Source organism: Sulfurisphaera tokodaii str. 7 (assembly GCF_000011205.1).
In the GTDB taxonomy this organism is placed as follows: Archaea; Thermoproteota; Thermoprotei_A; order Sulfolobales; family Sulfolobaceae; genus Sulfurisphaera; species Sulfurisphaera tokodaii.
Genome location: NC_003106.2, coordinates 1,528,173 through 1,585,843 on the forward strand (window position 1 = coordinate 1,528,173; position 57,671 = coordinate 1,585,843).

Sequence of the window (57,671 nt, forward strand, 5' to 3'; positions counted from 1 at the left end):
GCTTTACAAATTATTTCATTAATGTAAGATTAAACGGTGATCATACATTTAGGAGATGAGCTGTAAGTTATATTAAGGAACAAAATGAGACTTTTCTTCTTTAATTAGCTTTAGATGAAACTCCCTATAAGTCCTTTAATATTTCTTCTACTCTCTTATAACGTTCTTCTAGTTCTTGATTTCACTTGTCCTTAAAATACTCTTTTAGTAATCTTAATATCTCTTTTATTAGATGTAATATATCATTTATTACTTCAGTCCTATCGGAGTAATCACTTGCTCCTTTATATAGTCCGTAATAGGGGTCGGATTTTCATTGAGGTTTCATAATTTTGTATTCAACCCCTCGTCCTCATACCCCTTGTCCGGCTCTCCACGCCTAGGCTTAAGATTAATATACTCCATTAGAACTAATATTACTTGGATGAGCACGGGACCACTCCACCTAGTTCCCGTAATCTCACCTCCAGGTAATACTCCCGTGCTCACCCTAAAAAGGTATTACGTAGCATTCTATCAATAGAACACGAACAGTCCATATAATTTATTTTGAATTAACAAAATTGTTGTCCACACTGATAGTGCCGTCATTTGCATATAAATTTATTAGATGGCTTTCTTTATAAAGAGTATAAATATTGAACTAATATATTACTATGTGATAAAAATTTATAGAAATATAAATAGCTTAGTGACGACACTATGTCCACACTCAAGAGAGGTTTTGATAGGCATATGGCTTCAGCTTATTTAATAGCGTTAAAAGGATTTGAAAAATTGAATGAATACAAATAATATTAAATTCATGACTTATCTGAAACTGTTAGCAACGGCATAGCGGTGTAATGCAAGAGCAGTTGAAGTCAGATCAATAACATTATATCCTAAATCTTCTAACCTCTGGGAAATTCCCTTTAATCTGGTAGTAGATGCTAAGAAACCAGTTTTAAAATACCATTCCTTTTCCTTCTCATCCCTATAAATCCTATCAAGGTTTAGTACTACAAGAGCACTAATAAAGGCTTTCCATGCCATAAAAACTTTCCCAGCAGAGTTTCTACCGAATCCTTCTTTAAGCCTTAACAAGGATAATTCAACTCCTTGTAAACATTCAATTAACCTAACCTTTGTATATCCTTCCTTATTTTTCTCTATAAGAGGAATCTTAGACTCCACATAAATAGGGTGGATCCCAAAATTTATAAATATAAGGGTTTTACTATTTTTCCCTATAAGGGTACTAGCCGTTGTTTAAAATATCGAAGTTCATAGCTATGAAATCAAGGTCTATGATAAGATCGTACAAGACAGTATTTGATATATTACAGTTTAGGAAAGTCTTTAAAATAACTCGCTTTTCGCTATGATTCATATATTTAACGATACAACCAGATTCTCTCAGTAAAAATAAGAAATTCATGGAGAAACTATTAGAACTCTAACTTCTTTCACATTCTTGAGTTCATGATCGCTAGTAATTGCGACTCCGTTAATATGTTTAGCAGAGGCTAGTAAAAATGCATCTCCTAAAGAAAGGTTATACTTAGTTTTTAACTTGGCAGATGTTGTAATTATATTCTCATCGTTTATGTCAATTAGTTTGAAAGAATTTCTTACAATACTATATCTGAATAGTGCTTCTTTCCATCCCTTAATTCTAGTATAAGCATAAAGAAATTCTGTGAGATTTACAGGATTAACGTAAACCTCGTTTTTTCTATTATCTCTTTTACTTCCTTATTGCCATAAAAGTATAGTATGATTGCAGATGCATCAAGCATTATTTTTTTCACGTTCTTTTCTCCTCTCTTCTTCTAAAATTTTTAAAGCTTGTATAGCATCCTTATCACTTCCGAAATATTTTTCAATACTCTCTTTAGGAAATATGTAAATACCTTCATCGTCAACTATGACGTTTACCTCATCACCCTCCTTTATGTTAAGCTTATCTCTAACCTCTTTAGGTATTACTATTATTCCTTTCTTATGAACTTTTAACCTATACATAAGAATATAATTATTAAAATGAGATTTAAGTTTAACTTCATGTAACGATAAGTTTAACGATTTGTAACTAAACTACATCATGACGATTCTCCGATAAGTATCAGATTGAATTACTTTTCTTCATATATTCATATCTCGATACTATTACTTACCACCTATATTCTCTTACGACCTTGGTTTGTTAAATATGTTGGAACGCAATTCTTCATTAACTCATACATAAACACTTAGTAGTTAATTTTTTATTGATTAATCTAAAATCTATTATAAAATGGAATTTAGTATTAGTTTATATGGTGACTTTGAAAATCCAACCGTAGAAATACCAGGTAGGAGAGAAAAAGCTAGTAAATTATATCTAGAGGCACCATTATATGCATTTCTTATCTCTATACCTCATTGCATAGCTGAAGCTTTTGAAAGCATAGCTAAAAAAGAGGGAATTAAGATTAAGGATTGTAAAGTTAGGGCAGTATACGAGATTGATGAAAAGCAATTTATGCTAGGATATCCTGTTATAAAGAAGATAAAAGTTTTTATATATAATAGTGGTTGTTCATCAGAAGAATTAGAAGAGATGATACGTAAAGTAAAGAAGGAATGTCCAATTTATCTAAGTTTTTCGGAAAAAATAGAAATTTTACCTGGTAATTAATCAAATACTATTCTTACATCTACAGCAAAGGCTCCTCTCTCATTTACAAATAATGGATTTATGTCCATTTCTCTTATATTTAAATCAACTATCATCCTAGAGACACTTATTATTGTCCTTATAAGCGAATTCTCGTCATAACCCCTTTTCCTAGCAGTTAACATAGCGTGAATCTTGCTCTCCATTAAGAGTTCTTGTGCTTCGTCTTCATAGATTGGTGACAAACCATATGCAACATTCTTTAAAACCTCAACATAAATTCCTCCACTTCCTACTAGAACTACATGACCAAATACCGGATCCCTTATACCACCAATATAGACTTCTAAACCGTTTAACTGCTCTTGAATCATTACCCTCTTAGTTATTTTAGATAATTGCGAATAAACATCCTTTACTTGGTCTTTCTCCACATTAACAACAACTCCTTTCATTTCTGTTTTATGTACTGGTTCATCTGGTGAAATTTTCATAACTACTGGATAACCAATAGAGTCTGCAATTCTCTGGGCCTCTTCTACACTTTCAGCAATTCCCCATTTGGGAGTTCTTATTCCGTAAATTTCCATAAGTTTCATCGCCTCATAATCCCTCAATGTTTTCTTTCCCTTAACAAGTTCTATAGCACTTTCAATTGGTTGAACTGTCCTTATTTTCTTCCTCGGTATTGGCTTATTTACAAAATATTTAATAGCTTTTACAGCATCCTCTGGGAATGTATATGCTGGAATTCCAGTAGTTTCTAAAATTTTTAATGCAGTATCCTCATCAAGTCCCATGGTAATTCCGATAACTCCTTTTCCCTTAAAGTTTGAAATCACTCTAGCAACGTCCGTACAGCTAACCATTGGTAAAGCTTGAACTATAACTAACTTAGTCGAATTTAACTCACTGACAATCTTTAATGCAGAATAGTATCTTTCCTTATTAGCATCTCCTGTTAAATCTAAAGGATTTCTAGGTACTGAAGTTGGTGGTAAAATCTTTCTTAAAGTTTCTTTCATCCAGTCTGGTATTTCAACCATTCTTAACCCATTTTTCTCAATTTCATCAGAAGTAAGAACTCCATGTCCGCCAGAATTAGTAATTACAAGTAATTCTTCGGTAACCGGCTCAGAATACATTAAGAGCTTTGCTAGGTTTAGCATGTCATGAAGATTATCCACCAGAATTCCTCCAACAGTCCTAACTGCTGCTTTGAAAACTTCAAAAGAGCCAGCCAAACTGCCAGTATGTGTTTTAGCTGCTGCTGCACCATTACTTGTAGTACCCCCTTTTAAGAATACTACCGGTTTTCTCTTCGTGGCTTCTGGTAAAGTTTCTAAGAAAGAATTACCATCTGAGACTCCTTCTAGGTAAACGAATATTGCTCTTGTTTCTGGGTCTCTTGAAAGGTATTCAATAACTTCATACTCTTTTACATCAGCTTGGTTACCTAAACTCACCATATAACTTATTCCTACTCTATATTTCTGTGCCCAATTTAGCATGTAAACTCCTAGACCACCGCTTTGAACAACTAATGCAATATTTCCTCTTTTAACGTCAGTATAGGCAAAAGTTGCATTAAACTCTGGGGTAATGATACCAAATGTATTTGGTCCTAAAACTCTTATTCCTCCTTTTCTGGCAATACTTATGACCTTATCTTCTAATTCGGCCTCACCAACTTCTTTAAATCCAGCAGTAATTACAATTGCTGCTTTCACATTTTTTTCTACAGCCTCTTCCATTACTTGTGGCACAGCCTCTCTAGGTACTGTAATTACTACCATATCTATAGGATCTGGAATCTCCTTAACGCTTTTATATGCTTTTACACCTTCAACATCTTCAGCCTTTGAATTTACTGGGTAAAGTTTTCCGTGATAAGTATATAGAAGATTTCTGAATACCACATTTCCAACTTTCTCTTTATAGCGAGAAGCCCCAATAACAGCAATACTCTTTGGTTTAAAGAGGTATTCTAATGACATACATAAATATAAAGAGAAGTTAAAATATATATTTAACTTAACGAATTAGGCCAATTGTTCTTACTTAAATAAGTAGTGCATAATTACAATTTGTCACTCAAAAAATTAATATGTGTACATTCTTTAAGTAAAATCTTTCTCTTTAATCAATTCTTTAAATATAGTGTTATAGTTTACTAAAAATTCTTATTTCCTTAATTAAAAATTGATGTGATAAAAACATTAACTTAACTCAGAAATTATATAAAGAAAAATCTTAAATGAATGGAGTCCATTTGCTAAATGCAACAAGATGTTCTCCTACTGCTTCAATTCCTATATATGCGGCTAATAATCCGGCTAATATTAGTAAAACTGCATCTACTATTAACCATATTTTACTCCACTTTCCGTTATCAAGGAATATTGCTACAGGATAGAAGAATATTGAAGCTAGTCCAGTTAATGTGTACAATGCTAATAATGCCGTTGGTTCAAGAGTCATATTGTGCAAATATCCTTGTACACCATAATATATTGTTACTAATCCAAATAACAAAGCCATGAAGCCTAAGTGTTCGAGCTTATACTCATTCTTAATACTTAAAGCTATTCCTATAATTCCTAAACCTAATACGGGATAAAGATCGTAGAATAATATGTTATAACTGGATGGTAAGGGCCAAGTAAGCATTCCGTAAAATCCAGTAATAGACATAAGTAAACCTAACAATAGCAGTGGCATGTATTGTGGTTTAATAGCATTTCTGTAATCTTGCACTGTGGAATGAACTAGGAATGTCTTAATTAAGCCGTAAGCAAAGGTTAAGAAACCTATACCCATTGTTATCGACTGAATAGTTAATATATCTATGAATAGTGCCATTTTTTATCACCAATTATAATTATATAACTCCGGTGATATAAACAGAATATGTTAAGGTATATACATTTGTAGATGAGTATTAACGATAAACTGATATTTAAAAAATTTTAAACTTTTTAAATTTATTCATTTAAAATTACTCATCTAAATTAATTGAAAATTTTATACCTTATCAGAACAAAAATATAAATATGTACAACATACTTTATTACATATTCTTATACACATGTAAGTGAAAATGAACTAGTTTTGAACTCTCTATTCTCTTCTTTTTTAGTAAAATATCTATTTATCGTCTCTGAGATGCATCTAAAAATGAAAGTATTACCCAGATATCAATTATCGAAATTCCCCAAGCTTCAATTGTTGCCGAAGAGGGCCACTTAATTACTCCAGCTACAACGTTTGCAATGATAAAGAGAATTATCATATAAATTCCTAGTTTTCTTCTTTCCATTAGTAAGCCTATCCCGTATGTTAAAATTGCAATGTCAAACTGTATGAAGAACCAAGTGGAAACAAATAAATGCGGATATGTCCCCTCATGATATATTCCTATTAAGGCCAGAAAAATTGCGGCAACCATTACAAAAGCTGACCCTATTATCAAAATTTTATTTCCATTTACTTTTGCCAAAAAAACTGCATAAAGAAAAGCAAATAAGGAAACTACTATAAGACCATAATTATATAGCCAAGGATCTTTTGCGAAAGGTCCACCTAAATCACTAAAAGCATTTTTAGTAAAATTGAACCATGGGTTGAGGCTAATGCTTGCAAATATTATTATCCATGCTAATATTGCGCTTATGAACCCTGTGTATTTTAAGATTCTCACAATATTAATTTAAGCGTTTTTATTTCATAAGTTTTTTAAGTAAGGCCGTTTTAAAGAGAGGATTTTCCAAATGTAAGATAAATACTTTTTAATCCAATTTAACTCTATATATAAATCAAGTTGTATTAGAGATTTTCTGTTGTTGCTTGACTAATTCTTGTCTTAACTTAAGTGATCTTTTAAGAGCTTCAGACTTAGTTTTTTTCCCAGTCGTTCTTTTCGGATACTTTGATCCTCACCAAAATTATGACGAATTCTTTATCACTTTGTTCGTTTATATAAGGTCCCTCAACTATATCGAAGTCTTTCAATTGTTCCCTAACTTGATCTTCAATTGTAGTTATGTCTATAACGTTTAATGGAAACTCTACTCTAACGTTAAATATATTGTATTTAGAATATTTTGGAGTATTATCAATTATTGATGACCTCATTAACACAATATTAGGGATTTTTAACCGTTTGTCCCTATACCATCATTTCAATCATTTTATCTTCAATCATGATCTGGTGTAGGGACTTAGCCCTCAACCACCTACCAAGTTTCATGGTAGGTGGGTCATGGGACTCCTTTGAGCCCAACGGCATAGGGCTCACATCTCTGCAATTTTCACCCCCACCCTTTTGGGCAGTGCCCACATCAGAATGAGGGATCATCTCCACCATAGAAATTTAAAATTAACAAATATAAAAAGATTTCCATTAACATAAAGAAGGATTCAGCCCTTTCCATTCTTATAAGTAATTAAATTTAAAAATTCTTTAACCTGGAAATTTGCTATGATGTGTGGGCACAATATGGTATATAAGCTGAAATTGTTATCTTAGAGCAGTGTTTTCGGATAGAAATAAAAAGTATAATAATAATTTTTATTCATGCGTTTATTTATAATAGCCGTCATACTGGTTATTCTTGGAATCTTGTTTCTTTCTTTAATACCTTTTGCATCTCAAAACTCTATAAGGATGAGTAATAAAGTTGTAATTCTTCCTCACGAATCCTATACTGTTCCGTATAAAGGTGGTTCTGAAGTACTTTTTTCTTATAATTTTTCTAATCCGATTAAGGTTTACGGTTATCCTTCTGGTGCTACAACTACTAATGATAGTATTTTATATGTTATTTGTTTCTTTTCCTCTTCTCCGGGTAAGTTAATACTATGTAACGCTAATAATATCTCTTCCACAGTATATTTTACTATTTACGAGGCTTACGGCTTAGCCTTAGACATTGAATATATGTTTGTCGTTTCTCCCATCTTGATAGTATCTGGAATAGCCCTCATAATCTATTCTAAGTTAATAAAGCGATAATGAAACTCGTCTTGACTTTTAATAATCCTTGTTATTGCCTTGAGTGCTTCCTCTTTGTAAATATTTACGTTAATTTCTGGTGGTGTCAAACCATTACATTCCATTTTCAGTATGTTATCCCTTACATCACCCATCTTTTTTGAAATGATCTTTATCTCTTGAGAGCTATAACCTAAAGCTTCAGCTAAGTTCCTTATGATTCTCACTCTTTTTCTAATTTCATGGAAATCATCTAACTGAGGAATTAACTTATATAAACTGTAAATACGTGTAAACAGAAGAAGCCTACTTCCATAGATTTTCCTTGGTAAAAAGCATATTTTTAATCGTTTAAATTTCTTTATAGTATCGTAAGCCAGTTTATCTCTTCTTCTATCTCTTGATCCGCAGATATCCATATCCCTTATTCTTCCTAGATTTCCTATAATTTCATTTGAAATGAAAGCACATTCGGAATTTTCATAAACCGGGTAAAGAGAAGTTAGAACGTCATAGTACTTTCTTAAGCTAACTCTAGCGTCATGAATACTCTCTTCATCAATTTTAGTTCTTCCTAGTACTTCTTTAAGATTAATGTTTGCATATTCTTCAGGACGTAAGGCTTTCAATTTTATTCACTATCTCCTTATGTACTTCATCAAAATTCCTATCCGTGTAAATAATACTTTCCTTTGTAGAGAGAGAAATAAGAACTTTCTGAAATTCATTAATATAATCTTCATAAGCTGTAAACACATCGCTTTTTATACAAATATCTATTCCCGCACTAAGAGGGTCTAAGAATCCTCTTTTCTTTATTATTCTCTTTATGATTTCTTCTGGTCTTGAGATAAGGGAAAAGTATATTGCAGATCTAGGAAAAATAGACAAAACATCATTCATCCAATCTTTCTCTAATCCTCTTACTAGTCCCCATGACATTAGGGTTAATATGTAGCCATCAGCTAATGCAATAAAACCAGAGTCTAATGAAGGTTTAACATAGTTCTCAACTTGATCCGCTAAATCAGTAACATAAGCTAAAAATAGTGTCCTTCTTTCAAATACTATATTTCTTTTAACTTGCGAAATTCTCTCACCTATTAACTTTGACATCTGTAATCCAAAAGTTACTGTACCATAACCTTCTTTTTCTAGGTAACGTTTAACAGCCTCTAAATGGGCTGTCCTACCAGATCCCTCAATTCCTTCAAAAGCTATTATCAATTAACTCACCTACAAATTTTCTAATTTGAATTTGTATTTCCTTCGGAGTTTTAGTTCCGTCAATCACTATAAAATTCTCATCCTTAACTAATTTATCATAAACCTCAGTAATTAGTCCCTGGTATTTCAGGAATCCCTCCTCTGGTGATAATCCTGGAAATATATCAGCACCAGCCTCTTGAGGTTTTATTTTCCTTTTTGATTTCTTTATCCTCTCTAGTGCTATATCTGGTGAAACTCTGATGTAAAAAGTAATATCCGGTTTTATAGCAAATGAGTACAGTTTCTTAACCCAATCAATATCTACTCCCCTAACGCTATCCCTAGCATAAGCTGTGTAAATGTACCTATCAGAAATAACTATGAAACCAGACTTTAACATTGGTAAAATATACCTTTCATACCTGTCAGAAAAATCAGTAGCGTGTATTAGACTAAAAGTTAATGGGGTAAGAAGATCTTTCTTCTTTGCCTCTTTAATTATATCATGAATCCAGTCTGAGGAGTTCCACTCAGTTAGATAGACATCTCTTTTTAATTCTATCCAATCCTTAAGTAACGTAGCCTGACTTGATTTACCAGATCCATCAATTCCTTCAAAAGCTATTAGAACTCCCTTTTTCATAGTCTAACACCATTAACATATTTCTCAACCGCGTTTTTCACTATATTTCCATAAGATGATAGCTCTTTTTTACTCGGTTTTTCACTTAAAAATTTAATATGCTTTTTCTTTATTTTACTATATGTAGATTTACATATAAAGCTTATTATTAAAGCTTCTTCTAAAAGAAAACCTGGCAAAACAGAATTCTTGATAAACCTATAACAAGCCTCATAAGGATTGAGATAACCAGACATCTTAAATATTAGGGATAAATAGGCTGATGAAGCAATATAAAACGAGTACTTTCCTCCTACACTATCTATTATATCCTTGAATATTTGAATTGGCGGCTCTAACGCATTAAAGTATGCTATCCCATACAACCAACTCTCTCTATTCAGTCTTCTTCCTTCTGTAAGTACTCCTTCCCTCATACCATAAGCAGAAACAATTAGATTTTCCGCATTAAAATATTTCATTAGCTCATCTATGATGATTGATGCTGTATGTATCGTGAAAGCTCTTTCTTTTCCAATTCCGGGGAGAGAGGCTCTTGCATCTACATCTAAAGTAGGAAGAAGTGAGGAATATTTACTTATTTGTTTTGATGGAATTGAATAACCATGAATTGATCTTGTTGGATAAGATAAAAGTTTTAAATCCATTTTTGCCAAAGCTCTCACATTACCTCCAGATCCAACTAGAACACCTTGTCTTTTCAGAGAGAGCGTTGATAACTGATCTTTCACTCTTTTTCTTATCTCTTTTTCTTGGTAATTCAAGAGTTTTAATGCACCTATAGGTAACTGATAAACTTTACCAATATTTCCCTCATTAACCTCAATTAGTTCAAGAGAACCTCCTCCAAGTTCAAAAAGTATGCCGTTAGAGACGGGTAAAGTATTTAGGATTCCAATCCCGGAAAATCTTCCCTCTTCTTCTCCAGAAATAATTTTCATTTCATATCCTATGAGTTTACTTAATTTCTGGGCAATCTCATTACCGTTAGTGGCGTATCTAAACGCACTAGTAGCAACTATTTTAACATCCTCTACTTTCTCTTTATCAATGATCTTCTTAAAAATCGAAAAGGCTTCTTCAGCTTCTCTAATTTTACTCTCTCCTATAGGTTTTCCTTCTTCTAACCCTTCTCCTATTCTTACAAAAGACTTAATCGAGCCTATAATTCTAAAAGTTCCATTAGGGAAAACCTGGTATAGAACTAAACGAAAGGAATTAAAACCAGCATCAATAACTGCTGATAACATAATTAAATCATCTTAAGCACCTTCTGAGTTAAAAGCATTTTTAAAACACCTTTGTTTTCTTTTAAATCATAATCAACCATAGCCATACCTCCTTTCTTAATCTCAACACTTCCACCGGTTAGTGCTTTAATTAAACCAGAGAGATACGGTTCGTGACCTACAATTAATACTGTAATATTGTCTGGAAACTCCTTTATCTTTTCAATAAATAGAGATGGATCCTTATCTGGTATGAGATCATCATAAGTCTCTATTTTTAGACTATCTACCCCCATTTTATCCAATATAGCCTCTGCTGATTGGTATGCTCTTAAATAGGGGCTGGAAACAACTTTATCAATTTTTATCCCCATTTCATCAAGAAAAGTAGCAATTCTTTTCATTTGCTTTATTCCTTTCTTCACTAGTTTTCTATCTTTATCATCCTTTCCCTCAATTTGAGGTTCAGCATCTCCATGCCTTACTATAATTAAACTAAGCATGCTAACTATATCTTCGACCGTTCCTATTTAAGGTTTTCTATATAAACTATATAATAGTATAAGGTTATATTATTATATGTGAGGTCTATATGTTTACAATTTTTCCATTACATATTAGGTATCAACTACTCCATTCTTCATATTTACTTAAGTACCTCAATCTCTCCGATAATGAAGGATGGGTTCTAAAAATACTTCTACTGTTATTCATTATTAGCTGTTGTTTTATAAAATATAATTGAAAATCTGGAATATCTCTAAGTAAGTAAGAAGGTATACTTCGGCCCAAATAACCAATTTTTATTAATGCGTTCTCTAAATAGATAGTTAGCCACCTATTATTCTTAACTGCAGTTAAATCAGCTCTTTTTTCTAGCATTCTATGTATAAAGATGAAAAGAGGGTAAGCAAGTGCAAAAGTAACTAGACCTAATATAAAGTTTATATTGAAAAGATAAAGATATAGAATGTTATAAAGAATTAAGCCGAGAACTTGAATCTCCATGTCATGATTTTTTAAATGTGCTAACTCATGGGCTGTAACGCCAATAATTTCATTATCTTGTAAAGATGACAAAAGCCCCGATGTATATCCAATAGCTTTGTAAAAGAAATTTCCAAATGCAAAAGCATTTGAATAATCTGTCTTTGTTACATATACAAGCGGTTTCTTCATGTTAAATATTGAAGATGTGTAAGAAACTAGTGAGTTCAGTCTCTCGTCATTACTTTTTTTAAGTCTAAACGAAAAGATCATAATTAAAGGGGATAATAAATACCACACGAAAAAGATTAAAGATATTTCGCCACATTCTAGATAGAAGTTTAATGGAATGAAATTTGAGAGAATAAGGGAAAGTGCTAGGAGTATAGCAAAAGAAATAAAGTAATATCTCCACCACATAAGAGATTTTTCGAACAAAAGATAATATTTATTGTGCAATATCTAGCCAAATATTTTTTCTAAGCCTTTTGTCTTTATAAAATCGTAAATTTTATCTCCTATTTCAGAATCAAACAACAAAATTTTTACTGGCTTCTCATAATTCAGTAACTCATAAAGTACGTTGATACCAGTAGATCTCTTCTCTCCTATTATTAATTCGCCGTTATCTAATTCACCGTCTATAATAGTATAAATTCCTTAAAGATTTTCTCCATATATGTAAATTCCGCCAAACTTTATTACTGAAATATATTTTTTAGCTTCTTTTATAGCATTAATAGGTGTTCCTTCTATTTTCCCTAAAAACCTCAGATGAAGATGTTGTTGTCTGCTTAATTGCTGTAAATATATGATCTTCTAAAATATGCTCTATAGGTGCATATATTCAAACACTTTTTTCTTGCTAAAAAATGATTTAATTCCTTTCATCTTTTACTTTAATTCTTAAAATAGTATTTTCCCCGTCTTGTTTTATAAAGAAATCTACCTGAGCTGTTATTTCATTTCCATCAGACAGAATATATTCTATTTGAGTAGAACTTACTAGAGTTTGAGTTATAGAAAGTAGTTCCACTTAAACTTTCTCTTTTTCTGTATCTGGTATATTAAGGTAAGCAACAATATATTTTCCAGTCTTATTCTTAGCTTTAGGTGGTGGTAATAATTCTCCACTCTTATCTTCAGCTAGCAATACTGCAAAGTGTCCAGATATTCCAGCAAGAAATACAATATCTGATAAAATATTAAACACTTGTTTAGAGTCGATATAAAGCGTGAACTCTCTCTCATACATTGAGTTGAATATGATGTAAAAACTAATACTTTCTTTCTTTCGTTAAAAATTTAGATAAAATAATACGCGTTGTATTCATGCAATATATCTCCGTGATATGGTATTAGAACTCTAAAAGGTAAAGAAAGTAAATAGTTAAAAGATCTTAAGGCTTTTTCGTAGTCCCAACAGAAAAACCTTATAGGTGGTTTTACTCCGTTAATATTTCTTATTGCGTCGCCAACAATTAAAACCCCTTCACCCATTAATGCTATATGTCCTTTTGTATGCCCCGGCACATGGATTACTCTAAATCCACCAAGTTCCTCTCCACCTTTAAGCTTAACATCAACAGTAGGAATTTCAACTTTCATATTATTTATTCTGTCTAATGTCTTTTGTATTTCGGTATCACTCACATTATTAAATTCCTTTTCGACATCTTCAAACTTAACTTTTTTCATTTCAAATTTCTCTTCTTCATGGGCATAAATTTTAGCTTTTGCTTCTCTCTTTATTCTTTCCGCATTTCCAAAGTGATCTGGATGAGCATGAGTAATTATGATATCCGAAATGTCCTCTATTGAATACCCCCATGATTTTAAATATTTCTCTAGATTCTCATAATTATCTGGTAGACTAGTATCTACGAGCATTAATCCACCATTAGGACCTCTTTTTCTATTATTACAACATTATGGTTTAGTATTGTTCCAAAGAAATTTGGTTCTAATAGCTCTGCAATCCTTATCCTATCTGTTATCTTCACCATGACTAACAAACCTCGGAATAAGTTCTATTTGTGGTTTAAACTTTTCTTGTTGTTGGAAGAAAGGCTTACCATCAATCTTTATGACCTTCTCGGCAATTATATCACAATATCTACATTCCTCACAACTCCTTTCTTCACACCTATTATATTTGAAATAACTCAACCAGTTAGGCGGGAATTGAGCATTATCTACGTACACTTTCATTAATATTTCGTAGTTTGACGATTCATTAATTCTCCTTAGTGCAGAAGTAGTTGCTCTACCCTGAACATAACTTAAAATGTCAAGTAAATTTCCTTTGTATTCCCTTTCTGAGTAAGCCTTTACAACATTTACTAACCAATCGGTTTTCTTATTCCTTCCAGCAATCTTAAACCTGTCAATTCCGATCTCCTCATAATAATGCAAATCTTCTGGTCTAATCCATCTCATTCTGATAATATTAGCAAAATCATTCCTAACTTCAGTAGCGCAAAACAGAACAGGATATTCAAACCAAACATTTTTAACTCCATCTTTAGCTGAGAGATAAGAAGTCACCTGATCATGAATTAATTTATAGGGACAACTCCATAGACAAGTATTATTTGTAATTACTTCAATATCAGCATTATACTTTTTTGCTAACTTTGCAGAAGCCTCCAATAGCGTAAAATTCCTATTTGTATCTTCATCCATGATAACAGTATTTGCCCCCATCTGTAGATATTCCTCAACTTTTCTAATGTTAGTTATTCTTGCAAAAGAGGATACAGAAACTTCTATATCTGGGTGTTCTTTTCTGATAAAGTAAATTAAAAAGGGTAAGGCAACTATAAAACCATCAACACCAAAATTTATTAATTTTTCTATTTCATTTTTTAATTTATTAAGGAAATGTTCATCATACTCCTTACCATGAAGATTTGCAGTATTCATCGTATATAGAAATTTTATCTTATAAGAATGGGCTACAGAAATATGTTCCTTAAGTTTTTCATCGTTAACTTTAGGTAAAATAAAAGAAGCCCTACCATGTCCGGTTAGTGTCTCTGTTTGGCTACCGTAAATGTACTTTACTGGATATTTTGAAATTTTCTCTATTAAGTCGTTATCGAAGTTTGTTGCAACAACTAGTCGCATAAAATAATATAGTATATGAATAAATTTAAGTTTAGTGTATTTATTATTTGTGCGTTATAATCGAAAATAATATATAAGACTTATCACTAAAATAAGAATATCAGTCTAACATTATCAGAAAAGTTCTCTTAGCCTTAATTATCGAAAATTACGAGATTATTTGCGATTATATTTAATAAACTGATTTTATATTATCATACTCTTAGTAATTAAGTGAATTTAATTTCAAACAAAGGTATTTTATAACTTTTTACTTTATTTAGTTATTCACATTAATTACACATTTGACACTTCCCCGAGATAATGATATATAATCAATTATTTCTTCATAGAATTATTTTAATCTAAAAGAGAATATTATAATTCTCAAAGGAAACCTTATAGCACTTATAGGAGAATCATTGTATTTTTACATTACGTTAAACATATGTAAAAGATACTGTCTTATTAACTAAAAATTCCTTATGATAAACTAAATAAAGTAAGGGAGTTAATTCAAAGTATTTATTAATTCACGGGCGAATATTATAATTTTTATGATAGAGAAATTTCCTTAAACTACTAACCTACTCACCCAGGGAGGCGTGAAAGACCTACTATTATTCATAACATATTATATTACTCATCAGTATTATTATCCTTAATCAGATATTAATCGAAAGATTTTTAATGTGTTTTCTTTCTATTTTATCGTGGCTTGTAAGGAATGGAAGATAAGAGTTAATATGAGCCAAGAGTTTTAATGAATTAGTAGAATATATTTCTGACGAGTTTTCTAACGTTAAGATATTAAATATCATTAGAGAGAAGATTAAATTACTCAGAGATAATCCTTTCAAATACGCCAGGGAAAAGTTGGGAAAAGATAGGTACGGTAATCCGATGTTCTCAATAGAAGTTACTGGGGATATAAGAATACTTTATAGCGTGGATTCAAAAAACTGTATCGTATTTATTTGGGAGATTGGCTCTCATAAGAGGGTTTACGGGCATTAGCCTTTTCCTTAGCTCTCTTTATTACGGCATTGAAAAATTCATCTATATCTTCTTCGCTCTCTAGCTCTAGGAACCTTTCACCATCATTATCTTCAACAATTCTCATAAGTATAAATTTATCATAATACATTAAAAAGGATATGGTAATTTTTCTCATTGAATTTTAAGAAACGGAATCTCTTATATAGCTTCCTTTGATTCCAGCTTTAATAAACAAGGCGTGAGTTAGAGAGGATTTTAGTCATTACATTCGGTTATTAGACGAAATATGTCCAATTTCCTTTTCTTACGTGAGAGGCACCACATGCCATGCATCTCACAGACCTAAGCTTGCAAAGGAGTAAAAGATCAGCTTTAACTTAAGATGCTAAATATTCGAAATTTAGTTAAATCAATAAATATATTTTTTTATCGATAAATATTGTTTCCCTTCGCACTTACTATGAAAAAGACTATATACTGCTAAAATCAGTTATTTAATCTTACGCTGACGAAATAAATTGAATTCATTAAGGACATATGAACGACATATGTTAATAAAAATAGTGCCGTAGTATTATGGGCAGTCATGATTTAGCTCATAATATTGAGTTCTAAATAGAAGATCTAGTAAACTTGCTTTTCTCCTTATAAATTAAGTTAAAGCTTTATATCTTAATATTTTAGTTACTAGGTGTGTCTGTTAAAGCTTCAGATGAAGAGTTAAGAGAAGTTTATAACCATATTCCTTCATCTTATGATAGAGCTAATCGATATATATCCTTTAACCAAGATATAAAATGGAGAGCAGATCTTGTAAAGACTATCTTAAATTATTGCGAAAAACCCAAACTAGTTTTAGATGTAGCAGCAGGGAAAGGAGAGTTAACTTATGTATTTAAGAAGTTATATAGAGAGAAATTCTTCCCTGTAATGACTGATTACGCCGAGAATATGCTGAAACTAGCTATAGTTGAAGATGATAGAGTTCTAGCTTCATTTGAAGCCTTACCGTTTAGAGATAATGCCTTTGATGTTGTAATGAGTAGTTTTGCTTTACATGCATCAGATAATATAGAGAGTGTAATTAAAGAAATGAATAGGGTATCAAGAAAGATAATTGGATTTATAGCTATGGGAAAACCGGACAATAAAGTAAAAAGAATGTATCTAAGTTTTTACTTGAGATTCATAATGCCTTATATAACGATATTTGCTAAAGGCAAGCCAAGAGATTACAAATACATATATTATATTTACAAGAGGCTTAATACTAACTCATGGCATAAGCAGTTATTTTTCAGATTGTTAGATGTTAAGATTTATGAGGAAAAAGCACTGAATCTATTTTACTTTGTAGTTTCTTATAAGAGAGATAATAAGGAATAAATTTTCAATTTATACTATCTTTACAAATTTTCGTACTACGACTTTATAGAAAATTATTACTAAGATTAAAACCAAAATAAAATTATTTATTAGCTGTTCTAAATAGTGTTAGATATATGCTTATATATTTCGTTGTTTTCATGTTATGATGTGGATATTAATAAGATTATTCCTCTAATTACTCACTTACAAAATTTTGGATACATAGATAAAATTGATGATCCTGGTCTCCTTAACACATTAGTCTCTTTAAAGCTTGTCGAAGTTCGTGATAAAATTTACGTAAGTAAGAACCTTTATAAATACGAATTCTTAGTCCTAGAATCGAATATAAAGGTTCGAATTATGAGAGAATATTATAGTAGAAGTGAGAAATATACTTTTTTAATAACAAAAAATGGTATAAAAGAACTTAATTTCATTTATGATATAACCCCAGTGACTAAATTTAGATTTATAAAACTTAGAAGAAAAAATGAGAAAAATATTGATGTCGAAATCGAGAAAGATAATGACCTAGTCCAGTTTAAACTAATCTTCACTCATCCTACTACTTTCGGCGAGATCATAGAATTTACTTACTATATTTACTCTAAAAAGTATACACATAATAACGTGGAATATTTTTATATATTATCATCCACTTTCTCTTCCTCTCTTCATATTACTACCTCTTCTAGGATAAAATCTGTTAGAGGGGTAAGATTAGTAAAAGGTCCTTTTTCATATCATTTTAAACCACTCGATATAGAAAACTACTCTATAGAGAAAAAAAGTGAAAATGAAATACTTTTTAACATAAAAAATGTGAATTATGGAATTTATGGAGTTGTGTTGGAATATGGATAGAAAAGAACTACTTAAATTAATAAACCACTTTAAAAACGTTGAGGATGGAATAGAAAAATTAAGACCTGAACTACAAGGAAGTAAATATTACTATGTATACGTAGAGAGAAAAATTAATATTGATAAGGATGGTAATGCGAGAATAGTTAGCGTTAGGGAGTTTTTACCAATCTTCAGTGGTATTTCAGAAGATTATATTTCCCTTAAGTACAAGGATGTAAAAGGAATATCATATAGTAAACTCAACTATATAAGAAGAGAGAATTTATTATCTAGAGAAAAGTTAAATTCTGAGGCTGAAATTCAGCAAGATAAAAATCAATTATTAATTAGGATGAAATTTTTACCACCACTAAGAGTAGGAGATAAAGTAAGAATAAAATATACTGTGAGAATTAAGGGTTTTGTCTCAGAGGGAGAAAACATAAATACTGTACAAGTCGCATCTTTCACTTATTACCTTAAACTTCTTATATACCTTCCTAAGAGACCTAAGAGAGCTGAAGTATACAAAGTAACGTTCGGGGATAATGATATTATCAGTAAAATTCCCCTAGGAAGAGACGAAGATTATAATTTTGTTGTCAATGATACAATGATAAAATTTGAAATTTACCGTATAGCATTTTCAGCTTATTCAGTTATTTGGGAGATTTAGCTCCCTTACAAAAATAATTCAATTCATTAATCAATCTGAATATTTAGAGTATGGCGGTTACAGCAAATTTTCTATCCAACTAAGAATGTCAAAAGGCCTAATTTTCATTTTATGGATTTTAATACAGTTTATTTAAATATAGGGTAATATAAGTAAAAAGTAGAAATGCAAACATTAAGTTACAAATTTATTAGGTTCCTTTTTAAATAACGTTGAGGAATTGGTCAACCTATTAGTAATAAATAACCTTATTAAATTCTTGTAATAGCATAGAATGTAAATTTATCCACTTTCTAGAGTAATATTAAGAAGAATAAGATTCCATCAGAAATACTGCTCAATTCTAATAATATTGTCTGATTTAACAATTGTTCTTTCTAAATTTTATTAATATGAAGAATGTTCTTTGTTAAGTATATTATTAACTTTTCTGTATATTTCATGGATTTTATAAGTAAAAGTAAAATTTTAGCTTAATAATTAATCTATTAATAAATTTATTTATTATCTCTAATCAAATCTATATTCTTAGTATCTTTGTTAAATTACTCTTATTTTAAAAATCATCTATAAAAATATTAACGAGAGACTGATTTATATAAATAAGTATCAATGCTAAAGACGGTGGATACTCTCGTTATAATATGACTAGGTAACGATAAGAAAAATCTTAATAACCGAAAAATTAAAATTAGACTATTAAAAATTAATATATATGGAGTATTCAAAGGTTGATCCAGAGCTGATAAAGGTTATTGAGGCGATTAGTAAATTAACTTATCGTAATGGTTCTCTATGCGTGACTTTTTCTGATATAAGAAGGGAATTAAATCTTCATCCGCAAGCTATTACAAATTTGTTGAAGAGGGGGAGGACTATTGGTCTAATAACTGAATGTAGTGAGTTGGGTATAGGGGAGAGCGGTTATACGGTATTACTGAATTATGTAATTTCCTTAGGATTTGATATTGTGAGTGAGATATTTGATATTAGTGATAATTTTGTTATAATGAAGCATAGAGTCAAAAATAAATTGTATAATAACGCTTTAGTACCTTTTCGTGGTGTTATAGTTAAGGTTTTTGGTGATCTAGTTTTAGATAAACCCTTGATATACAGGGGCAAGGGTTATTACGAGATAAATTTAGTCAAAAGTATTGATAAATACCACGTGTTTCACTTAGATAGTGATGTTGAAATTAAGCCTAGAGAGACTTTTACTTATGAGTATGAGTTTTATTTAAAGTACTTTCCTCCAGTTGATTACTTTATTGTTGAACCATTTAATCCCGTTACTACATTTAACGCTAAAACTTATTTAACCAGAAGTGGGAAACGGATAATAAAGTCTGTTAAGGTAGAATACCCGCCAAATGTGATAGTAAGAGAAGAGGAAGGGAAAACATATCATGAGATAACGATTATGAAATTATCAACCAGATCAGTAAAATTCTGGTTCCACTTCGCTGAATGAGTTTTTCAGAGAGATCTGTTGAGTAAGAAGATATAAGAGAGTCAATTATAATTATAGCAAATAGTCTAATCAGTTTTTCCTTCAAATTCAGTAACACCAGTTATGTCAAAAGTCCTGATTTGATAACTATCTATACTTCACTGCATTTTTATGAATTAAGACTCCTTTTTAACTGCTCTTAGTGTAACTTAAAAATATGCAGTTTATACTTAGTTATAGTTTAAAAGGAAACAATGACTTTAAAATTAAACAGGGACTAAGAGAATTTCATTGTCCTTTAGAGTCTCAGAAAGTCTATATAGTATATAACGGATCTTTCACGCCTCCTTTGCGAATTGTAATATTCTCTTAAAATTAGAATAATTGTATGAAGAAATAATTAATAACATGTTATTATCTCCATTAAGTCTATGGTATAAAATCCTTAGTTTCTTCAATCGCCAATATATAATCAATTATTTAATCTCGAAATGATAAAATAAAACTAATTTCGCAAAAGAGCCATAAATCTCTATATATAATTATGTAGTAATCTTACTGAAATTAATACATATATATAAAATTACTAACTAAGTTTCTTCATGACCGCATATACTATTATACTTATTATTACACTTATCTCAGTACCCTCTCCAACGAGGGGTAGTATTGGATTTATCGAGAATAAAAAGTTAAGTACAGTAACAGGCAGCAATTCTGGTAATACTTCTATAGCTACTGTTTCAGAATGTAGGCCTTGAGAAGAAGTATAAAGAAGGAACGTGATATTTTCCTCAGAGTAATTTTGTAACTTAAGGCTAGGTGAGTGTAATATTACAAGAGGTATTTTTAGTAGAAAATGATGATAATTAACGCTTAGAGTTACCGGAACCATTGAGTTAGGGGGCACTGCCCCTAAATTATTACTAAATTGTCTGGAAATAAATGGGGCATTCTGAACAGAGTTCCACATTAAGTCCGTAAATATGACATGAGGAGAAAAGAGGATCATGAATGCTGCAAATGATAGGATTAGAAATGTTATAGCTAGAATTTTAGGATCTACTGTTTTTCTTCTATTTCTTCTTCTAGCTGGTAAGTTCAGCTGCTTTCTATCGACTATTTCACTGATACCATATATGGCAAAAAGTACTATAAAGGCTGTAATATAACCTGTAGTACCTCTTATCAGAGTTATGAGATTACCAACATAAGGAATAACTATGGGTTGTCCGAATATTTCTGGTACAAATCCCTTAATCCATGAAGGTTTTACGATCCAAGGATCAGGAGTAGGATTGTTTATCCCCTTAGTTATATACCCGTTTTTAGTTACATTAATAACCTCATGAACTACGTAAAAGTTTAAGAAAGGTGGTTTATATGCAACTATCTCATGAGGATAAGGCTTCCCCATAAGGGGAAGAATGAAAACCAAATCCCCGGGTTTCAGTAATGGGTACATTGAGTTTGTGGCCTCAATATTCCAACCATATGGTAAGTGAAATATAAATTGTGAAACTACAGAAAACAATACACTAAGAAGAAAAATTGAGGTAAAAAATATTCCCATTTTTTTAATCACAGCCACTCACCGTATGTATCAAGATTTTCTTCGAGATTTATTTTATGAGTGATTAATACATAGAAGAAAATAAAAAATAAATACCTTGAAATATATTGTACTGCTTGGAGTATATCTCATATTTCTTTTCTTTACATCGATTAGGAAGAAGGTGGTACTGCTGTAGCCTCAACCACTATACTGAAGCTCACTGATCCTTGTGTGCCTCCAGTAAGCAATTCTAAGCTGATTGGCATCTCGGCTCCAGGAGCTAATGTAAATGAATATGTAGATACTCCACCACTAGGTGTGAATATATATAAGCTATTTCCTGATATAGTGGGACTAGGTATTGTTACTGTTACTGATACGGTAACATTTAGGTTGTTCTTTACGTCAAATAAATACTTTAATGTCTCATTAGCATTTGTAGCTACATTACCAAAGTTTATTACTAGGTCACCTTGTGAATTATAGGTTACGAATGGGCTACCAGTCGAACTATAACCGATGGCCGTATCATTTGCTATTAAGGCTATATTTGCACTAGCGTCACCAACTACGGTTGCATCTACGTCTCTTGGTTGTGTTGTATAGTAGAATGTCATTGATGCTACGAACGATATTAATAGTATACCCAATACTGTGCCTATTATTAGGGCTTTTGTTGTGTTTTGCATGGCATTTCTAAATTCTTATATGAAATAGGGATTTTTAAATATTTCTCTTAATTAAGCTATTTTTAAAATGAAATTAAAAACAATTACATAGTCAATTTACTTGAATTTATGTTTAAAAGAGTGCACATTTCACATATAATTTACGTGAATTGTAGAGTTAGATTAAAGTATCTATATAAAGTATATTATTAGTATGAAAGTGTATTATGTAATCGCGTTAGGAATCCTTTTAGCTTTAACATTTTATATAATATATTCTCTTAATTTTTCATTAAGTGAAAGAGCTTTAGTAAGTGCTAGCGTAAGTAATTTCATTGTAAATATTAATGGAAATAACATTACCGTAACAAATATCTATAATTTTCCTATAACCGTCTGCTACGGGAATCAGATTATTAAACCAGTTCTATATCCTGGTAAATCGGTGACTTTTAATTATCAACCAGCCGATAATTATGTTATTTTAAAGGCTAATGGTTTTGAGGAGATAATTAAGGTGAATTAAAGTGGACAAAATTAAGCTTAATAGAAATTTAAGGATAGGAATTGTTTTTCTTTTAGTGCTTTTCACCGCACTAGCGGCTTATTTTAACTATAGTAGTACTATTCCTCACACTGTTTTAGCCGGCTATACACTTAAAAGCGAGATGAGTATTGTAACTCAAGGTTTACTATATACTTACCCCATAGGCGAGAATAAGCTTTTAGGTTATACTAATGTTTCTAGACCTGTTACTTACTTAGGTCTTTATACTTACGCTTATGTGAAGAGTTCCATCTTATATGATAATGCTACTGTTGTTTATAATCAGACTTACTATTTTTTGAAATTAACGAAGATCCTCTTTCTGAAATTTAATGCGTCTAATATTAGTTACAATATATACATATCGACGCCATATTATAACGTGTCAGTTATTCAAGGTTTAGCAAATAACGGAGTAATTCCAGTAAATGTAACAGGAATTTGTAGCCTATACAATAAGCTAGAAAATGAGACCGGCGTATATGTGCAACCTACGATTAATGTAGTGGTTAACAACTCAGCAATTGTTGCTATGAATGTAAATGGATATGTTATTTCAGTTCACCTTGTAAGGAACACTATCACACACATCATAAAAATACCAGTTTATGGTAAATTAGTTAGCTTAGACGAGTATCCTATATCTCAACTTATTACCCTTTATTTATATCCAACTTTCTATCCTAAACCGCTATCAGTAAATTATTCTTTATTAATACAAATTGACAATTTTAATTTCACTTTAGAGCAAAATAGCTATAGCAGTCCTATTGCATTAAATATTACAAAATTATATTCTATTGCATCAAATTTCACGTCAATTTATGACTTAACTCCCACTACACCTATAATCTATCTGAATTTTACTGCTAAATATAGTAACTTTACCTTTAAACCTTATATTGAAATTATAGATAATAATGGTATGATTCAAGTTCTAGAGTATAATAATTCAATAACTTATCCCGTTTATGAGACAACTGACAGCGATTTTAATTACTTTAACTTAATTTACGTTATATTGCCATTAACAGCGCTAGTATACTTGTTATTATTTACCCAAGGAATATCTCCTTCTCCTCTAGATATTATTATGAAGAAATATAAGAAAGTGATAATAATGGTTAATGATCCACCTCCATCTGAAAAGAAAATGATGAGAGTTAATAATTTTAGTGAATTACTTAAATTATCACAGATTTTAGCCAAACCTATAATAGCAAATGGAAATAAATTGTGGATACATGATGAAAATTTAGTCTATATGTATGAATTTTCATAAGAGAAAAATCTTTTTTATTATGATGTTTGCGAACTTATAGTTTACTTATAAGAATATACTCTAAAGATAAATAGTTTAGGTAAAATTTCTCTCAATGCTAGATAAACTGAATATATTATGAAGAACATATGCAAGGTAAGTATTTTCATACTATTATTATTAAAACTTATTTAGATAATATATTACTAATTTATCAGATCATAAATACTAGCGGAGTCGCAACATGTAATTACCAAATAGTTAAGTTTACAAATGCAAAACGTATAATAGTAGTTTATAAATGTTCTTGGTAATATTTCATAATTATTTTTATTAACATTGTTGTTTTATCACTTTGGATAAATAGAAGATATATTATATTCCTTTCTATTAATATTATTAATGTTATAAAATAAATTTAAATCCTATATGATCTAAACATGTCTATATCTTATGCATGTTAAATGCTAAGTAATGTAGTTCAGAGTTAGTAAGAGAGCTATGAACAAGCTTTTGTTGAAATTGTGATTCTTTTTTATATGTTAACATTAATTATATACTAAAATCTAAAAATATCTTCGGCTCACTTTAAAAAGTTATACCATTATATATAGAATATTTATAAAGATAACATAGCTTATCTCTTATATGCTTAAATTAAGTCTATCAGAAAATCATGGTATGTGCACAAAATATTTCAATTAAAGAAGATATCCATGAAAAGATAGAATTGTAATCTATATCTATTAAACTTATAAAAGGTGAATAATATTTGATTTAAATATTTTTATTCTATATTATTTTGCTTTATAGGTATTATATGGAATTTTTCTACGCTCAATATTGTATATCGAATAGAAATATTCTAGATAATTAATTCTAAGGAAAATTGTATTTAGAGAATATGTTATTCTATTATAATTTATAAAAACTAAATTAAAAGAGTGCTTCTTTTAGTAATTGCCTTAATGAGCATTATATTCCCTCGGAGCTGAAAATGTCATCAATTATATTCCCTTAGTAATGCTAAAACTCCTAATTTTGTGCTTATTTTATTCATGCTAGTTTGTATAAGAGCATGCTATAATCTTTCAAGTTGAAAAGAAAAATAGATTAATTTTTTATCTATACCATATTCTATTTTAAATAGTTGAAAATTTATCTGTAGTGCTGTTCTATATAAGTATTTCTACGAATTTAAAGGATTGTAAATAATACTTCTGTTTAATTTCTATTCCAAAAAAGCAGAATAAATATTAAATTACATAATTTAAGGGGAAAGGGTTATAAAAGTAAGAGAATAATACTCTTCATGCGAATTAGCTTTAACAAAAGAAAAAGGACAGAGTATCAGATTATGTTCCAAATTTTAGATGCTCTTTCGAGAGGTCCTTTACCAAAGACTAAATTGATGTACAAGGCTGACCTAACTTATGTTGTTACAGAAAAATATCTTCCATACCTCCAGAATATAGGTGCTATAAAAAAGGATAAAGAGTTATACTATATAACACAAAGAGGTCAAGAGATACGCAATTTATTAGAAACATATATAAGAAAGGCAGAAGAAATAAAGAAAGTTTTGGAAGAGCTGAGACGTACAATTGAAATGAAGAATAATGATGAAGGTGTTAGGACTAAGAGAGAAAGTAAAGTGATAAAAAGTGATAGATGAAACTGAGATTGAAGAATTTGAAGATATACTTAAACTCTTTAAATTTGAGAAAAAAGTAGGAATACCGTTGAAGATTATTGAAGATGAAAGAAAGTTTTTTAATTTTATTCTACCTAAAGATAGATTATTTTGTATAATTAAACCAGAAGATTACGAAATTGAAGAAATAGTAAAAGAGATTAGAAAAGATACTCCTTTTTTTATATTTAATTCAGAAAAATTAAAAGACAAAATTATATTACTATGGTAGGAAAATTAATTTTGAATATAACAAATGTTAACTCTCAGATACGAGTAGTCTACATAGGAAAATCGTTGCGCTTAATATTCATATAAACAATTTTGTAAAAATTTATTCATAATTTTAAGATATATGTCAGAATTTGATTGAGTTATAATGAAAATTTTATAATATTAATCGAAAATTTTTTAAAAAGTATTTTGATGAATTATATTCGGGTCATTAAAGGTAAACAAGAAGCCTTTAAATTACGCGGAAACCTTATTTAGAAGAAGATCCTAAAAGTGTATCCTGGAAATACCATACTGGATTATGATAAGTTTTATAATAATATGTTTACATTAATTATTTACTAGAAATTTAACGCAATTTTGCAATATAATTCAGACTTATTTGGGCAATTATTTTTTACTTAAAACAAGTAATGTATTTTATGCTTACTCTTGCCTTAACATTTACTACTATATTGCACTGGCCTAGTATCTTATTTTCGATAATAGTTTTAGTGTTTACTGTCTTTTACACTCTATTTCTTTTTATGACAGCTAGAGGAATGAATAACAATGCAAAACTATTAAGGGAGGAAGTTAAAGGTAATTTGGCTATCATATTCTTAGAAAAAAGTGTGGATTTTCTTACCGAGAGTGAATTTGCTGATTTAATGAGAGAAGTTTCCTTCATAACTAATCTTAAATCTATAGATAAGGACAATCTGATAAATGATATTTATAAAAGGTCATCTAAAATTGAAGAAGAGTTAAAGGACTTACTTATAAAAGCTACACTTATAAATAAGTTAGATAACCTAATTGTTAATTTACAAAAATGGTCAAAAATATTGGAAATTGCAAGTATTCTTTTAGATGTTTTAATATTATTATTCATATTGTTTATCTTTATGTTTCCTTCTTATACCCCGTTTTTAGGATATATAACTCTAGGAATAATGTTAGGCTTTTTCGCGGCAATTATTGAAGCGTTGAAAGTTTACTCTGAGAGTGAAAAGTATTTGAAACTTTACAAGGAGAGTTCTAAGAATAGAGAATAAATGTGAATATTTAGAGTAAAATATTTTAAGTTGTTAGATAGATTCGTAACGTCGTCATTTTGTATAAAAATTTACTGAAAATGATCTTTCTTTGTAGAATAGTATAAATATTGATAATTTATTATTAGTATTAAAATTATAGAAATATAAATGATTCAACAACTACACTATCTAGTTACTTTTCTATAGTTACAAACCCAGCATTGTTAGAGACAGAGCATGTAATGCCTCTAAATAAGTTAAAGTATACTAATTCGTGAATGAAGAGTTCCGTTTGCTATTAATTATGTAGTATTTTACGTAAAATCCTACGCTTTGAAAGTTTTTTAAAAAACATCTAAGATAGTGTCAATTGACTATTGGATGCAATTGTACTTAAATTAGCTATCTCAGAATCGAGTATAAGTATCATACTTATTGTTTGTAAAAATACCTAATTTCACGATTTTCTGATAAATACTAATCTTTTTATACGATAATATCATTATAATCCAAGAATGGTAGTTAGAATATTTTATATAATTTTTAATTCTTTTTTATTTTTGGGTTAAGGTCTAATGTTTAAGGAGGAGATGAAGCAAGAAACTTTTCAATTGCCTTCAGAAGTTTCTCTAAGTCCATTTTTACGAATTCTATTGATGTATATCTGCTTATCTCACCGCTTTTATCTAACCCATTATATTGGAATTCATGAAGTTTAATCGCAATATCAGTGTAAGCCTCTATATTATTTCCCAGTAAGTTATCAAGAATTTGAGCTACGTTACTCATCTTACTAGTAGGCATTAATGCAATTATCCATTCAACGTAATTGACTACTCTTCCATCTCTCATTTTCCTCTTTCCCTTAAAATACTTAGAAAGCTCTTGTATATAATCAACGGAAAGTGAAGCTAACAAAGCTTTCCAGGCTTGAAAAGCCTTACCTGCAGCATTTCTAAATAATCCATCCTCTAAAAATCTTCTAGCAAGTTCAGCCTCATATTTTGCCTCTATCAATCTATCTTGCTTGTACTTTTTATCATCAATCCAGGGTTTTGTTACTTCCACACTTAAACCTTTAACCTTAAGATAATAAAGATTTGGCCTAAGCTTTAAATCCATTTCACAAAAATTATTTCAGAAAACAATTATCTTGAAAATCTTATAATTAGAGGAAAAAGTTAAGGTATTAGGGGAAAAAATAAAGCTAATGAAGATATTAAAGTTTTTATTCATACTCATGCATCATGTAATTGTAAATTTATAAGTATGATGACATAGAAGAAAATACCAGAGAGTTATTCATTTAAGTATTTTGGGCTATATATACATACATGGAGTACAATAGTCAAGTAATTCAGAACATTTCACAGTTGTCTAGTAATAGCTTGCAATTTAATATTTATTCAAATTCTTTTACTGTAATTGTTGATGAGGAATTTGGTAATATAATTGTTGAATTTCAAAGAATTCCAGTAAAAAGTTATGAAGGGGAAGCATTTGTAACCATAGGAGTAGACGAGAGTGGTAGAGTTTCATATATTTCAATAGAGCCGTTAGACTCTGATCTAAAAGAAGGTATAAAGAGGATTAAGAATGAGTGAAATAATAAGCTATTTTTTAGAGAATATTAAAGAAGGTAAATATAGGGTGGAGACTGAAGATGAGAATATATTAATTGTAATTCATCCTGTTATCGTGAAGGTTTTCAGAAAGGATCAGAAATACTCTTTTGTTGTAAATAACGTAATTTCGGTTCACACAGATAAACCCAGATTTGGGCCTCTATGTTCTGGAAATGTTATTAATTCAAGACCGGCTAAGATAAAGAAAATAGAAATAATGGAGGAGCCTAAAATAGACGTTAGGGTAGATAATAGGTTATTTGAGATATTAATTAATGTGACTAACATTTCAATATATCCAGAATATAGGGATCCTTATGGATCGCCATGTGTAACGGTATCAACGGTGATATTATATTAACTGTGTTTTTACTAGACATGCTTCAGAAAGATTAAGGCTCAGATTAGAAGAACTAGCAAACATGTATGGATTAGAAATAAGAAGTGAAATATGGAGGGTTATAGATAACTTCTGTAAAAGTGAAAATATAAACTCAAAATCACTTAATGGCGAGAAAAGTTTTTGTGAAAAACTTAACTATAATTCCCTCTACCTTATAATTGTTTTTATAGTACAGAATAGAATAAAGAAAATAATTACCATATTTCCAACAAGTAAGAAATCAACTATCGAAAGATATTGTAAGTCGTAAACATAGTGTATTTATTAAGCTACAAATCTTAGATTAGCCTTCTCTCTCGTAAGACTACCTCATTAGGTTTAGGCTCCTATTCACAACCTTTGTTTCTCTCGTAACATAAAGCCTATCTCTAAGTGAGGAATGAAGAACTCGTTTAGAATAACTTATGAGACAGCTATATGGCTTTTCGAATAGAAGTATAAGATGTAATCATCGCTCAATTATTAATGAGCAAGTGTATTTTAGCCTTACGAAAAACATTCTCATCCAATCGCAATGGAGTAAATAGGTTAAACTCCAGACCTTTTATAAACTTAACAACTAATAACACTTATAGAACGCTTTAATATTCTTTAAAGTAATTTAATAATATTTTCCTATTATAAGAAGTAGCATTCTTTCAAGAGTTAATAAATACTCTAATTTATTCTCCTACTTTTATTACTAAAATTCCTCAAATAACAAAAAGATATTTTTCTACTTTTAACGCAACGCAAAATGTAATGATGTTTCCATAAGTTCTATTCATTCTTAGGATATATAACTCTAGGAATAATGTTAGGCTTTTTTATAGCAATTATTGAAGCGTTAAAAGTTTACTCTGATAGCGATAAGTATTTGAAACTTTATGAGCACTATTCTTCTAACGGAGAATAAATGTTAATATTTAGAGTAAAATATTTTAAGTTGTCAGATAGACTATATTATATGAAAGTTAAATTTAATAAGAAAAAAAGGACTGATTATGAGATTATTTATGATATACTTAATGCGCTTAAAGACGGTCCAATTCCAAAGACTAGGTTAATATATAGGGCAGGGTTAACATATTTAACAGCTACAAAATATATACCGTATCTAGAAAAACAGAATCTAATAAAGAAGGAAGGAGACTTATATCATATAACTGAAAAAGGAGAAGAAGTGAGAAAACTTCTGGAAATTTATAAGGTTAAGGCTAATGAAATAAAAGAGATTGTTAGTAAATTAGAGAAAGAAATAGGACCTGAAGAAGAACTTTAAGAAAGTATTTAAATAGGTTAACAACATTTTTTATTAATGAACTTTGTTTCTTGGCTTCTAGTCATTATATCCTTTGCCTATTCTTCCTCTCTGTGTGTAGTATCCAAAATAATGAAAAGTAAGAGTAAGCTACTAGGGACAAAAATAAAGAAATTATTAGCGTTAAAATTTATAGAAATGAGTGCGGATTTATTATCTACAAGCGAATTTGCTGAATTAATGGAGGAAGTTTCTTTTCTAACAAATTTAGAAGTAATTGATAAGGATGGTTTATTTCATGAACTTTATCAAAAATTTCCGCGTATTGAAAAGGAGTTAAAGGAGGTATTTATTAGGGTTAGTTTAGTCAACAAGATTGATTACCTTGCTAAAGACTTAGAAAGAAAAGCGTTCGTCCTAAGAATAGCTGCAGGTTTAATGTTTATCTCAGTATTAGGTCTAGTAGCGTACTTTGATTTTTGTCCTTATATTTCAATTTTATCTATAGTGCAATACACAACTACTGGATTGATGATAATATTACCTTTAATAATATTTGATTCGTTAAAAACCCTTTATCAATCGGACAAAATAATTAGAGACTTTTTAAGGGAAAAGTGATTTTTAGTTTTGATGGCTGAAATAGAGAGATCGTCAATAGTAAGATATTATAAAGATAGGGGACAAGTAGAGTTAACTAACGTATTTCCAAACGAGAAACTGTTATGGAATGCTGATATTCATCCAGTACCCGTGAAAGGTAGAAATTGGGGAGCATTAACTTATTTCTGGATTTGGGTCTCAATGGCCTTCATTGTTCCTTCATGGACTTTAGCAAGTGTTGGTTTGGTTCTTGGTCTATCTGTTATTCAATCAATTTTTACAGTGTTTTTAGGAAATTTAATTGTTTTAATCCCAATGATTATCCAATCCCATGGAGGAGCTAGATATGGTTTAGCAGAGCCACAATTAACAAGAACTAGATGGGGTGTTTACGGAGCAATTCTACCTAGTTGGATTAGGGCTATAATAGGTGCTGGTTGGTGGGGCATTGAGAGTTATATTATTACTGAAGCAGCAACTGCAATCTATACTATTTTAACTGGAAAGGTTAACATTGTGGAATATACTGCAACACATTATTCAAATTACCCATTTATATTAGCTATTGATTTTCCAACAGTATTTTGGGGAGTATTTGCTGGAGTTATTTTAGCTCAAATTCTAGTATTTTACTTTTCTCCGATAAATAAAGGACAGCCTGCTTTAAAATGGTTAGCAAGAATTGGTGGTCCGGTAATACTCTTAACTTATCTAGTTACGTGGATGTATTTCATGAATAAAGTAAATTGGTCTATAAACATCTTTTCTTTATCAACCTCTTCTTCTCCATCGATATTATCTTTCTTAACATTTTTAAACGCAAATATTGCATTTTGGGCTACTATGGCACTAACGATGCCAGATTATACTAGATTTGCAAAAAACCAGTTTTCTCAAACTATAGGTCAAATTCCTATGCCTCTTTTAATGCTATTTATTGCTGTTATGTCAGTCATGACAACGGCAACATCATTAAAGCTTTATGGAGAAGCGATTTGGGATCCAATAATTCTAATTACCCTTCATACAAGTTTTGCAATCCCATTACTTTTAGGAATAATTTTGGGAACTTTTCTTGTTAATGTTTATGCTAATGCTGTGGGTCCAGCTTATGACTTTGCCAATACGTTTCCTAAATATTTATCATGGTTTAGAGGATCCTTAATTTTAATAATAGTAGGCTTAGCCATAGGTGCATGGAGTTATTATGGAAATGCGTATAGTTACATACAGAATTGGTTATTAACTTATGGTGGTCTTTTAGGGAGTATTGAAGGTATAATTATATTTGATTATGCGGTAATTAGAAGGTTTAAGATTGACTTACCGGATGTGTTTCTAAGTAAAGGGAGATATAGATATTTGAAGGGAATTAATCCAGCAGCGTTAATTACTTTCGTAGTTATATCCTTGTTACTCTATCTACCGTATCCAGGTGAGAACATAGTTCTAGATAATTCTTGGATTTTATCGTTCTTACTTTCTGGAGCAATTTATATTCCTTTAATGATATTCTGGGTTATTCCTAAATATCAGCCATTCTTAAAAGGTTCTCTGAGAGAAGGATATATTTCGGAAGAATCTAGGAAAATCTATAGCTAACAAGAAAATCTTTTTAATCCTTCAATAACTTGGAAGATACTAGGTCTTTTTCTATAATCGGGATATACTAAAGAAAGTAAATATTTCTGGAATTTAGTTGAAGTAGAGGAGTAAAGTTTTAGGTAATAATTTACATATTTTGAATAAACTGAATTTATATCGTTTGTGAATATTATCTCATCTGGATTAAAACCGCTTCTACCCCAGGTTAATGCTAGTAATGAAGCACCAAGCGAAAACACGTCCATTACTGGCATTGAAGGATATGCCATATATTGTTCTGGTGGCGCGTATTCTGAAGTTAGATGTGTTGGTAGCTCTCTCACTCTTTTAGCTGAACCTAAATCTCCTAACTTTACTTTTATATTACAAACCTCTTCTGGATTTGTGACCTCTTTTGGAAGTAAAAAGTTACTTGGTTTAACATCTAAGTGAACGTAACCAGATATGTGAAGAGTTTTTAGTGCATATGCGATGTCTAAGCCAATTTTTGCAACTATTTCTTCCCACTTTGAGGAGTAATTAAACCCTTTAGACAATAAGGAGAGAACTGATCCTCCAGCCATGTATTCCATAATAATAGCTGGTGGTGATGATAGGTATAGAAATGGATCACCTCTCATTATTTCCTTTATATTTGTTAGGTCGTTATATACTGCGTAAATACGAACTAGGTACTCGGATTTTGAGGTAATTTCCACTAGATTTATTGCTTCTTTAGATAACTCCCTAAAGAGATTTAAACTAGAGACTGTCGCCGACATGTTAGCATTGTCTATTTTTGGTATTTTAATTGCGTAATTAATTCCGTTTTTTACTCCTCTGAGTACAAAGGAATTTCCTCCTTCTCCTATAATCCCTACAATTTTATAACCGTAAATTTCTTTCCCGAGCCAAGAGTTTGGAAAACTTGGTAAGATCTTACTCTTATACTTTTCATATATTTGTTGTAAATTAGTGGAATGGAATAACTCTTTTAGATAATCACAAATCTCATATTCTGACAAACACTCAATAGGAACGAGAGAGGGTATTTTTATTGCTGCATATACTGAGGCTGTAGATGGGGTGTAAAAAGATATAAGATATGAATCTTGAGACTGAGAAATAGAAAAGGTTTTATCACTAACTGAAGTCGATGGAAACAAAGTCTTTTTTACTATAGGCTCCAAAGCCGATCCGAAGAAAATAATCTCAATGGGAGAAATAACCAGAGGGATTTTCTTTTCAATAGATATAGTTGACAATGAAGAAAAATCCTTTTGTAGCTTGCTAAAAATTATCATAAAATAAATCTTTAGTTAAGGGTTATATATTGCTTGTAGTGTTTCTGTGAAAGTTGAATAGCCTGTAGTTATTACCAATGTTACCTTATATTGTGTAGGAGATAAGAATAGCGGAGTTCCCATATTAATTATAACGTTATTTATACCTACAGTGAGTGGAATTGAAAGCATTACTGAATAAGGTGTTCCTTCAATTTTTGCACTAGTTATTGTACCGTAAATCTTGGAATCAAGAGTAAGGTAAATATAACCGTTACTTCTGATTATTCCTAGCCCTATCTCTTTCACTTGATTACTGCTAACGGTAGTAGTTGTTAATGGTTTATTCATTATTCTATTTAATCCCACAGCTGTTATTATAAAACCTATAATTGAGATTATTGGGAAGACGTTAAGAATCGCACCATGTTTAATTAACTCTTCTCCATAAGCATTAGCTATTCTATCTAATCCTTCCTTAATTAAGGCAAAACCTATAATAAAAAGTATTATGGATATGAACCCTATAATAGGGATAAACACTGAACCGACAATAACTAATAAAGAACCAGTATCTGCACGACCTTTATAAGCACTTAAATTTCTGAATCCAGAGTAAAGAAAAATTCCACTAATTATGCCCAATATTAATGCTAAAATCTGTAAAAGTAACGAGGTGATTAAGCCATTTAAGGAAACAATACTACCAGAAGAAAGTACTTGTAAAAGTTCTGTAATTTCGATAATTATTGAGGAAAAATATACAATTTCTGTTACTGTTAACAATAAAAAGGCATTTCTCAATTTTGAAAACTCTGTAGCCTCGTTAACTATCATAAGATTTAGTGTAACAAACACGTATTTATTCCTTATTAAAACCTAACACATCAGCGTAGTTAGCTAGATCCAATAATCCATGGCCTGAGAAGCTTATTAGTACTGTTTTCTTTTCGCCACTCTTCTTAGCTTCCTCAACTATTTCTTTTAAGATTGGTAATGCATGACTAGTTTCTGGTGCCGGTACCCATCCTTCAATTTGACTAAACAATTTAGCCCACGAAAATGCTTCTTCTTGTGAATAATCCCTAGCTTGTACAATCCCTTTGTACATTAATAACGATAATGTTGGTGCTACTGCATGATATCTTAAGCCTCCAGCATAAACTGGTGCTGGTATGAAGTCAGATCCAATAGTATACATCTTTAGCATTGGCAAAATCTTTGCTGTATCTGGATAATCGTATTTATAAACTCCTTTTGTCATTTTTGGTACTTCTATTGCTCCAGATGCTATGTACTTTCTTCTTACTTTACCTTTTCTTAATTCTTCACCTAAGAATGGATAAGCTAAAGCAGCGTAATTTGAACCTCCGCCAACAACTCCTATAATATAATCTGGGTCTTCACCAATCATTTCCATTTGCTTCTTTGCCTCCATTCCGGCAATTGTTTTAAAGAGAATGTCTGAGTTTACCACACTACCTACAACGTATTTTCCTCCATTTTCTAGGGCGTAATAGACAGCCTCTGATATAGCAATTCCTAATGACCCCGGTGTGTTGGGATCTTTAGCTAAAACTTCTCTTCCGTATCTGGTGAATTCTGAAGGACTTGGATGTACTTGTGCATTATACATTTGCATTAGATACCTTCTATAGGGTTTTGCGTAGTAACTAGTTCTGACCATGAAAATGTGAGCTTGAATATTAAATAATGCAGAAGCTAACGCTACTGCAGATCCCCATTGCCCTGCACCAGTTTCAGTTGAAACGAATTTAGCATTATCAAGTTTTGCAAAATATACGTGAGCTAATGCACTATTTATCTTGTGTGAACCAGTATAAGTGTGACTTTCCATTTTCATATATATCTTTATATATCCTCCTAGGTATTCCTCCAGTTTTCTAGCCCTTATTATTGGTGTTGGTCTTCCAACTTGTAAATATCGTTGAAGAACCTCTTCCGGTATCTTTATATATCTCTCTTTTGAGAATTCGAGTTCAAGAACTTTACTTGGTAATACTTGTTTTAATATTTCAAATGATTTTCCAGTAGGATCCTGGGGTTCTGGTAATGGTTCCGGTAGATCTGGTAAAATGTTATACCACTCTGTTGGTATCTCATCTTGCGGTAAGTCGAATCTAACTTTTTCGAGCATGTGATATTTAATGTTATTTCCCTTTATTATCGTTTTCGAAATTCTTTTATACACCTTTAGTAGTAATTTTAATGATGGAAGACATAATTGATAGAGTAAGTGACGTGATAGCGAAGCTTTATAAAGGGGAACCTTTGACAGAAGATGATAGGGTCTATGCTATTGCAATACTTCAAGTTGTGTTAAAACACCTTAAAAGTTGGCAAGATTTAATTAAAAAAATAGAGGAGCTAGAGGAAAAAGTGAAAATGCAGGATGAGAAAATAAATGAGATGATTGAGTATGAAAATGAATTGAAAAAGAAACTGAAGATTGCTGAGAATAAACTACTAATTTTGGAAAAGAATGTTTTTCTACTACCTAAAAACTAAGCTATAAGAAGAGAGCAAAGAGAATCCATTATACCTTACGAGAATCTGTTTTAATTTAAACTACTATTCACGGATAATATATTATTGTATTAGAATATGGATGGATATTCTATGGGCAAGCTACATATATTTGAGTATAAATAATTTCAGAGCCTTCTACGCTAGTTATGGTAAAAATGAAGGGGACTAAAAATAAGCATAGATCGGGAAATTTTCAGTATAACTTATAGCTTTATCGAAAACGAATATTTTCTATACTTAAGAAACCTACTATCCTATTGTTTACTATAATTAGGTTTTACCTAATTAATAAGTTCAGTATATTATCTTTCATAATTGAAATTATTATTTGCCTTAAGTTTGTTCATTATTCTATTTTAACATCCTTTTAAAATATGACTTTTAACTTCTCCTCTATCTTCTTTATTATAAAAATGAAAAATGTTCAAGCAAATACCTTGTAAAAAGCTTAAATTTTCGTCATACTATCGTATATTCGTGAAAATAAGAAAAGTAACAAAGGACCCAACTTATAATGAATTTATTCTAGATGCTATTTACTTTAAACTTATCGATAATTTACAAAATATGGAGAAAAGAATTTTCGAAATTAGCAAAAAAGTTAATTTTCAGGCTTACATGGAGGGTTTTACTTTTTACACTGGTTATTCTTATAGGGCAATCCCAATAGATATAGTTCCAAGGCTAGTATCAAAGGATTTTTTCAATAAGGTTTCACGATATTTAATAGCAAGAAGTTATGTTTTGAATAGACTAATAAAAGAGGTTTATGAAGAGAAGTCTTCACCAATTCCAGATTGGATAATTAAGACAGCACCCTATTTTAGGCCAGAAATGATAGGTTTTACACCACCAAAAGGAATATATATACATGTTTATGGTGCTGACATAGTTAGAGTAAATAGTAAACCTTACATACTTGAGGATAATTTAAGAATACCATCTGGTATAGCTTATGCTTATAAGTCGTTTGAATACGTATCTAGGTTTATACCAGAGTTAATGGAGGGTTATAACGTTTCTCCTATACAAGGTCTTGAATATTTACACGATATTTTACGTTATGTTAGTGGTACAAAAGACCCCGTTATTGTTTTACTTACCGATGGTGTTTATAACTCAGCGTATTTCGAACATAAATTTATCTCAGACAAACTTGGCTTTATATTAGTCGAGCCTAGTGATTTAAAGATTAAGGATGGAGAAGTGGTGGTAGATACTGTAGATGAAGGAGAGATCCATGTTGATGTTATTTATAGAAGAATTGAGGATTTAGATTATTTGACACCAAGTTTAATGAAAGCTTATTTAAGGGGATGGGTCACAATAGCTAACGCCCCCGGTACTGGTATAGCAGATGATAAGGCTTCATTTATTTGGATACCCTACCTGGCTGAGAGGTACGGTGTAAAAATGGACTTTGTAATACAACCTATAACTCTTTGTCTTTATGAAAAAGATAACTTAGAAAAAGTGCTAAATTATCCAACTAAATATGTAATAAAGAAGAGAGAGGGTTATGGAGGTATAGGACTAACTATTGTGAAGGATGATAATATAAATATTATTAAGGAGATATTGAAGGAGTATGAGAATTTCATTGCACAAGAAGTCTTAGATTTTGATACTGTAGTTTCACTTTTAGGAGACTCTTTTTACGAAACTTATGCTGATTTACGTTTTTTCACTTATTACGATAAAGTTGCAACCGCAATTTTAAGTAGGGTTGGAGTATTAGGTAGTAGAATTACAAATAACTCCTCCGGAGGTATGGTGAAGCCTGTATGGATTATAGAGTGAGTTATTTAAGTATTTACGAATATGAAGCTGATGTTGTATTAAACGAAAACATATTAAAGATCGTCCCTTATGATGGTGATAACCAAGTATTGCTAAAGAGTGAAGTAGGTACAATACCTAGGGGTTATATGACTAGTTATAGAGATATATTTCATAATATTGTATATAAAGTAAAAATTACTGAACCACACAGAAGATTGGAAATATACTCACATAATGTAGTGAAAGTTGATAGTAAGATTATAAAGACTGATTACGAATTTCCTTATAATTATGGCTTTAATGAATTCTTATTACCTACAAAACTTGTTGATCCTGAACCATTTACGAATATAGCTAAAGAATTAACTAAAGGATTAAAAACATTGGGAGAAGTAATTGAAACAATAGTAAAGTTTGTTAGAGATAGATTAAAATATAAGGCTGGAGCAACTAACGTGAATACGACAGCTTATGAAGCTTTTCAAATTGGTTATGGGGTATGTCAAGACTACACTCACATTACTTTAGCATTACTAAGAGCTTTGGGTATACCAGCTAGATATGTTATGGGTGTAGTAAATGATAATCCTAGAGCAACGCATGCATGGGTCGAAGTCTTAACACCGGGTGGTACCTACATAGACGTGGATCCTACTAGAGGTAAATATTATAATCTTGGTTATATTAAATTTGCAATTGGTAGGGATTTTTCCGATGTAAGCCCAGTAGTTGGAACATTTGTAAGTTCAGGAAGAGGTTGGTTAAAAGAAGTTAGGATCGAGGTGGAAAAGAATGATTCCTAGGAGTACTGCCTATAAAATATACTGGGCTGGAAGATATTTAGAAAGGATAGAAAATATGTGTAGAATATCTCTTTTAGCATTACATAATGGAGTTTCATTAGATAATTTAGCGAAAGAGTATGGTTTGAAAGACGGTAGTGAAATATTCCAATATATTAAAAATTCATTTGTCATGTTGAGAGAAGATTTAAGAAATTTTGTAGATGAGAAAACTTTAATAGAAGTCAATAGCTTAGGTTTTCAGATCGATTCAGATGTTAATGATTTAGAAGGGTACTTCATTAGAATTTTGAATGATGTTAATAAGCTCTCTCAATCTTTAGAGATCTTTTTTGTTAAATCGAAGGAGGAATTAAGGATAAGAGCTCAAGAGGAGAATGAACCCGAACTATTCGGAAATAAACTTTAATAATTTTTAACGTTATCAACTTCTAATGAAAAGGTTAGATGTAATAGATTTAATTAAAGGAAAGGGAAATTACATAGATGACTATCCTTTTAAGGGTAAATATGCTGTATTTGTGAGAAGTCCTTATCCTCATGCAAGAATAAAGAAGATAGATACGAGTGAAGCCGAGAAAAAGGGGGCTTTGGTTTTAACTGGTAAAGATATTATTGCAAGAAGAGTAGAGGCAGGCGAAAGAGAAGGTGCAGGATTATCAACAATGTTAATGGCTACAAATAAGGCTTTATATGTTGGTCAGCCAGTAGCTTTGGTAATTGCTAATGATCCATATGAAGCCACAGATTTAGCAGAGTTAATACAGGTGGATTACGAGCCTCTAGAACCAATACCTAATATAGAGAAAGCGTTGAAGGGCGAAGTTTACGTATTTGATGAGTTAAGGAGTAACGTTGTAAGAGAGCAAAGTTTTGAGTTTGGTAAAATATCTAATCAAGGGAAAGAATTAGAGCTAGATTTGTATTGGTCTAGGAGTAGTGGAAATCCAATTGAAACTTTTGGAGCAATAGTTATTCCTACTACTCAAGGTTTAGAAATAATTTCAAATCAACAAGCTGGAAATTTTGTTATTTCCGAGTTAGAAAAAGCCTTAGGAGTTAAGGTGATACATAAAAATGCTAGACAAGGTGGTAGTTTCGGTTCTAAATTTTCTTTAGTTAGATACTTATCAGTATTAGCTTTCGCGTCGTTGAAATTTAAAGTACCAATAAAGTGGATAGAAACTAGAACTGAACATTTGTTAGCTTCAAATAGTAGTGGGCCAGAAAGAAAATTCAAAATTAAAGCCTATTATGATTCGCGCGGTAAAGTGAATTTCTTAGATATTCATATTTGGGAAGATGTAGGGGCATCATTAGAGGCTGGGCAACCATTTAAACCGTTAGGACATTTAACTGGCCCATATAAGATACCCGGGATTAGATACACTGCAACTTTAGTAGCCACGAATAAGAACCCACCTGGTGCATTTAGGGGTGCTGGTACACCTCCACATACATGGGCATTAGAAAGAGTTATGGATGCAATAGCTGATGAATTAGGTTTAGATAGGGCTGAGGTTAGAAAAACTAACGTGATCGACTCTTTCCCATATGATAGTGGATTTGCCTATTATGATTCTGGTAATCCTAGTGGGTTGCTTGAAATGGCATTATCAAGGAAGGATATATTCTCGATGAGGGATGAAAAAACTGGTGTTGGTTTAGCATTATCTACTGATCCTAGTACACCTTCTGGGAGCGAGAGAGTTAAGTTAAAAATAAAGAATGGTAAAGTCGTGGTAGGGTTAGGCTTTGGACCGGAAGGACAGGGAAATGAACATACAGCTGTTTTGTTAGTCTCGAAACTTCTTGGAATCCCAACAGATCTAGTGACTTATGAAATTTTAGATAATAATGAACTGACTTCATCCTTTGGTCCCGGTGGAAGTAGAATGGCTGCTTTCACTTATGGGGCTATAAGTGGTGCTGTAGAAGAGTTGAAGGCTAAGCTAAAAAGAGAAGCTGAGAGTCTTATAGGAAATGCTGAGTATAAAGATGGATACTTCCTTGGTGAACATGGTAAAATAGGAATTACGCAATTTGAGGGAGAAGAAGTAACTTTTACTTTCTCCCTTCAAGGGAAATATAGATTTAATGCATACCCATTTGCTTGTGATTTAGCTGTAGTTAGAATTGAAGATGGCAAAATTAAACCGATAAAGCATGTTGTTTATATAGATCCAGGTAATCCAATAGACGAAGATCTTGTAAAAGAACAAGTTATTGGCGGTACAGCAATAGGAATTTCTATCGCACTTTATGAATCTTACGTTTATGATGATCAGGGTAATTTATTAACTACCAGTTTAGCAGACTACGGTTTACCAACAGCATTAGATTTACCAGAAATCGAGATTAATATTGTACCAACACCTTCTCCAGTTACGCCAGGAGGCGTAAAAGGAATTGGTGAGATACCAGTTGGTGTTGCTGCTGCAGCTGTAACTAGTGCTGTAGAAGATGTTCTAAAGAGAAGGGTTAAAAAAGTGCCCATAAGGTTAGATGATTTTTAAATTTGTTTAATTATTATTCAATATACTCCTCTATTTTAATAAGCCTTAATCTTCTGTTTATTAGGAATAATATTTATAATGATACATTTTGTTTATTTCTAGAAGAATATATATAAAAGTATAGGTGCTAAGGAATTTAAATTATGAATAGTGTTTAAGGAAATTACCTTACCATAAAAAATCATAATATTTGCTTATAAACTAATGATTATCCTGAATTTTACTTCTTAGTCTAATCGCTTACTAGAAACAGATTTTCAATTAGTGAGAAGATCTTCTTAATATATTTTCAACGTAACATAAAAATGTAACGGTTTTCCTATTAAGTACTACATGAATATAAAATCTAAATTAGACTCTTCATGAATGAGTAAGAATATTTTTATAATAGTCTGACTTATTTTAAATTATGAAGACTAAAATACGTGTAGGTAAGAAGCTTACAATTCATATTCCCAAGGCTGTTGCTGAAGAGCTTAACATAAAAGAAGGTGATATATTATCCCTAAGGGTTAAAGATAATAAGATAATTTTAGAACATAATGATGCTATACTGTTTTCAATAAAAGGTAAGAAGTTTGCAAAGATCACATTAGATGAGATAGAAAAAATAAGTGAAGAGGAGCAAAATAGTTATGAGAATCCTCATTGATACAAGTTTTATTCTTCCTGCCCTTGGCATAGATGTAGGTGAGGAAATAATAAACATCATAAAAGAGTTCTATAATCATGAAGTTTATTTCACAGAGTTATCACTGCTAGAAGCTATGTGGGTAATTAAGAGGCTAATAAAACAAGGAATTGAAGTAGATTTTAATGTAGTGAAGACAGGTCTGAAAAGTATAAATAAAACTTATCGTTTAGTAAAAATACCAATATCAGCTTACATAAAGGCTTTGAATGATAAAAGGCATAACGATTTGATAGATTTGATCTTATACTATACTGCAAAAGCTTATAATCTCAGATTGCTTTCTTTAGATCTCAAGTTAAAAGAGATTGATAAAGAGAATATTGTCATACAAAGCTTAAATGAGAGCTAACGCCATTAAGTTTTTCCTCTTTTAGATTAAAATTGTTTCATAGAATGAAATTGCATGCAAAATTTCATACTTTACGATTCTAATAGCTCGTTATAATCTATAAACCCATAATCTCTTTTCCAAAATAGCTTCTTCTCTTTAATTCTATCCTTCTCTTCTTCATCAACGACTATATAATCCACATTACCCTTAATATATTTTGAAACGAGGTTCATCTTCTCGAATGTGGAAAGTCCCTTTATTCCCTTAAATACAAAGAGTAAGTCAATGTCACTGGTATCAAGATAATCCCCTCTAGCCCTAGAGCCGAAGATATAAACCTCTATAAGTTGTGGAAGTTCCTCCGATACCTTCTCCACTATTTCCTTTGCTAGGTTTAACATTTTAATTTGACTCTCTATTGCTGACTTACCTCTGATTTTACCCATTCTATTACCTCTTTAACTCTATTATACAAGTCCTCCGCTATTGACTTGTTATACTGTTTATAAGGAACACCGTTCGCAGCATCTGGATACCTTGATATAATAAAATGAGGAGAAAGAACCATTAAATTCTCTTTAATCTTCACTGGAATTTGTACACCTTCCTTCTCTAGTATTTCAGCTAGTTCCGTGAGTGAATGTGTTTTGCCTGGGTCTTTACCCAGATATAAAACAAATGATTTTAACGCTTTTTCTGCTGCTTGCTGAGAATAAAAAGCAGAGGCATAATATTTCTCTGTAATAATAAGAACGTTGGCTGTATCGAGAGCCTCAACTGCTTGTTCTAACCACTCTTTATAATTCACGTATTTAGATTACTTTAACGAGTATTTTAATTTACTCAATGATTTTCCTAAGTTGAATTATCGCCTTTGATCTAAAATTATATATTGTATAGTCTTTTTAATATTAAAAGAATAAGTTAAGGTACCGAAAGTGAACTAATGACTGAAGTAACAAGACATATTTCATATTTTCGAATGTTATTTTCCCTTAGCATTTACTATGAAAAACCTTATAATGAAACTGGGTTGCAACCAAAGAAGGGAAAAGTAATTCATTATAAAGAGTTACAGAAAATAATCTGATTCTCTATCTTATTAAGGCATATATTTATCTTCACGTATAGACTGAAAATTTTTCTTGTTAATTATATAATGCTAATCATTATTAACAAGTCGTCTCAGAATTTTTCTAATTTATCATTTTCATAGTTTTCAAAGGTTTATTCTTCTATTGTAAAGTATTTGTTCAATTTTCTTTATTAAAATATCACAACATTCCGCCTTATCTATGATAAAACCCTTTCCTGTTTTCTTAGACAAATACTTAACTGCAATTGGGTCAAACTTTTTAGAGGAATGTATAATTCCTATAAACTTTGAAGGATCTATGGGTATATCGTATCTCTTTTTATTATTCTTAACATCATTTAACGTTTGAACCACTTGCTCTATATCATAACTTTTCATTGACCTTGTTTCCTCAATAACTATCACAACTTCATTACATATTAATAGAAGATCTGCATGTTTCTCTGAAGATACAATTCTATCTAAATCTAATATTATACACATGTTAAACCTAGAGGATAATCTACATTCATCAGTCATATATCTTTCCTTTCTCGTCTAATAATTCTTCTGCTACTTTTGTGAATTCATCTTCATTAATCCCGTCTTCATTAACCTCAACCTTATCAATTCTGGTATACTCACCATCTCTCTTTAACAAATATACGGCAACCTTATTATGGTCTAACCCTTTCTTGTCCTTTTGTGACATAGCAATTAAGTTGCTTATAGAGTAAAGGAGATAATCGCTATGAGTAGTTAGGAAGACGTATTTACCGTTCTTTACCGCATCTGAAATCATTTTAGCCATTATCCTCTGAGCTTTGGGATGCAAATGAGCTTCTGGTTCTTCTATGTAGATGACTGAAACTTCCTTACTTGCCAATGCTAAGGTTATAGGAAGAGCCTCTCTAATTCCGGAAGGAGCCTCCGATAAAGGTAAAGTTACTTCATTCCACATTTTAACATATGGAGACTTTATTCCCTCCGTCTCTATTAGTTTTAGATCAAAACCTAATTCGTTAAAGAAATCTTTTATAAGGTTAAAGTCTACTTTACCTTTGCTAAAGTCCTCTAATAATAATGAATAAGAGGAAAGGTATTCTTTGCTAATTATGTCTAAGAAATCAAGAGTTTTCAAAAACTTTAAGTTGAAGAATCTTGTTAAGCCAGCTCTACCATCAATAAGAAATATTCTGTTTGTATCAGCTTGAAAAAACGGTTCGAAGCGAGAATAGGTAAAATAAAGTAAGGATAAATCTAAAGCATCATCAAGCTCTTCTTTCGTCTTTACGTAATATTCTGATTTTTCCACGTCTTTAAATTTAAAGACAATGTTTAATGGTGAAATCGTGTTTATGTCGATGTCTATTAATTTATCTAAACTAGGTTCAAGTATTGATTGTCCTTCAGTACTAACCTTAATGTTAGCTAGCTCAGATGTAACTTCAATCTCACCTTCAGTTTTGCCAAAAATTTCCTTTATTTTATTTTGAATACCCTTTAACAAAGAGAAGGAAAATGCTTTCATATAAACATTTACGTAATCCTTTATCGCTTCCTTATCTTTTAGCGACAAATTCTCCCTTCTGGAGTACCCGCCTAATCTCATAAACTCCTTGCTAAATTCCTTATAATCTGGTTCTGCAGAAGAGAGACTCCATAGGAGTCTCAGTATGAGAGATTTGCCTAGGCTGTTTTTACCTATGAATATCGTTAAAGGTTTAAGCTCTAATGAGGTGTTGTTAAATGGACCAAATTCTTTTATGGTAAGTGTCCAATTCATAACTATTAATTAGAGTTGAATTTAATAAAAACTGTTGATTTATTGGTTATTAATCTTAATTCACTGTTACTTTCCTAATTCATAGGAACACGTAACATGTTTAAAAGCTATATCAATAAGTCTGGTAATCTTCTAGCTCTAGATAACTTTATCTGACTATAAATGTTATATCATAAGCACCATAAAAATAAGGATAAGGATTATGATTTAGAGTCTAAACTGATTTTTGATTTTACGCTAAAGTTAAAGAAAGATATGCTGAATTAACATGAAAATAATGAATTATACAAAGGATTAATACAGTTAAGGTTTTAATTTTTAGTTCATAATTTATTCTATGAATTGTATCGAGCTTAGAAATGTAGTCAAGAAATACGGTAAAGTTACTGCGTTAAATAATGTTTCGTTTACGATTGAATGTGGAGAAAAGGTGGCACTTTTAGGACCTAACGGAGCAGGTAAATCGACTACTCTCAAACTAATCGTCGGTTTATTAAGACCGGATAATGGAGAAGTTCTTGTCAAAGGATTAGATCCCTTTTCTACTAAAGCTAGGGGGATAATTGGATATTTACCAGAAGATGCAAGCCCCTATTTGATGCTTACTGTTAGAGAGAATTTGGAGTATATTGCTTCATTAAGAGGAGTAAATAATGTTAAGGATAAGGTTGACAAACTCTTAGATTTTTTAGCTCTCAGACAGTACGAGAAGAATAGGGTTATGTCTCTATCTAGAGGTAATAGGCAGAAATTGGCTTTGGCTTTAGCCTTAATCCATGATCCAGAAATACTGCTTTTAGATGAGCCTTTGAATTATTTGGATATACCAACTCAAGAGAGGGTTATATCACTGCTAAATTCCATGACTAATGCTACTATGCTGGTTTCAACTCATATAATGTCTATAGCCAGAAGACTAGCCAGTAAGGTAATAGTATTATCTAATGGTCAGGTAGTATGGCAAGGTAATATATCTGACCTGAAGAAGTTTGGTGAGGAGAATGAACCTATTGAATCTATAGTTGCGAGGTTGATGGAAAGTGTTAAGTAAATTAGTGAAACTTATTTTATTCAGTAGATTCTCGAAAGGGGGACTTATAGCATTAATAGTAATAACTGTTCTTATTTCACTATATAGTATTATACCGACGATTTCAAAAGGTATACATTCAGCACTACCTAGTTACTACAGTATCGTTTATATTACCGCCTTTTACATTCTCTTCGCTTACATTTCTGGATTCACTCTAATGAAGGCAGACTTAGATTATTTGTTCACATTACCTATAGATAGAAAGAAATTAGGCATAGCTTTGTACATTTCAAATTTAATAATTTATTTAGTATTTATAGTTTATTTGACATCATTTTCCTATAGTTCTGGGTTGTTGATAATATCCCCTCTATTAGGTATCTCTCTACTCTCACTAAATCTTACTTTACAAGAGGTTAGGACGAGTTATAAAATTCTAATAATAGTAGCGGTAGCGTTATGGCTCTTGTCACCGCTATTCGGTTTTGAATACTCTCCTACTTCAGCAGCTTTCGGCTACTTATACGAAAGTCTCTCAGTTACATTACCATATACCGTGATGTTAACGATTATATCAATAAGGAAAATAGGGAACTATGACCAAATACTAATGAAAAAGGTATCGAGAACTTCTGGGATAGTGGAACATCCCATATCTTTTACGACTTCAAGTCCATTTAAGGCGATTTTACAACTAAAATTAACCTATTTCTCCTTAACCGGTAGAACTGGTTTCTACACTTTTTCTGGGAATTACAGTATGAAGGTAGTCAAGATGAATTGGATCATCTTAATAACTTCAGTATTAGCAGTTGTTTACTTCATAGTGTTTAGGTACTTGATTTTAACTTCTATTGAATCATTAAATGCGGGAGTATCCATAGTCATCTCATATATAACAATTTTCTCAACACTTTTCGTGAGCATGAGTAACCTAATGAGTGAAAGACTTTGGCTTACAGTACCTTCAATAGGCTATAAGTTCTTTAGATATTTAATGATTGCTACTGGAGTTCAAAGCCTCATAATAAACATTCCGTTCGCAATATCTAGTTTTGTACTCTCGGTCTGGAACCCTGTTTTCCTAAAAATAGGGATTGCCTTATTACTCTATACTCCACTAGTATGTATGCTATATACTTACCTATTAGCTTTGACTATCCCTATGCAACTAAAGGACGAGTTTAACCCTATTAATATAGAAATTAGGGGAAAGAATTTTCTAATGGGGTTTGTATTTGGTATTATTGTAATACCAATACTATTCGTAATATTTGCATCTCTTCTTATATTAGGAATCAGTGTCCTTGTACTAGCAATACTGTCCGTTTATTTGTTACAAGATAAGATGATATCCAAGGTAATTAGTAAAATGACCGAAGCTGGATATGTCTAGCCTATGGCTATTTCATAATTTTTAACTTGAATTTTAAGAATAATAATTAATAAATTGAAGGAATTAGCAAGATGGGTAAATTAGCTAGAAGTTTTTGACAAAGTGTAAGAGAAATTCATCTCGGTTTTCACTCTCTAATAGATTTTTCTCAAGATGATACTCTATACGATTATGAACTCTAACTATGGCATATAATATATATTATAGGATTAAATTTCTTGAAATTTTGTTTTTCCCATTATGCTGAGAATCAGGGTAGTATTATTGATAGCTGTGTTTCTTTTTAGATTACCTTATATAACTACTTGTATAGTGTAAATTTAAGTATTAAAGAAATTAGTGGATAATTATATTTTCACAAATGTGAAGTGAATATTTATAAATACTGAAAATAAGTTGTAATGTGTGGTATCAAAATTAACGATAATTCTTATTGTTCTATTAGTTATTGCTGTTGGGCTTTATTTTTACGCTAATCAATCGCCTAAAATAATAAAATCAAAAATTCAGATACTATATTCCTCAGACAATTGGACAATAGATAAGCACCTTTCCTTCACGTATTATCGCGGATTTGGATACACTTTTTTCAATCTTACTTTTAAAAAGAATTTAACAATTCCTACCATCCCTTTTGATTCGCCATTAAGTGCAATTTATCCAACTTTAGAAGTAATTTCTACTTTTTCGAGTAATGGAACTTTAGAGGTTTTAACCCAAAATCAGTCGGTACTCATTATAGCGGAAATTAATTATAATAGCACGCGATTTGTAAACGTTTCTCTTTCAATCTTACCATCTTCTAACGTAACTATAAATGGTACTTATAATGGTTTTAAATACTATTATTCTAATAATGAATATGAATTGGAAAACTCGCTTTACGGAGAGTCAATATATCCTGAAAGTGGAATAGTACTTATTAAGGGAGATCAAGCTTATGTAATAGAAACATCTGGATTTTTCTCTTCTATACAATCTCTACTACAGATTTTTTCTCAGTTAGAAAATGTGACATATACAGTTGAAGCTACAGAAATTAATCATTAAAAAGAGCATAACCTTTATACTTTTGCCCTTCTTTTATCACATACATTATATGTTGTGGTGATAAGTTTTCTATGTCATTTAAGGGATCAGCGTTTAATACGATTACATCAGCGTTATAACCTTCTCTTATTCTGCCAACATTGTGTAATCCTAGGCATTCACTAGCTATAGAAGTTGCAGATTTTAATACTTCTACATTTGGCATATATCTTGAAAGTAGTACAGCTTCTCTATAATTTTTTCCGTGAGGTCTTTGTTTAGATCCTACATAATCAGTTCCCAATGCAATTTTCAAACCTTTAGATATTGCAATTCTCATATCTTCAGTGAAGTGCCTTTTAACTAGTTCTTCTCTAAATGGTCTAACTATTGGATCTACTTCAAATGGTATTTCGTAAGTCGCTAATGTAGGTATATAACATACTCCTTTTTCTTTAATTAAAGTGGCAGATTCCTCATCTAAGCCTAAACCATGTTCTATCGTATCAACTCCAGCTAGGACTGAGTTCATAATAGCTTCCTTCCCATAGGCATGAGACGCAACTTTAAGTCCATTTCTATGAGCCTCTTCAACAATTGCTTTTAACTCATCTAGTGAAAATCCCGGCATTATTTTTCCTCCTTGAGAAAATGCACCAGAAGCATAAACTTTTATTACTGTTGCACCCTGCCTTATCGCCATTCTTACGGCCTTTCTGCACTCATATGGGGAATCACAATAGAAGGAATATGAAAGCCTTTGAGCTATGTCAATAGGTAATGATTTGGGGTCATCATTACCTCCAGTTATTGATAACGAGTATCCAGAAGCAATGACAGTAGGTCCTATGATCTCACCTTTTCTTTGTAATCTGGCTAAATTAACCGCTACTTTACTCCCTAAATCCCTAACGGTTGTAAACCCCGATCTTAAAATCCTTTCCATATCTCTCGTACTTCTTATAGCGACGTCAATTTCGTTAACGAGATTCCATGACAGAAGATTATCCTCATCTACACCGAAGAAATGTATATGGGTATCAATTAAACCAGGCATTATGAAATTTCCGTATATAACTTCTCCTTCTTTACTCTCTTCTTCTACTATTTTGACTATTTTATCTCCATCTATAACAACAGTTCCCTTTTCAATTATTTTCTCTCCATCAAAAATCTTTCCAATTAAACTTATCATAAAATATTAACGTAAAAAGAAAATATTTAGCTTATGGTACCAAGAGGAGACTAAAAGATGTTTTGATTATATATTTCTGTCATATAATAGTTTTTTATTTTTCCTCTCGTCTTAATATTTATGATCGTTGAGGTGAGAAATGTTTGGAAATTTTATGGAAAGCTCATTGCTAATGAGAATATTTCAATGTATATAAATGAGGGGGAAATTGTTTCCCTTTTAGGTCCTAATGGTGCAGGGAAAACAACTTTAGTAAAACAAATATATGGTGAGTTAATTCCAGATAAGGGTGAGATAAAAGTATTTAGTAAAAAAGCTACTGATAGAAAAGTGAAGAAGTTAATGGGTGTTGTACCACAGGATACTGAACCTTTTGGTGATTTAACGGTTTGGGATAACATATATTACATAGGAAGGATAAAAGGGTTAAGCAGGATTCAAGCTATAAAAAATACTGAAGAATTGATAGAAAGACTGGATCTTATAGACGAAAAGAAAAAATTTGTAAGAGATCTATCTGGTGGTTTAAAGAGAAGGACGTTAATTGCAATGGCTCTAGTTAATAATCCTAAGCTTTTAATTTTGGATGAGCCAACAACTGGTTTAGATCCAGAAGCCAGAAGAGAGGTATGGGATTTACTAATTAGCCTTAAGAAAGAGGGAAGAAGTATGTTACTTACAACTCATTACTTAGATGAAGCTGAGAGACTTGCAGATAGGATTTATCTTATCAATAGGAAAGTGATACTTGAAGGAACTCCTTCTAGTCTAAAAGAGAAATTCTCTACGTGGTATGAAGTTATAGATTATTCATCTGGAAAAATTTTGAGAGTGAAAGGAGAAGAAGAGTTGAAGAAAGTCATTATGAGTATTCAAGGAAAGTTCGAAGTTAAGCTACCTTCGTTAGAGGAGATTTATTTGGAGGTAATAAAGGATGTTACGTGAATTCATTCATTTAATAATTATGCAATTTAAGATGATTAAGGCATATTTACCAGCTGTAATTTTTTACTCAATATTTTTCCCATTAGCCTTTATGTTCTCTTTTGGCTTAATTACTTTCTCAAAATATCTAGTTTATTTCATCTCTGGTACAATAACTTTTTATATATCAATTGGCGTGTTTGTTAGCACTACTCAAACTTTATCTAGTGAGAGAAGAGAGGGAAGATTTTCTCTCATCGTTGCTTCAGGTATATCGAGGGAATTGTATGCAATAAGCATTGCGATAGCTCAAGGTATTTCAACACTAATTATGATTCCGGTAATAGTTATCTTAGGGGATTATATTTTGCATATTGTGTTAAAATCTGTAATTTACCTATTGTTAAGCGTTATAATCGGAATTTTCACCTTTTCTATGTTAGGAATAACTTTAGGTTTAGGGATTAAGAATTATTACGCGGTTGTTCAGTATTCTCAAATTTTAGGATTTGCATTAACCTTTTTTGCCCCAGTTTATTATCCAATTACTTTTATACCAGCCCCATTTAGATACCTAACTTACTTAGAACCAACAACATACATGTCGGAAGCTATTTACAATTCATTCGTAGGGAATCCAGTATCTTTATTGTGGAATTTAGGATGTCTAATTTACGGCATCGCATTAATGATAATAAACACTAGAATACTAAAATCAACGTAAACACATTATATACTTTACAAAGAATCTACAAGGAGCATTATTTACTATAATTACATGTGTATATAATTCATAATTTTATCTTTTCTCTTTGGCTTAATGGAATCTAGAGTAGTGCTTTAGATAAAGCAGAAACTTATGAATATTACAACTCATTCATCCTACTTTTTAATCCTCTTAGCGTTTGTAAACACACCTTCCCTAAATCAGTAATTTTACATGGCTTAGGTTTAGTCTCTTTACATTCTACATATCCCTGATTTTCAAGAAAATCTATTTGCTTAGAAATAGTAGGTAAAGATTTATTCAAAATTTTTGCTATATCATTCATATATACTTCTCCGTATTTTGACCCCAAATACTCTAAGATTTCGTATTCAGCATCTGAAGGTTTAGCTGGAATCATTACTGGTAACTCATATTTATAACTCATGTCCTCTGTATAAGAATATGCTTTCACTCTTTTTCCTAAAGTCTTCGCTAATATAGCATAAAAATAGAGTGCTAAGTTAAGTATTCTCATACCGCCAATTATATAAAATTCTAAATTATTTCTAGTCCATAAAAGATCAGAGATCTGATAAACAATGAAATCAAAGGGTTCTTTAATTGAGATATATTTAGGATGTCCACTTATCCCAATAGCTGATAAGTATTTAAGAATTGAATCCATAGTCTCTTGTGCTTGTCTTTTCCTAAATTCTTCTTCTGAAGTTACAGAGAAAATAGCTACATCTAATACATCTTTAATCCCCCTTTCAGTTATAGCTCTAATTATGTATTCTGCTGTAAAACCTACACCAAAGACAAGCGTTACCTTCTCTTCCATATGTAATCAGAGTAGAACATAAATTAAAGTTTGACTATAACGTCAAAGATTAGTTTTAAATAGGTTGCGAAATAGTATAACACTATGCCTTGCAGAGGTTTACATTCTATTCCTGCAGGACCAGTTGAATTCCCAGAAATTGCCACTGTTTATGTAATGTGTGGCGAAAAATTAACAGTCATGATTGATGCTGGAGTTAGTAACTCTATAGCGGACTTTTCATTCTTAGATAAACTTGACTATATTGTTCTTACTCATCTTCATATAGACCATATTGGTTTATTGCCAGAGCTTTTGCAAGTTTATAAAGCAAAGGTTCTGGTAAAAAGCGGTTTTAAGAAATATTTAACCAGTGAGGATGGCCTTAAGAAATTAAATGAATCTGCTGAAAAAGTTTTAGGAGATCTTTATTATGTTTATGGTGGGTTAGAAAAGAAGCTTGATCAAGATAAAGTGATAGAAGTAGAGGGTAATGAGGAATTTGACTTAGGCGGATATAGGATGAGATTAATTTATACACCAGGTCACGCGAGACATCATATGTCGGTTCTTGTAGATGATTTTCTGTTTACTGGAGATAGTGCTGGAGCTTATTTTAATGGAGTCGTTATCCCAACAACACCGCCAGTAATAGACTATAAAATGTACATGGAAAGTTTAAAGAGGCAAATAGAGTTAAAGCCAAAAGTTGTAGGATTTGCCCATGGCGGTTTAGTTTCTCCTAAAATAATGGAAGAACATTTAAAACAAATGCTAAGTAAAGAAGAAATACAGATAAATGTTGATATTGGAGGAGTAGCTGGAGAAATATTGAGAAAACAGATAGAAGTTAACTTAAGAGGATTAAGAGAAAGTAAGAAATCTATTTAATATTATTAAGTGGAAATTTGTAGATTAATTATACTAAAAACTGTTCATGGATAGATTGAAAGAGTTCTCATCTTCAGTTATCTTAAAATAAATAGTAAAGCTTTCCTTCTCTAACCTATTTTTGTGAAAATAAATACATATTTCTAAATATTAAAATATTAAAAAATAAAAAATATCTTAATTACATTACTTTAATATTTTGTTTAATTTTGTTTAGAGTATCTGGGGGTATTGAAGATAAATTATGAGACATTTTAGCATGAACCATTAATTCATCTAACAATTCTTCTTCAGAATCTGCATTAACTATTTCGAATCCGCAGTTCATTCCCACGCTTGCACAACTAAACGAGTACTTTCCTGATTTCTTTATATTTTGCTTTATTTTTGCAAGTAATTCAGATGGTATTGAGGTTATTCCATGGCTAGACTTGGCATGAATTTTTAGCATTTCTAATAGCTCATCTTCACTACTAGCGTTCTTTATTTCGAATCCGCAGTTCATTCCTACACTTCCACAACTAAACGAATATTTAGGCATATTTCTTCTTTTCTTTACGGGTTATATAAAAAAGCGTTAAAATGTTTCTAATTAATCCTTAAAACTATCTTATCAAAATGTTTGATATGGTATTTGGATTTGGAAGGAAAAAGAAGTTTGAGTTTCAATGTTCTAGCATAGGTATGAGCTGCGGATTTGAGATAAAGAACGCTTCTACAGAAGATGAGCTTATGGAAATTTTAAAGATTCATGCTAAAAAAGCCCATGGATTAAGTGAAATTCCACAAGACGTAATAAATAAAATTAAACAAAATATAAAGAAAGTGTGAAAACATGGATTTAATAGACAAGAGAATTCTTTTTTATTTTTTGAGAGATGGTAGAATATCACAAAGGCAAATAGCTTCACTTCTAGGTCTTACTCCGGCAAGTCTAAATTATCGTTTTAAGAAATTAATGGATGATGGAATATTAAAAGGATTTAAGCTGTATGTAAATCCTAATTTTTATGGAAAAATACAGATTTATATTGCATTCAAAAATTATAATGACATAGATGGAGAATTTATTTCGTTTAAGTTAAAGTGCCTTGAATGGTTAAACGTGTATGGAGTTCAGGCAAAGGATAACATAGAACTTAAGGACAGACTAAGTTATATGGCTAAAGAATTGGGTGATCCAGTACTTTCTTATTTCCCACTTCAATCTCTTTTTAAACCATCGAACTTAGATATTAAAATCGTAGAAGAGTTGAAAAAAGATCCAAGAATTCAGCCAGTTGATATAGCTGATAAGCTGGGAGTTAGCAGTAAACTAGTGGAAAAACATATAAGATATTTAAGGCATAGAGGTTTAATCCTTGTTGTACCAGAAATAGAACTTGGTAAAACTGATATTGTAATATTCTCTATGTTTTCTCAGAAAATAGAAGATATTTCAGTGGTTTTACAAGACTGTAAAATTTGGCAATTTACCGATGGTTATGCTGGTATTACAGTATGTTATGCTGATAATATGGAGAGAGCAAGAAAATATATAAGCGCCGCTAGGGATGTGGATAAAGACGCTGACGTCATGATAATTTATGATTATATTTTTAAATGAGCTTTTCGTTAGAACAATTTTAATGAAATTATTTATATTCAACTTAGAAACATGGCACTATGGTTTACGAGTGCTGTGGAGAAAAATTTGAGAAAGAGAAAGAATTTAAAAAACATATTAGGAGTAGGTATTGGCATAGGATTAACTACTCAACCAGTACTAAAGTTTTGTTAAATAGGGATGAGGTTTTCAATATAGTAAAGAATCCTAAATTAATTTTCGGAATAAGTAATTTAATAATTCCAATAGATCAGAAGAGGGCTATATTATATTTACCTTTCAAGAGAATTAAAACTGGAACTATATTAAAGAGGGCTATAATAGGCAATTTAGAAGGACCAAAACTAGATTTTGACATGCTAGAATATAAGTTTAATTCAGATAAGTTAGTATATGAAATATCATTTAGACTAAAGAGATTAACAGAAGATCAAACTGAAGTTTATATATTATCGTCTATGGCTGTAAACATAGGAATTTTAGGTAGGATTATGCCAAGTGAAGTTATTAAAGCATTACAAAGCATTGTTACGCCAGAAATTCTTGCCGAAAATTTGGTAAGTAACATTAAATCGTTATAACTAGACTTATTTTTGATCTTAATTATTTTTGAATAATATTATTCCTTGAATAAGGCAACATAAGTGTGCTAGAGTACAATAAATACATAAACTTCCTATTAATATCTCTGTATAGATTAGATACATAGAGAATATAGCACCTACAATCCATAAATATCTGAGTATTTCTTCTATTCCGATAAGCCAAAGTATTGTCATAATTGAAAAGTATATTAACCCTAGTAAAGAGTCAGGTATTCCTAGAAAATGCGAATACACGCTTAACTCAACTTTATGGCAATCTATTATAGCAGACACATTACAATATGTTGGGATTTTTTCTAACAATAGATGTAAATATAGATATAAAGAATCAGCAATACCTACTATAGAAAGCCCTAGCCCTATTTTTCTATGCGTAGTTCCTCACCTATGTATATGTTAGGAATGTAATCATTTTGTATAAAATGTGAACATACAGAGTAAGGTTTTCCTCCATCCACCTTACATATCATTTCTGTTATTAGATTAGCTTCTGCATAAATTTCTTTATAAATTTGACTATTAGGATTATGAAGTTGCTCTATTACGTAAGTCCAGTTATGATTAGATAGTAAGCCTGGATCAATACTAGTTCCAACTTTATAATAATATCCTATTACAATAAATGGAATTGATAAGTTTGCGTAATTACTCCAAACATAATATACTTGATTAGGAACTTTTTCAAGTGGTTGGTAATCTCTATCTTGGTACTCAATTCCATAAAATGTTATGTAAGGACTTGAATAAGTGGCATTAACAAAAGTGAAAGTGGGAGTATTAGGATAGACATCAGTAGAGCTTGAAAGCATGTATTCTAAGCCGGAAAAATTACCAAATCTAAGAAGAGCTATTATCAATGCCCATCTTTCAGCTGCACAGTAAGGACACCATTCTGCACCTACAAAGATGACTGCCGGTTTACCGTTTGAAGAGAAATTGAGAGGAGATACTTTAAAGTAGTACGTAGGTAATGCAGTAATATTATATCCTTGATTACTTAACTCTATTAACTGATTATACAAATTATTAGGTATGGTTTTTCCTATTGTGGAAGTTGTTGTAATTTTTGTTGACGAGAAAATCTCTACTCCTATAATAACAATTATTATTAAAATAGCTAAAATTATGTATCTTAAATTTCGTCTTGTCATAAATTTACGGGATATAACATCTTATATTAGTTTACGTTAGAAAATTTTAAACACATGTTTATAGATAGTTGAAAGATCTTTTTTATTAGTGATTTGAAAAAATGAAAAAAGAGAAGAGAGCTGTATCTAATATAGTTTTTGCAGGAGTAGTAATAGTATTAATAATAATAGCAGCTATTGGGTTCGCACTATATGCTACTAAAAAACCATCTACAGTTACTACTACTTCAATAAGTAGTCTCACAGTTACTCAGACTAGTACTACTACTTCAACAGTCACCCAGACTTCTACACAAACTGTTACCCAGACTACTACACAAACTACTACTGTGGTAAGGCCTATAACTGTAAATGCTAGTGGTGCTTTCTATGATGGACAAGTAATAACATTCTTATATACTGCACAGTTTATGTGTACTCCTAATGCAACGGTTTTCTTCCCTAATGCTGTAAATCAAAGTAAAGTAGCTATGGGTTGTGAAGTAGGGGCTGGTAATATATCAGCATTTCCAAAGGGTGCCGCACCAGTATTTGTACTAGTGCCAGCATTTGCTGGTTTATCAATATTTGGAGTACAAAGCTTAGGTGCAACACCTCAAGGATTCCCAGTATTTAAGTATAACGGAGAAAACTATACAATTTATACTCAATGTGGTGCTGCTCTTACTCCTACAGCATGTCCAGACCACATGAGTTTAATATATTCTCCAGCCTTTACTATAGTTGAGCAATATTTAGGAATAAAGAATGGTGTTTTTGGATTACCAGAAGGAGTATTACCAACTCCAGCACACGATCATTTAGTAACATTTACAACTAATACTTCTATACCATGGTATATTGTAGTAGTCTTAGTCTTTAACCCCAATATATTCCCTAATCCAATAACTGGTCAATGCCAACAA

At 31.1% G+C, this 57,671-nt stretch carries 64 protein-coding genes and 5 pseudogenes (1 of these 69 only partly in view); 34 read left to right on the forward strand and 35 right to left on the reverse strand.

Going from position 1 to position 57,671, the window contains the following annotated elements; translation table 11 throughout:
• Positions 1-378: 378 nt before the first annotated feature.
• From STK_RS15290 to STK_RS08575, 4 genes and pseudogenes are all read right to left on the reverse strand, one after another.
• Positions 379-489 (reverse strand): annotated as a pseudogene (locus STK_RS15290) (IS6 family transposase); the annotation flags it as partial.
• A 342-nt stretch (positions 490-831) separates the two neighbouring features.
• Positions 832-1,176: pseudogene (locus tag STK_RS08570) on the reverse strand (PaREP1 family protein); the annotation flags it as partial.
• 240 nt (positions 1,177-1,416) lie between these two features.
• Positions 1,417-1,662, reverse strand: a pseudogene (locus STK_RS14885) (PIN domain-containing protein); the annotation flags it as partial.
• 111 nt (positions 1,663-1,773) lie between these two features.
• A complete protein-coding gene (locus STK_RS08575) occupies positions 1,774-2,007 on the reverse strand; it encodes an AbrB/MazE/SpoVT family DNA-binding domain-containing protein (RefSeq protein WP_010979585.1) in 234 nt (77 codons plus the stop codon).
• A gap of 271 nt (positions 2,008-2,278) precedes the next feature.
• Here STK_RS08575 and STK_RS08580 point away from each other — a divergent pair, with 271 nt between their 5' ends.
• A complete protein-coding gene (locus tag STK_RS08580) occupies positions 2,279-2,662 on the forward strand; it encodes an OsmC family protein (RefSeq protein WP_010979586.1) in 384 nt (127 codons plus the stop codon).
• On the opposite strand, the gene acs is transcribed toward STK_RS08580, so the two are convergent.
• The 5 genes from acs to STK_RS08605 form a co-directional block, all read right to left on the reverse strand.
• Positions 2,659-4,638, reverse strand: a complete 1,980-nt coding sequence (gene acs, locus STK_RS08585) for an acetate--CoA ligase alpha subunit (protein ID WP_010979587.1) — start codon at positions 4,636-4,638, stop codon at positions 2,659-2,661. The two genes, STK_RS08580 and acs, sit on opposite strands and share 4 nt — an antisense overlap.
• A 256-nt stretch (positions 4,639-4,894) precedes the next feature.
• Positions 4,895-5,503, reverse strand: a complete 609-nt coding sequence (locus STK_RS08590) for a DUF981 family protein (RefSeq protein WP_010979588.1) — start codon at positions 5,501-5,503, stop codon at positions 4,895-4,897.
• Between the two features lie 289 nt (positions 5,504-5,792).
• Positions 5,793-6,341: a DUF998 domain-containing protein gene (locus STK_RS08595; RefSeq protein ID WP_010979589.1), complete on the reverse strand. Its 549-nt coding sequence runs from the start codon at positions 6,339-6,341 to the stop codon at positions 5,793-5,795.
• A gap of 194 nt (positions 6,342-6,535) precedes the next feature.
• On the reverse strand, positions 6,536-6,775 hold the full coding sequence (locus STK_RS08600) for a hypothetical protein (protein WP_198429666.1): 240 nt from the start codon (positions 6,773-6,775) through the stop codon (positions 6,536-6,538).
• A gap of 34 nt (positions 6,776-6,809) precedes the next feature.
• Positions 6,810-6,998, reverse strand: a complete 189-nt coding sequence (locus tag STK_RS08605) for a hypothetical protein (protein ID WP_052846977.1) — start codon at positions 6,996-6,998, stop codon at positions 6,810-6,812.
• Positions 6,999-7,307: 309 nt separating this feature from the next.
• Here STK_RS08605 and STK_RS08610 point away from each other — a divergent pair, with 309 nt between their 5' ends.
• Positions 7,308-7,655 (forward strand): hypothetical protein, encoded by a 348-nt coding sequence (locus tag STK_RS08610; RefSeq protein ID WP_198429667.1) that lies wholly within the window; start codon positions 7,308-7,310, stop codon positions 7,653-7,655.
• On the opposite strand, the gene STK_RS08615 is transcribed toward STK_RS08610, so the two are convergent.
• From STK_RS08615 to STK_RS08655, 10 genes and pseudogenes are all read right to left on the reverse strand, one after another.
• Positions 7,631-8,263 (reverse strand): hypothetical protein, encoded by a 633-nt coding sequence (locus STK_RS08615; RefSeq protein ID WP_052846592.1) that lies wholly within the window; start codon positions 8,261-8,263, stop codon positions 7,631-7,633. The two genes, STK_RS08610 and STK_RS08615, sit on opposite strands and share 25 nt — an antisense overlap.
• Positions 8,244-8,861 carry a dTMP kinase gene (locus tag STK_RS08620; RefSeq protein ID WP_052846593.1) on the reverse strand — a complete coding sequence of 206 codons (618 nt, stop codon included), beginning with the start codon at positions 8,859-8,861 and terminating at the stop codon, positions 8,244-8,246. Before STK_RS08620 ends, STK_RS08615 begins: the two co-directional genes overlap by 20 nt.
• Positions 8,845-9,486, reverse strand: a complete 642-nt coding sequence (gene tmk, locus STK_RS08625; RefSeq protein ID WP_010979593.1) for a dTMP kinase — start codon at positions 9,484-9,486, stop codon at positions 8,845-8,847. The genes STK_RS08620 and tmk overlap by 17 nt, the downstream gene beginning before the upstream one ends.
• Complete coding sequence (locus STK_RS08630) at positions 9,483-10,736, reverse strand: Ppx/GppA phosphatase family protein (protein ID WP_010979594.1); 1,254 nt, start codon at positions 10,734-10,736, stop codon at positions 9,483-9,485. Before STK_RS08630 ends, tmk begins: the two co-directional genes overlap by 4 nt.
• A 2-nt stretch (positions 10,737-10,738) precedes the next feature.
• Positions 10,739-11,218, reverse strand: coding sequence for a phosphohistidine phosphatase SixA (gene sixA / locus STK_RS08635; RefSeq protein ID WP_010979596.1), 480 nt, complete (start codon positions 11,216-11,218; stop codon positions 10,739-10,741).
• 121 nt (positions 11,219-11,339) lie between these two features.
• On the reverse strand, positions 11,340-11,975 hold the full coding sequence (locus tag STK_RS08640) for a M56 family metallopeptidase (protein ID WP_198429668.1): 636 nt from the start codon (positions 11,973-11,975) through the stop codon (positions 11,340-11,342).
• Positions 11,976-12,579: 604 nt separating this feature from the next.
• A complete protein-coding gene (locus tag STK_RS15295; protein WP_198429669.1) occupies positions 12,580-12,738 on the reverse strand; it encodes a hypothetical protein in 159 nt (52 codons plus the stop codon).
• Positions 12,739-12,957, reverse strand: a complete 219-nt coding sequence (locus STK_RS08645; RefSeq protein ID WP_052846594.1) for a hypothetical protein — start codon at positions 12,955-12,957, stop codon at positions 12,739-12,741.
• A gap of 50 nt (positions 12,958-13,007) precedes the next feature.
• Positions 13,008-13,708, reverse strand: a pseudogene (locus STK_RS08650) (MBL fold metallo-hydrolase).
• On the reverse strand, positions 13,689-14,831 hold the full coding sequence (locus STK_RS08655) for a peptidase U32 family protein (protein WP_010979599.1): 1,143 nt from the start codon (positions 14,829-14,831) through the stop codon (positions 13,689-13,691). The pseudogene STK_RS08650 and the gene STK_RS08655 overlap by 20 nt, the downstream one beginning before the upstream one ends.
• Positions 14,832-15,556: 725 nt before the next feature.
• Here STK_RS08655 and STK_RS14890 point away from each other — a divergent pair.
• A pseudogene (locus STK_RS14890) lies at positions 15,557-15,827 on the forward strand (type II toxin-antitoxin system RelE family toxin).
• On the opposite strand, the gene STK_RS15300 reads toward STK_RS14890, so the two are convergent.
• Positions 15,784-15,984 carry a hypothetical protein gene (locus STK_RS15300; protein ID WP_010979600.1) on the reverse strand — a complete coding sequence of 67 codons (201 nt, stop codon included), beginning with the start codon at positions 15,982-15,984 and terminating at the stop codon, positions 15,784-15,786. The pseudogene STK_RS14890 and the gene STK_RS15300 sit on opposite strands and share 44 nt — an antisense overlap.
• Before the next feature lie 518 nt (positions 15,985-16,502).
• Between STK_RS15300 and STK_RS08660 the strand changes: the two genes are divergently transcribed.
• The 4 genes from STK_RS08660 to STK_RS08675 all read left to right on the forward strand — a co-directional run bounded on the left by STK_RS08660 (position 16,503) and on the right by STK_RS08675 (position 20,176).
• Complete coding sequence (locus STK_RS08660; RefSeq protein WP_010979601.1) at positions 16,503-17,195, forward strand: class I SAM-dependent methyltransferase; 693 nt, start codon at positions 16,503-16,505, stop codon at positions 17,193-17,195.
• A gap of 150 nt (positions 17,196-17,345) precedes the next feature.
• Positions 17,346-18,044: a hypothetical protein gene (locus STK_RS08665; RefSeq protein ID WP_052846595.1), complete on the forward strand. Its 699-nt coding sequence runs from the start codon at positions 17,346-17,348 to the stop codon at positions 18,042-18,044.
• A complete protein-coding gene (locus STK_RS08670) occupies positions 18,037-18,702 on the forward strand; it encodes a hypothetical protein (protein WP_052846596.1) in 666 nt (221 codons plus the stop codon). Before STK_RS08665 ends, STK_RS08670 begins: the two co-directional genes overlap by 8 nt.
• A gap of 715 nt (positions 18,703-19,417) precedes the next feature.
• The gene (locus STK_RS08675) at positions 19,418-20,176 is read left to right on the forward strand and encodes a hypothetical protein (RefSeq protein WP_010979604.1); all 759 of its coding nucleotides are present in this window, start codon (positions 19,418-19,420) and stop codon (positions 20,174-20,176) included.
• A gap of 565 nt (positions 20,177-20,741) precedes the next feature.
• Here the strand turns inward: STK_RS08675 and STK_RS08680 are convergent.
• Together STK_RS08680 and STK_RS08685 are read right to left on the reverse strand one after the other, a co-directional pair.
• Positions 20,742-21,740: a S26 family signal peptidase gene (locus tag STK_RS08680; protein WP_198429670.1), complete on the reverse strand. Its 999-nt coding sequence runs from the start codon at positions 21,738-21,740 to the stop codon at positions 20,742-20,744.
• Between the two features lie 140 nt (positions 21,741-21,880).
• On the reverse strand, positions 21,881-22,399 hold the full coding sequence (locus tag STK_RS08685; protein ID WP_010979606.1) for a hypothetical protein: 519 nt from the start codon (positions 22,397-22,399) through the stop codon (positions 21,881-21,883).
• A 193-nt stretch (positions 22,400-22,592) separates the two neighbouring features.
• Between STK_RS08685 and STK_RS08690 the strand changes: the two genes are divergently transcribed.
• The 5 genes from STK_RS08690 (at position 22,593) to STK_RS08710 (ending at position 27,150) form a co-directional block, all read left to right on the forward strand.
• Complete coding sequence (locus tag STK_RS08690) at positions 22,593-22,904, forward strand: hypothetical protein (RefSeq protein WP_010979607.1); 312 nt, start codon at positions 22,593-22,595, stop codon at positions 22,902-22,904.
• A gap of 1 nt (position 22,905) precedes the next feature.
• Positions 22,906-24,207, forward strand: a complete 1,302-nt coding sequence (locus STK_RS08695; RefSeq protein ID WP_010979608.1) for a DUF5305 family protein — start codon at positions 22,906-22,908, stop codon at positions 24,205-24,207.
• Between the two features lie 1,291 nt (positions 24,208-25,498).
• Positions 25,499-25,861, forward strand: a complete 363-nt coding sequence (locus STK_RS08700; protein ID WP_010979609.1) for a winged helix-turn-helix domain-containing protein — start codon at positions 25,499-25,501, stop codon at positions 25,859-25,861.
• On the forward strand, positions 25,851-26,111 hold the full coding sequence (locus tag STK_RS08705; protein ID WP_010979610.1) for a DUF4898 domain-containing protein: 261 nt from the start codon (positions 25,851-25,853) through the stop codon (positions 26,109-26,111). Before STK_RS08700 ends, STK_RS08705 begins: the two co-directional genes overlap by 11 nt.
• A 424-nt stretch (positions 26,112-26,535) precedes the next feature.
• Complete coding sequence (locus STK_RS08710) at positions 26,536-27,150, forward strand: hypothetical protein (protein WP_052846599.1); 615 nt, start codon at positions 26,536-26,538, stop codon at positions 27,148-27,150.
• Positions 27,151-27,711: 561 nt separating this feature from the next.
• Here STK_RS08710 and STK_RS08715 read toward each other — a convergent pair.
• On the reverse strand, positions 27,712-28,200 hold the full coding sequence (locus STK_RS08715) for a PaREP1 family protein (protein WP_232616456.1): 489 nt from the start codon (positions 28,198-28,200) through the stop codon (positions 27,712-27,714).
• A 266-nt stretch (positions 28,201-28,466) separates the two neighbouring features.
• On the opposite strand from STK_RS08715, the gene STK_RS08720 reads away from it, so the two are divergent.
• The 5 genes from STK_RS08720 (at position 28,467) to STK_RS08740 (ending at position 32,605) form a co-directional block, all read left to right on the forward strand.
• Complete coding sequence (locus STK_RS08720; RefSeq protein ID WP_052846600.1) at positions 28,467-28,736, forward strand: hypothetical protein; 270 nt, start codon at positions 28,467-28,469, stop codon at positions 28,734-28,736.
• Entirely contained in the window at positions 28,729-29,118 is a 390-nt protein-coding gene (locus STK_RS08725) for a hypothetical protein (RefSeq protein ID WP_010979613.1), read from the forward strand. Before STK_RS08720 ends, STK_RS08725 begins: the two co-directional genes overlap by 8 nt.
• A gap of 988 nt (positions 29,119-30,106) precedes the next feature.
• On the forward strand, positions 30,107-30,421 hold the full coding sequence (locus STK_RS08730) for a winged helix-turn-helix domain-containing protein (RefSeq protein ID WP_069168199.1): 315 nt from the start codon (positions 30,107-30,109) through the stop codon (positions 30,419-30,421).
• A gap of 36 nt (positions 30,422-30,457) precedes the next feature.
• A complete protein-coding gene (locus STK_RS08735) occupies positions 30,458-31,021 on the forward strand; it encodes a hypothetical protein (RefSeq protein ID WP_010979616.1) in 564 nt (187 codons plus the stop codon).
• A gap of 12 nt (positions 31,022-31,033) precedes the next feature.
• Positions 31,034-32,605 carry an NCS1 family nucleobase:cation symporter-1 gene (locus tag STK_RS08740; RefSeq protein WP_010979617.1) on the forward strand — a complete coding sequence of 524 codons (1,572 nt, stop codon included), beginning with the start codon at positions 31,034-31,036 and terminating at the stop codon, positions 32,603-32,605.
• On the opposite strand, the gene STK_RS08745 is transcribed toward STK_RS08740, so the two are convergent.
• From STK_RS08745 to STK_RS08755, 3 genes are read right to left on the reverse strand one after another with little or no spacing between them, the layout of a single operon-like run.
• Positions 32,602-33,891 carry a protein kinase domain-containing protein gene (locus tag STK_RS08745; RefSeq protein WP_010979618.1) on the reverse strand — a complete coding sequence of 430 codons (1,290 nt, stop codon included), beginning with the start codon at positions 33,889-33,891 and terminating at the stop codon, positions 32,602-32,604. The two genes, STK_RS08740 and STK_RS08745, sit on opposite strands and share 4 nt — an antisense overlap.
• A 15-nt stretch (positions 33,892-33,906) precedes the next feature.
• Complete coding sequence (locus STK_RS08750; protein ID WP_198429671.1) at positions 33,907-34,707, reverse strand: DUF973 family protein; 801 nt, start codon at positions 34,705-34,707, stop codon at positions 33,907-33,909.
• Positions 34,708-34,732: 25 nt separating this feature from the next.
• Positions 34,733-36,028: a TrpB-like pyridoxal phosphate-dependent enzyme gene (locus STK_RS08755; RefSeq protein WP_010979620.1), complete on the reverse strand. Its 1,296-nt coding sequence runs from the start codon at positions 36,026-36,028 to the stop codon at positions 34,733-34,735.
• Positions 36,029-36,102: 74 nt separating this feature from the next.
• Here STK_RS08755 and STK_RS08760 point away from each other — a divergent pair, with 74 nt between their 5' ends.
• The 7 genes from STK_RS08760 to STK_RS08790 all read left to right on the forward strand — a co-directional run bounded on the left by STK_RS08760 (position 36,103) and on the right by STK_RS08790 (position 42,564).
• A complete protein-coding gene (locus STK_RS08760) occupies positions 36,103-36,399 on the forward strand; it encodes a hypothetical protein (protein ID WP_052846602.1) in 297 nt (98 codons plus the stop codon).
• Positions 36,400-36,897: 498 nt separating this feature from the next.
• Positions 36,898-38,220: a circularly permuted type 2 ATP-grasp protein gene (locus STK_RS08765; RefSeq protein WP_232616457.1), complete on the forward strand. Its 1,323-nt coding sequence runs from the start codon at positions 36,898-36,900 to the stop codon at positions 38,218-38,220.
• On the forward strand, positions 38,205-39,005 hold the full coding sequence (locus STK_RS08770) for a transglutaminase family protein (RefSeq protein ID WP_010979622.1): 801 nt from the start codon (positions 38,205-38,207) through the stop codon (positions 39,003-39,005). The genes STK_RS08765 and STK_RS08770 overlap by 16 nt, the downstream gene beginning before the upstream one ends.
• Positions 38,995-39,414, forward strand: coding sequence for an alpha-E domain-containing protein (locus STK_RS08775; protein ID WP_010979623.1), 420 nt, complete (start codon positions 38,995-38,997; stop codon positions 39,412-39,414). The genes STK_RS08770 and STK_RS08775 overlap by 11 nt, the downstream gene beginning before the upstream one ends.
• 25 nt (positions 39,415-39,439) lie before the next feature.
• Positions 39,440-41,521, forward strand: coding sequence for a xanthine dehydrogenase family protein molybdopterin-binding subunit (locus STK_RS08780; RefSeq protein ID WP_010979624.1), 2,082 nt, complete (start codon positions 39,440-39,442; stop codon positions 41,519-41,521).
• 409 nt (positions 41,522-41,930) lie between these two features.
• The gene (locus STK_RS08785; protein ID WP_010979625.1) at positions 41,931-42,173 is read left to right on the forward strand and encodes an AbrB/MazE/SpoVT family DNA-binding domain-containing protein; all 243 of its coding nucleotides are present in this window, start codon (positions 41,931-41,933) and stop codon (positions 42,171-42,173) included.
• On the forward strand, positions 42,157-42,564 hold the full coding sequence (locus tag STK_RS08790; RefSeq protein WP_052846603.1) for a PIN domain-containing protein: 408 nt from the start codon (positions 42,157-42,159) through the stop codon (positions 42,562-42,564). The genes STK_RS08785 and STK_RS08790 overlap by 17 nt, the downstream gene beginning before the upstream one ends.
• Before the next feature lie 71 nt (positions 42,565-42,635).
• Here the strand turns inward: STK_RS08790 and STK_RS08795 are convergent, their stop codons facing one another.
• The 4 genes from STK_RS08795 to STK_RS08810 all read right to left on the reverse strand — a co-directional run bounded on the left by STK_RS08795 (position 42,636) and on the right by STK_RS08810 (position 45,407).
• Positions 42,636-42,992 (reverse strand): nucleotidyltransferase domain-containing protein, encoded by a 357-nt coding sequence (locus tag STK_RS08795; protein WP_010979627.1) that lies wholly within the window; start codon positions 42,990-42,992, stop codon positions 42,636-42,638.
• A complete protein-coding gene (locus STK_RS08800; RefSeq protein WP_010979628.1) occupies positions 42,962-43,354 on the reverse strand; it encodes a HEPN domain-containing protein in 393 nt (130 codons plus the stop codon). Before STK_RS08800 ends, STK_RS08795 begins: the two co-directional genes overlap by 31 nt.
• A 411-nt stretch (positions 43,355-43,765) precedes the next feature.
• Positions 43,766-44,161, reverse strand: a complete 396-nt coding sequence (locus tag STK_RS08805; protein ID WP_010979629.1) for a hypothetical protein — start codon at positions 44,159-44,161, stop codon at positions 43,766-43,768.
• The gene (locus tag STK_RS08810; protein ID WP_010979630.1) at positions 44,154-45,407 is read right to left on the reverse strand and encodes an AAA family ATPase; all 1,254 of its coding nucleotides are present in this window, start codon (positions 45,405-45,407) and stop codon (positions 44,154-44,156) included. Before STK_RS08810 ends, STK_RS08805 begins: the two co-directional genes overlap by 8 nt.
• A 337-nt stretch (positions 45,408-45,744) precedes the next feature.
• On the opposite strand from STK_RS08810, the gene STK_RS08815 reads away from it, so the two are divergent.
• The 3 genes from STK_RS08815 (at position 45,745) to STK_RS08825 (ending at position 48,886) form a co-directional block, all read left to right on the forward strand.
• Positions 45,745-46,458, forward strand: a complete 714-nt coding sequence (locus STK_RS08815; RefSeq protein ID WP_010979631.1) for an ABC transporter ATP-binding protein — start codon at positions 45,745-45,747, stop codon at positions 46,456-46,458.
• Positions 46,448-47,836, forward strand: a complete 1,389-nt coding sequence (locus tag STK_RS08820) for a hypothetical protein (RefSeq protein ID WP_010979632.1) — start codon at positions 46,448-46,450, stop codon at positions 47,834-47,836. Before STK_RS08815 ends, STK_RS08820 begins: the two co-directional genes overlap by 11 nt.
• 405 nt (positions 47,837-48,241) lie before the next feature.
• Entirely contained in the window at positions 48,242-48,886 is a 645-nt protein-coding gene (locus STK_RS08825) for a hypothetical protein (protein WP_010979633.1), read from the forward strand.
• Here STK_RS08825 and STK_RS08830 read toward each other — a convergent pair.
• Positions 48,876-50,060, reverse strand: coding sequence for a metal-dependent hydrolase family protein (locus tag STK_RS08830; protein ID WP_010979634.1), 1,185 nt, complete (start codon positions 50,058-50,060; stop codon positions 48,876-48,878). The two genes, STK_RS08825 and STK_RS08830, sit on opposite strands and share 11 nt — an antisense overlap.
• A gap of 120 nt (positions 50,061-50,180) precedes the next feature.
• On the opposite strand from STK_RS08830, the gene STK_RS08835 reads away from it, so the two are divergent.
• Together STK_RS08835 and STK_RS08840 are read left to right on the forward strand one after the other, a co-directional pair.
• Complete coding sequence (locus STK_RS08835; protein ID WP_010979636.1) at positions 50,181-51,005, forward strand: ABC transporter ATP-binding protein; 825 nt, start codon at positions 50,181-50,183, stop codon at positions 51,003-51,005.
• A complete protein-coding gene (locus STK_RS08840) occupies positions 50,995-51,708 on the forward strand; it encodes an ABC transporter permease (RefSeq protein WP_010979637.1) in 714 nt (237 codons plus the stop codon). Before STK_RS08835 ends, STK_RS08840 begins: the two co-directional genes overlap by 11 nt.
• Before the next feature lie 142 nt (positions 51,709-51,850).
• Here STK_RS08840 and STK_RS08845 read toward each other — a convergent pair whose 3' ends face one another.
• Positions 51,851-52,534: a CRISPR-associated transcriptional regulator Csa3 gene (locus tag STK_RS08845; RefSeq protein WP_010979638.1), complete on the reverse strand. Its 684-nt coding sequence runs from the start codon at positions 52,532-52,534 to the stop codon at positions 51,851-51,853.
• A gap of 84 nt (positions 52,535-52,618) precedes the next feature.
• On the opposite strand from STK_RS08845, the gene STK_RS08850 reads away from it, so the two are divergent.
• Positions 52,619-53,404, forward strand: coding sequence for an MBL fold metallo-hydrolase (locus tag STK_RS08850; RefSeq protein ID WP_010979639.1), 786 nt, complete (start codon positions 52,619-52,621; stop codon positions 53,402-53,404).
• Positions 53,405-53,585: 181 nt separating this feature from the next.
• Here the strand turns inward: STK_RS08850 and STK_RS08855 are convergent, their stop codons facing one another.
• Complete coding sequence (locus STK_RS08855; protein ID WP_010979640.1) at positions 53,586-53,945, reverse strand: DUF1059 domain-containing protein; 360 nt, start codon at positions 53,943-53,945, stop codon at positions 53,586-53,588.
• An 86-nt stretch (positions 53,946-54,031) separates the two neighbouring features.
• Here STK_RS08855 and STK_RS08860 point away from each other — a divergent pair, with 86 nt between their 5' ends.
• The 3 genes from STK_RS08860 to STK_RS08870 are packed head-to-tail and all read left to right on the forward strand — an operon-like array spanning position 54,032 to position 55,591.
• Positions 54,032-54,235, forward strand: coding sequence for a DUF1059 domain-containing protein (locus tag STK_RS08860; RefSeq protein WP_052846978.1), 204 nt, complete (start codon positions 54,032-54,034; stop codon positions 54,233-54,235).
• Between the two features lie 4 nt (positions 54,236-54,239).
• Positions 54,240-55,010, forward strand: a complete 771-nt coding sequence (locus tag STK_RS08865) for a winged helix-turn-helix transcriptional regulator (protein ID WP_010979642.1) — start codon at positions 54,240-54,242, stop codon at positions 55,008-55,010.
• 59 nt (positions 55,011-55,069) lie between these two features.
• Positions 55,070-55,591 (forward strand): hypothetical protein, encoded by a 522-nt coding sequence (locus tag STK_RS08870; protein ID WP_010979643.1) that lies wholly within the window; start codon positions 55,070-55,072, stop codon positions 55,589-55,591.
• 18 nt (positions 55,592-55,609) lie between these two features.
• On the opposite strand, the gene STK_RS08875 is transcribed toward STK_RS08870, so the two are convergent.
• Together STK_RS08875 and STK_RS08880 are read right to left on the reverse strand one after the other, a co-directional pair.
• The gene (locus tag STK_RS08875; protein WP_052846605.1) at positions 55,610-55,978 is read right to left on the reverse strand and encodes a vitamin K epoxide reductase family protein; all 369 of its coding nucleotides are present in this window, start codon (positions 55,976-55,978) and stop codon (positions 55,610-55,612) included.
• The gene (locus tag STK_RS08880) at positions 55,975-56,766 is read right to left on the reverse strand and encodes a DUF929 domain-containing protein (protein ID WP_010979644.1); all 792 of its coding nucleotides are present in this window, start codon (positions 56,764-56,766) and stop codon (positions 55,975-55,977) included. The genes STK_RS08875 and STK_RS08880 overlap by 4 nt, the downstream gene beginning before the upstream one ends.
• 101 nt (positions 56,767-56,867) lie before the next feature.
• Between STK_RS08880 and STK_RS08885 the strand changes: the two genes are divergently transcribed.
• Positions 56,868-57,671, forward strand: the 5' portion of a protein-coding gene (locus tag STK_RS08885; protein ID WP_010979645.1) for a hypothetical protein. The gene runs 255 nt beyond the window's last position; the window shows 804 of its 1,059 coding nt (coding positions 1-804); it begins with the start codon at positions 56,868-56,870; its stop codon lies beyond the right edge, outside the window.

Excerpts from the sequence above, each read along its gene's own strand:
- STK_RS08575 (WP_010979585.1), bottom strand. The coding sequence starts at position 2,007 with ATGTATAGGTTAAAAGTTCATAAGAAAGGAATAATAGTAATACCTAAA.
- STK_RS08580 (WP_010979586.1), top strand. The coding sequence starts at position 2,279 with ATGGAATTTAGTATTAGTTTATATGGTGACTTTGAAAATCCAACCGTA.
- acs (WP_010979587.1), bottom strand. The coding sequence starts at position 4,638 with ATGTCATTAGAATACCTCTTTAAACCAAAGAGTATTGCTGTTATTGGG.
- STK_RS08590 (WP_010979588.1), bottom strand. The coding sequence starts at position 5,503 with ATGGCACTATTCATAGATATATTAACTATTCAGTCGATAACAATGGGT.
- STK_RS08600 (WP_198429666.1), bottom strand. The coding sequence starts at position 6,775 with ATGAGGTCATCAATAATTGATAATACTCCAAAATATTCTAAATACAAT.
- STK_RS08605 (WP_052846977.1), bottom strand. The coding sequence starts at position 6,998 with ATGATCCCTCATTCTGATGTGGGCACTGCCCAAAAGGGTGGGGGTGAA.
- STK_RS08610 (WP_198429667.1), top strand. The coding sequence starts at position 7,308 with ATGAGTAATAAAGTTGTAATTCTTCCTCACGAATCCTATACTGTTCCG.
- tmk (WP_010979593.1), bottom strand. The coding sequence starts at position 9,486 with ATGAAAAAGGGAGTTCTAATAGCTTTTGAAGGAATTGATGGATCTGGT.
- STK_RS08630 (WP_010979594.1), bottom strand. The coding sequence starts at position 10,736 with ATGTTATCAGCAGTTATTGATGCTGGTTTTAATTCCTTTCGTTTAGTT.
- sixA (WP_010979596.1), bottom strand. The coding sequence starts at position 11,218 with ATGCTTAGTTTAATTATAGTAAGGCATGGAGATGCTGAACCTCAAATT.
- STK_RS08640 (WP_198429668.1), bottom strand. The coding sequence starts at position 11,975 with ATGATCTTTTCGTTTAGACTTAAAAAAAGTAATGACGAGAGACTGAAC.
- STK_RS08645 (WP_052846594.1), bottom strand. The coding sequence starts at position 12,957 with ATGTATGAGAGAGAGTTCACGCTTTATATCGACTCTAAACAAGTGTTT.
- STK_RS08655 (WP_010979599.1), bottom strand. The coding sequence starts at position 14,831 with ATGCGACTAGTTGTTGCAACAAACTTCGATAACGACTTAATAGAGAAA.
- STK_RS15300 (WP_010979600.1), bottom strand. The coding sequence starts at position 15,984 with ATGAGAAAAATTACCATATCCTTTTTAATGTATTATGATAAATTTATA.
- STK_RS08670 (WP_052846596.1), top strand. The coding sequence starts at position 18,037 with ATGGATAGAAAAGAACTACTTAAATTAATAAACCACTTTAAAAACGTT.
- STK_RS08675 (WP_010979604.1), top strand. The coding sequence starts at position 19,418 with ATGGAGTATTCAAAGGTTGATCCAGAGCTGATAAAGGTTATTGAGGCG.
- STK_RS08685 (WP_010979606.1), bottom strand. The coding sequence starts at position 22,399 with ATGCAAAACACAACAAAAGCCCTAATAATAGGCACAGTATTGGGTATA.
- STK_RS08690 (WP_010979607.1), top strand. The coding sequence starts at position 22,593 with ATGAAAGTGTATTATGTAATCGCGTTAGGAATCCTTTTAGCTTTAACA.
- STK_RS08700 (WP_010979609.1), top strand. The coding sequence starts at position 25,499 with ATGCGAATTAGCTTTAACAAAAGAAAAAGGACAGAGTATCAGATTATG.
- STK_RS08710 (WP_052846599.1), top strand. The coding sequence starts at position 26,536 with ATGCTTACTCTTGCCTTAACATTTACTACTATATTGCACTGGCCTAGT.
- STK_RS08720 (WP_052846600.1), top strand. The coding sequence starts at position 28,467 with ATGGAGTACAATAGTCAAGTAATTCAGAACATTTCACAGTTGTCTAGT.
- STK_RS08725 (WP_010979613.1), top strand. The coding sequence starts at position 28,729 with ATGAGTGAAATAATAAGCTATTTTTTAGAGAATATTAAAGAAGGTAAA.
- STK_RS08730 (WP_069168199.1), top strand. The coding sequence starts at position 30,107 with ATGAAAGTTAAATTTAATAAGAAAAAAAGGACTGATTATGAGATTATT.
- STK_RS08735 (WP_010979616.1), top strand. The coding sequence starts at position 30,458 with ATGAACTTTGTTTCTTGGCTTCTAGTCATTATATCCTTTGCCTATTCT.
- STK_RS08740 (WP_010979617.1), top strand. The coding sequence starts at position 31,034 with ATGGCTGAAATAGAGAGATCGTCAATAGTAAGATATTATAAAGATAGG.
- STK_RS08745 (WP_010979618.1), bottom strand. The coding sequence starts at position 33,891 with ATGATAATTTTTAGCAAGCTACAAAAGGATTTTTCTTCATTGTCAACT.
- STK_RS08750 (WP_198429671.1), bottom strand. The coding sequence starts at position 34,707 with ATGATAGTTAACGAGGCTACAGAGTTTTCAAAATTGAGAAATGCCTTT.
- STK_RS08755 (WP_010979620.1), bottom strand. The coding sequence starts at position 36,028 with ATGCTCGAAAAAGTTAGATTCGACTTACCGCAAGATGAGATACCAACA.
- STK_RS08760 (WP_052846602.1), top strand. The coding sequence starts at position 36,103 with ATGGAAGACATAATTGATAGAGTAAGTGACGTGATAGCGAAGCTTTAT.
- STK_RS08770 (WP_010979622.1), top strand. The coding sequence starts at position 38,205 with ATGGATTATAGAGTGAGTTATTTAAGTATTTACGAATATGAAGCTGAT.
- STK_RS08775 (WP_010979623.1), top strand. The coding sequence starts at position 38,995 with ATGATTCCTAGGAGTACTGCCTATAAAATATACTGGGCTGGAAGATAT.
- STK_RS08780 (WP_010979624.1), top strand. The coding sequence starts at position 39,440 with ATGAAAAGGTTAGATGTAATAGATTTAATTAAAGGAAAGGGAAATTAC.
- STK_RS08785 (WP_010979625.1), top strand. The coding sequence starts at position 41,931 with ATGAAGACTAAAATACGTGTAGGTAAGAAGCTTACAATTCATATTCCC.
- STK_RS08790 (WP_052846603.1), top strand. The coding sequence starts at position 42,157 with ATGAGAATCCTCATTGATACAAGTTTTATTCTTCCTGCCCTTGGCATA.
- STK_RS08795 (WP_010979627.1), bottom strand. The coding sequence starts at position 42,992 with ATGGGTAAAATCAGAGGTAAGTCAGCAATAGAGAGTCAAATTAAAATG.
- STK_RS08805 (WP_010979629.1), bottom strand. The coding sequence starts at position 44,161 with ATGACTGATGAATGTAGATTATCCTCTAGGTTTAACATGTGTATAATA.
- STK_RS08810 (WP_010979630.1), bottom strand. The coding sequence starts at position 45,407 with ATGAATTGGACACTTACCATAAAAGAATTTGGTCCATTTAACAACACC.
- STK_RS08815 (WP_010979631.1), top strand. The coding sequence starts at position 45,745 with ATGAATTGTATCGAGCTTAGAAATGTAGTCAAGAAATACGGTAAAGTT.
- STK_RS08830 (WP_010979634.1), bottom strand. The coding sequence starts at position 50,060 with ATGATAAGTTTAATTGGAAAGATTTTTGATGGAGAGAAAATAATTGAA.
- STK_RS08835 (WP_010979636.1), top strand. The coding sequence starts at position 50,181 with ATGATCGTTGAGGTGAGAAATGTTTGGAAATTTTATGGAAAGCTCATT.
- STK_RS08840 (WP_010979637.1), top strand. The coding sequence starts at position 50,995 with ATGTTACGTGAATTCATTCATTTAATAATTATGCAATTTAAGATGATT.
- STK_RS08845 (WP_010979638.1), bottom strand. The coding sequence starts at position 52,534 with ATGGAAGAGAAGGTAACGCTTGTCTTTGGTGTAGGTTTTACAGCAGAA.
- STK_RS08850 (WP_010979639.1), top strand. The coding sequence starts at position 52,619 with ATGCCTTGCAGAGGTTTACATTCTATTCCTGCAGGACCAGTTGAATTC.
- STK_RS08855 (WP_010979640.1), bottom strand. The coding sequence starts at position 53,945 with ATGCCTAAATATTCGTTTAGTTGTGGAAGTGTAGGAATGAACTGCGGA.
- STK_RS08860 (WP_052846978.1), top strand. The coding sequence starts at position 54,032 with ATGGTATTTGGATTTGGAAGGAAAAAGAAGTTTGAGTTTCAATGTTCT.
- STK_RS08865 (WP_010979642.1), top strand. The coding sequence starts at position 54,240 with ATGGATTTAATAGACAAGAGAATTCTTTTTTATTTTTTGAGAGATGGT.
- STK_RS08870 (WP_010979643.1), top strand. The coding sequence starts at position 55,070 with ATGGTTTACGAGTGCTGTGGAGAAAAATTTGAGAAAGAGAAAGAATTT.
- STK_RS08880 (WP_010979644.1), bottom strand. The coding sequence starts at position 56,766 with ATGACAAGACGAAATTTAAGATACATAATTTTAGCTATTTTAATAATA.